Genomic DNA, 57671 nt, shown 5'->3' on the forward strand with positions numbered 1-57671 from the left:
GCCCTCAGCACGCCACGCATCCTGCCAAGCGTTTGAGTCAACCCCGCCCCCCTTTCCACGCACCCATTCCAGTCCTTCCGCAGTCGTCTTGGCCCCTCCCTCCGTTTGAGCCCGCACCACCCACCGACCCAACTCCTCCCGAGGAATCCCGGGCCGATGAACCTGCTTCTCCTTCCCGCCCTCAGCACGCCACGCATCCAGCCAAGCTTTTGTGTCAACCCCGAACCCCTTTCCCTGCACCCATTTCAGTCCTTCCTCAGCCGTCTTGGCCCCTCCCTCCGTTTGAGCCCGCACAACCCACCCACCCAACTCCTCCCGAGGAATCCCGGGCCGATGAACCTGCTTCTCCTTCCCGCCCTCAGCACGCCACGCATCCTGCCAAGCGTTTGTGTCAACCCCGAACCCCTTTCCACGCACCCATTTCAGTCCTTCCTCAGCCGTCTTGGCCTTTCCCTCCGTTTGAGCCCGCACAACCCACCCACCCAGCTCCTCCCGAGGGATCCCGGGCCGCCGGACCCGCTTCACCCGCCCCGCCTCAGCATCCTGCTGCCCAGAGGGCCCAGAGGCCGCCGCACCACCCAGGCCGGCGGCGGCCTTTCGCTTGCGACCCATCCACCTGATCACCGGGGTCGGATGGGTTCCGTCGGGGTCGGGCGGCGGCGCGGTGCCATCCAGCGTGACCGCGGCACCCAGGTCCGGCCCCGGCCGTCCACAGTGATTCGCCCTCGGAGCCCAGCAACTCCCAGTGGCCGATACCCAGCCCGTTTTCGAACCGCGGCAACAACGTGCCATCCCCCGCGACCGTGACCAGGGTGGCATGCACACGCTTGTCCATGGTTTGAACCACATCGTCGATTGTTGTCCACACCCATGCGCACAGCGCACGCGCGAACCGCTGCGCGAACGTGAACTGGCCCGGCTCTCCTAGTCGATTGGCGGCGCATCCCAGCAGCGCGATGGTCAGTCCCGGGACGAAACACGGGTCTTGCCGCACCTCGTCGGCGAAGACTTCGGGTGACACCTCCCGGCCATCACGCAACACCGCCAACCCACCGGGCGTCACATGCACACCAACGATCTGAGTGCCCGGTAAAACGGGTACCGACCGCTCGGCCTGCGCGATCGTCTCGACAGAATCACCGGGCCCGGCGAACAGCAACGGTTGCGGTCGTGACGCGGGAGTCACCTCCATGGGCAGCTCAACCAGCCACGGCCGGCTTCCGTCCTGAACGGTCCCGACCCCTCCCGCATCTATAGCTCGCCCCGGATACACCTGCCCCGCCCCCCGCTGCGAAGACCCACCCAACGGCTCGCGCTGCCCCGCACCACCCACAACCGACGACACATCCCCAACACCACGCTCCGACGGCCAGGCAGTACGCCCCCAATCCGGCGCACCCGCCAGACCCGCATCCCGCACCTTCTCCGCCAGCATTTCAGCATGCGTCCGCGCCGCCGCGACCGCCTCTAGCTCGGACACACCGTCCTGCCGCGCCTGATGCAACGTCACCGCAACCTGATCCACCACCAAATCAAACACCACCCGCTCCGGCGGCCTCACACCCACAAACCTCGGAGCGAACAAATACGAACTCACCAGCTGCGCAGCCTCCCACTTCAACCTTGCCACCTCGACCTCCAGCCAACCCTGCACCTCAGCAAATCTCCCCCAATCCACCGGCAACAAACCCAGATCGCCAGCAACATCCCCCTCACCAACACCGTCAACCCACTCCCACGGGAATGGATCCTCATCCTCAAAAACAGCAGACCAGTCACCCAAAACCCCACGACGCCACGCCTTCCGCCAAGCGTTTGTCCCAACCCCGAGCCCCCGTCCCCGCACCCATTTCAGTCCTTCCGCAGCCGTCTTGGCCCCTCCCTCCGTTTGAGCCCGCACCACCCACCGACCCAACTCCTCCCGAGGAATCCCGGGCCTCTGAACCTGCTTCTCCTTCCCGCCCTCAGCACGCCACGCATCCAGCCAAGCGTTTTGTGTCAACCCCGAACCCCTTTCCCTGCACCCATTTCAGTCCTGCCGCAGCCGTCTTGGCCCCTCCCTCCGTTTGAGCCCGCACAACCCACCCACCCAACTCCTCCCGAGGAATCCCGGGCCTCTGAACCTGCTTCTCCTTCCCGCCCTCAGCACGCCACGCATCCAGCCAAGCTTTTGTGTCAACCCCGAACCCCTTTCCCTGCACCCATTTCAGTCCTTCCTCAGCCGTCTTGGCCCCTCCCTCCGTTTGAGCCCGCACAACCCACCGAGGCAACTCCTCCCGAGGGATCCCGGGCCTCTGAACCTGCTTCTCCTTCCCGCCCTCAGCACGCCACGCCTCCAGCCAAGCGTTTCTGTCAACCCCGAACCCCTGTCCATTCACCCATTTCAGTCCTTCCTCAGCCGTCTCGGCGCCTCCCTCCGTTTGAGCCCGCACAACCCACCGACCCAGCTCCTCCGGAGGGATCCCGGGCCGCCGGACCCGCTTCACCTTCCCCGCCTCAGCATCCTGCTGCCCAGAGGCCACCGCACCACCCGGGCCGGCGGCGGCCTTTCGCTTGCGACCCATCCACCTGATCACCGGGGTCGGATGGGTTCCGTCGGTGTAGGGCGGCGGCGCGGTGCCATCCAGCGTGACCGCGGCACCCAGGTCCGGCCCGGCCGTCCACAGTGATTCGCCCTCGGAGCCCAGCAGGTCCCAGTGGCCGATACCCAGCCCGTTTTCGAACCGCGGCAACAACGTGCCATCCCCCGCGACCGTGACCAGGGTGGCATGCACACGCTTGTCCATGGTTTGAACCACATCGTCGATTGTTGTCCACACCCATGCGCACAGCGCACGCGCGAACCGCTGCGCGAACGTGAACTGGCCCGGCTCTCCTAGTCGATTGGCGGCACATCCCAGCAGCGCGATGGTCAGTCCCGGGACAAAACGCGGGTCTTGTCGCACCTCGTCGGCGAAGACTTCGGGTGACACCTCCCGGCCATCACGCAACACCGCCAACCCACCGGGCGTCACATGCACACCGACGATCTGAGTGCCCGGTAAAACGGGTACCGACTCGGCGGCCTGCGCGATCGTCTCGACAGAATCACCGGGCCCGGCGAACAGCAACGGTTGCGGTCGTGACGCGGGAGTCACCTCCACGGGCAGCTCAACCGGCCACGGCCGGCTTCCGTCCTGAACGGTCCCGACCCCTCCCGCATCAGCATCCTGCTGCCCAAAAGCCACCACACCACCCACAGCCGACGACACATCCCCAACACCACGCTCCGACGGCCGGGCAGTACGGCCCCAATCCGGCGCACCCGCCAGACCCGCATCCCGCACCTTCTCCGCCAGCACTTCCGCATGCGTCCGCGCCGCCGCAACCGCCTCTAGCTCGGACACACCGTCCTGCCGTGCCTGATGCAACGTCACCGCAACCTGATCCACCACCAAATCAAACACCACCCGCTCCGGCGGCCTCACACCCACAAACCCCGGAGCGAACAAATACGAACTCACCAGCTGCGCAGCCTCCCACTTCAACCTCGCCACCTCAACCTCCAGCCAACCCTGCACCTCAGCAAATCTCCCCCAATCCACCGCCAACAAACCCAGATCACCAGCGACATCCCCCTCACCAACACCGTCAAACCACTCCCACGGGAATGGATCCTCATCCTCAAAAACAGCAGACCAGTCACCCAAAACCCCACGACGCCACGCCTCCAGCCAAGCGTTTGTCCCAACCCCGAGCCCCTGTCCACGCACCCATTTCAGTCCTTCCGCAGCCGTCTTGGCCCCTCCCTCCGTTTGAGCCCGCACAACCCACCGACCCAACTCCTCCCGAGGAATCCCGGGCCGCCGAACCTGAACCCGCTTCTCCTTCCCGCCCTCAGCACGCCACGCATCCTGCCAAGCGTTTCTGTTAACCCCGACCCCCTGTCCCTGCACCCATTTCAGTCCTTCCGCAGTCGTCTTGGCCTTTCCCTCCGTTTGAGCCCGCACAACCCACCGAGGCAACTCCTCCGGAGGGATCCCGGGCCGATGAACCTGCTTCTCCTTCCCGCCCTCAGCACGCCACGCATCCAGCCAAGCGTTTGAGTCAACCCCGAACCCCTTTCCACGCACCCATTTCAATCCTGCCGCAGCCGACTTGGCCTTTCCCTCCGTTTGAGCCCGCACCACCCACCGAGGCAATTCCTCCGGAGGAATCCCGGGCCGATGAACCTGCTTCTCCTTCCCGCCCTCAGCACGCCACGCATCCAGCCAAGCGGTTCTCTCAACCCCGACCCCCTGTCCCTGCACCCATTCCCGTCCTTCCGCAGCCGTCTCGGCCCCTCCCTCCGTTTGAGCCCGCACAACCCACCCACCCAACTCCTCCCGAGGAATCCCGGGCCGCCGGGCCTGCTTCTCCTTCCCGCCCTCAGCACGCCACGCATCCAGCCAAGCTTTTGTGTCAACCCCGAACCCCTGTCCCTGCACCCATTCCCGTCCTTCCGCAGCCGTCTTGGCCCCTCCCTCCGTTTGAGCCCGCACCACCCACCGAGGCAACTCCTCCGGAGGAATCCCGGGCCGATGAACCTGCTTCTCCTTCCCGCCCTCAGCACGCCACGCATCCAGCCAAACATTTTTCCCCGCCCCGAACCCCTGTCCCTGCACCCATTCCCGTCCTTCCGCAGCCGTCTTGGCCCCTCCCTCCGTTTGCGCCCGCACAACCCACCCACCCAACTCCTCCGGAGGGATCCCGGGCCGCCGGACCCGCTTCACCCGCCCCGCCTCAGCATCCTGCTGCCCAGAGGCCGCCGCACCACCCAGGCCGGCGGCGGCCTTTCGCTTGCGACCCATCCACCTGATCACCGGGGTCGGATGGGTTCCGTCGGTGTCGGGCGGCGGCGCGGTGCCATCCAGCGTGACCGCGGCACCCAGGTCCGGCCCCGACCTCCACAGTGATTCGCCCTCGGAGCCCAGCAACTCCCAGTGGCCGATACCCAGCCCGTTTTCGAACCGCGGCAACAACGTGCCATCCCCCGCGACCGTGACCAGGGTGGCATGCACACGCTTGTCCATGGTTTGAACCACATCGTCGATTGTTGTCCACACCCATGCGCACAGCGCACGCGCGAACCGCTGCGCGAACGTGAACTGGCCCGGCTCTCCTAGTCGATTGGCGGCGCATCCCAGCAGCGCGATGGTCAGTCCCGGGACAAAACGCGGGTCTTGTCGCACCTCGTCGGCGAAGACTTCGGGTGACACCTCCCGGCCATCACGCAACACCGCCAACCCACCGGGCGTCACATGCACACCAACGATCTGAGTGCCCGGTAAAACGGGTACCGACCGCTCGGCCTGCGCGATCGTCTCGACGGAATCACCGGGCCCGGCGAACAGCAACGGTTGCGGTCGTGACGCGGGAGTCACCTCCATGGGCAGCTCAACCGGCCACGGCCGGCTTCCGTCCTGAACGGTCCCGGCCCCTCCCGCATCAGCATCCTGCTGCCCAAAAGCCACCACACCACCCACAGCCGACGACACATCCCCAACACCACGCTCCGACGGCCGGGCAGTACGGCCCCAATCCGGCGCACCCGCCAGACCCGCATCCCGCACCTTCTCCGCCAGCACTTCCGCATGCGTCCGCGCCGCCGCAACCGCCTCTAGCTCGGACACACCGTCCTGCCGTGCCTGATGCAACGTCACCGCAACCTGATCCACCACCAAATCAAACACCACCCGCTCCGGCGGCCTCACACCCACAAACCTCGGAGCGAACAAGTACGAACTCACCAGCTGCGCAGCCTCCCACTTCAACCTCGCCACCTCAACCTCCGGCCAACCCTGCACCTCAGCAAATCTCCCCCAATCCACCGGCAACAAACCCAGATCGCCAGCAACATCCCCCTCACCAACACCGTCAAACCACTCCCACGGGAATGGATCCTCATCCTCAAAAACAGCAGACCAGTCACCCAAAACCCCACGACGCCACGCCTCCCGCCAAGCGTTTGTCCCAACCCCGAGCCCCTGTCCACGCACCCATTTCAGTCCTTCCTCAGCCGTCTTGGCCCCTCCCTCCGTTTGAGCCCGCACAACCCACCCACCCAACTCCTCCCGAGGAATCCCGGGCCTCTGAACCCGCTTCGCCTTCCCGCCCTCAGCACGCCACGCATCCCCCCAAGCGTTTGAGTCAACCCCGACCCCCTGTCCCTGCACCCATTTCAGTCCTTCCTCAGCCGTCTTGGCCCCTCCCTCCGTTTGAGCCCGCACCACCCACCGAGGCAACTCCTCCCGAGGAATCCCGGGCCTCTGAACCTGCTTCTCCTTCCCGCCCTCAGCACGCCACGCATCCAGCCAAACATTTTTCCCCGCCCCGAACCCCTGTCCCTGCACCCATTCCCGTCCTTCCGCAGCCGTCTTGGCCCCTCCCTCCGTTTGCGCCCGCACCACCCACCCACCCAACTCCTCCGGAGGGATCCCGGGCCGCCGGACCCGCTTCACCTTCCCCGCCTCAGCATCCTGCTGCCCAGAGGCCACCGCACCACCCAGGCCGGCGGCGGCCTTTCGCTTGCGACCCATCCACCTGATCACCGGGGTCGGATGGGTTCCGTCGGTGTCGGGCGGCAGCGCGGTGCCATCCAGCGTGACCGCGGCACCCAGGTCCGGCCCGGCCGTCCACAGTGATTCGCCCTCGGAGCCCAGCAACTCCCAGTGGCCGATACCCAGCCCGTTTTCGAACCGCGGCAACAACGTGCCATCCCCCGCGACCGTGACCAGGGTGGCATGCACACGCTTGTCCCTGGTTTGAACCACATCGTCGATTGTTGTCCACACCCATGCGCACAGCGCACGCGCGAACCGCTGCGCGAACGTGAACTGGCCCGGCTCTCCTAGTCGATTGGCGGCGCATCCCAGCAGCGCGATGGTCAGTCCCGGGACAAAACGCGGGTCTTGCCGCACCTCGTCGGCGAAGACTTCGGGTGACACCTCCCGGCCATCACGCAACACCGCCAACCCACCGGGCGTCACATGCACACCGACGATCTGAGTGCCCGGTAAAACGGGTACCGACCGCTCGGCCTGCGCGATCGTCTCGACGGAATCACCGGGCCCGGCGAACAGCAACGGTTGCGGTCGTGACGCGGGAGTCACCTCCATGGGCAGCTCAACCGGCCACGGCCGGCTTCCGTCCTGAACGGTCCCGGCCCCTCCCGCATCAGCATCCTGCTGCCCAAAAGCCACCACACCACCCACAACCGACGACACATCCCCAACACCACGCTCCGACGGCCAGGCAGTACGCCCCCAATCCGGCGCACCCGCCAGACCCGCATCCCGCACCTTCTCCGCCAGCACTTCAGCATGCGTCCGCGCCGCCGCAACCGGCTCGGACACACCGTCCTGCCGTGCCTGATGCAACGTCACCGCAACCTGATCCACCACCAAATCAAACACCACCCGCTCCGGCGGCCTCACACCCACAAACCCCGGAGCGAACAAAAACGAACTCACCAGCTGCGCAGCCTCCCACTTCAACCTCGCCACCTCAACCTCCGGCCAACCCTGCACCTCAGCAAATCTCCCCCAATCCACCGGCAACAAACCCAGATCGCCAGCAACATCCCCCCCACCAACACCGTCAAACCACTCCCACGGGAATGGATCCTCATCCTCAAAAACAGCAGACCAGTCACCCAAAACCCCACGACGCCACGCCTTCCGCCAAGCGTTTGTCCCAACCCCGAGCCCCTGTCCACGCACCCATTTCAGTCCTTCCTCAACCGTCTTGGCCCCTCCCTCCGTTTGAGCCCGCACAACCCACCGACCCAACTCCTCCCGAGGAATCCCGGGCCGATGAACCCGCTTCGCCTTCCCGCCCTCAGCACGCCACGCATCCTCCCAAGCGTTTGCGTTAACCCCGAACCCCTGTCCATTCACCCATTCCCGTCCTTCCTTAGCCGTCTTGGCCTTTCCCTCCGTTTGAGCCCGCACAACCCACCGAGGCAACTCCTCCCGAGGGATCCCGGGCCGCCGGACCTGCTTCTCCTTCCCGCCCTCAGCACGCCACGCATCCAGCCAAGCGGTTCTGTCAACCCCGAACTCCTGTCCATTCACCCATTTCAGTCCTTCCTCAGCCGTCTCGGCGCCTCCCTCCGTTTGAGCCCGCACAACCCACCCACCCAGCTCCTCCGGAGGGATCCCGGGCCGCCGGACCCGCTTCACCCGCCCCGCCTCAGCATCCTGCTGCCCAGAGGCCACCGCACCACCCAGGCCGGCGGCCTTTCGCTTGCGACCCATCCACCTGATCACCGGGGTCGGATGGGTTCCGTCGGGATAGACCGGCGGCGCGGTGCCATCCAGCGTGACCGCGGCACCCAGGTCCGGCCCCGACCTCCACAGTGATTCGCCCTCGGAGCCCAGCAACTCCCAGTGGCCGATACCCAGCCCGTTTTCGAACCGCGGCAACAACGTGCCATCCCCCGCGACCGTGACCAGGGTGGCATGCACACGCTTGTCCATGGTTTGAACCACATCGTCGATTGTTGTCCACACCCATGCGCACAGCGCACGCGCGAACCGCTGCGCGAACGTGAACTGGCCCGGCTCTCGTAGTCGATTGGCGGCGCATCCCAGCAGCGCGATGGTCAGTCCCGGGACAAAACGCAGGTCTTGCCGCACCTCGTCGGCGAAGACTTCGGGTGACACCTCCCGGCCATCACGCAACACCGCCAACCCACCGGGCGTCACATGCACACCAACGATCTGAGTGCCCGGTAAAACGGGTACCGACCGCTCGGCCTGCGCGATCGTCTCGACGGAATCACCGGGCCCGGCGAACAGCAGCGGTTGCGGTCGTGACGCGGGAGTCACCTCCATGGGCAGCTCAACCGGCCACGGCCGGCTTCCGTCCTGAGCGGTCCCGGCCCCTCCCGCATCTATAGCTCGCCCCGGATACACCTGCCCCGCCCCCCGCTGCGAAGACCCACCCAACGGCTCGCGCTGCCCCGCACCACCCACAACCGACGACACATCCCCAACACCACGCTCCGACGGCCAGGCAGTACGCCCCCAATCCGGCGCACCCGCCAGACCCGCATCCCGCACCTTCTCCGCCAGCACTTCAGCATGCGTCCGCGCCGCCGCAACCGGCTCGGACACACCATCCTGCCGCGCCTGATGCAACGTCACCGCAACCTGATCCACCACCAAATCAAACACCACCCGCTCCGGCGGCCTCACACCCACAAACCCCGGAGCGAACAAAAACGAACTCACCAGCTGCGCAGCCTCCCACTTCAACCTCGCCACCTCGACCTCCAGCCAACCCTGCACCTCAGCAAATCTCCCCCAATCCACCGGCAACAAACCCAGATCGCCAGCAACATCCCCCTCACCAACACCGTCAACCCACCCCCACGGGAATGGATCCTCATCCTCAAAAACAGCAGACCAGTCACCCAAAACCCCACGACGCCACGCCTCCAGCCAAGCGTTTGTCCCAACCCCGAGCCCCCGTCCCTGCACCCATTTCAGTCCTTCCTCAGCCGTCTTGGCCCCTCCCTCCGTTTGAGCCCGCACAACCCACCGACCCAACTCCTCCCGAGGAATCCCGGGCCGCCGGGCCCGCTTCTCGTTCCCGCCCTCAGCACGCCACGCATCCAGCCAAGCGTTTCTGTCAACCCCGACCCCCTTTCCACGCACCCATTCCAGTCCTTCCTCAGCCGTCTTGGCCCCTCCCTCCGTTTGAGCCCGCACCACCCACCCACCCAACTCCTCCCGAGGAATCCCGGGCCGCCGGGCCCGCTTCTCGTTCCCGCCCTCAGCACGCCACGCATCCAGCCAAGCTTTACTCTTAACCCCGAACCCCTGTCCCTGCACCCATTCCAGTCCTTCCTCAACCGACTCGGCCTTTCCCTCCGTTTTAGCCCGCACAACCCACCCACCCAACTCCTCCGGAGGAATCCCGGGCCGCCGAACCCGCTTCACCTTCCCCGCCTCAGCATCCTGCTGCCCAGAGGGCCCAGAGGCCCCCGCACCACCCGGGCCGGCGGCGGCCTTTCGCTTGCGACCCATCCACCTGATCACCGGGGTGGGGTGGGTTCCGTCGGTGTAGCGCGGCGGGGCGGTGTCGTCCGGTGTGACCGCGGCAGCCAGGTCCGGTCCGGCCGTCCGCTCTGGTTGGCCTTCGGGGTCTAGCAGGTCCCAGTGGCCGGTGCCCTGCCCGTCTTTGAACCGCGGCAGCAACGTGCCGTCCCCGGCGACCGTGACCTGGGTGGCGTGCACACGCTTGTCCGTGGTTTGAACCACATCGTCGGTTGTTGTCCACATGTGTTGGCGCAGTGCTCGGGCGAGCCGCTGCGCGAACGTGGGTTGGCCCGGCTCTGGTTCTCGGTTGGCGGCGCAGCCCAGCAGCGCGATGGTCAGCCCCGGGAGGAAGCGCGGGTCTTGTCGCACCTCGTCGGCGAAGACTTCGGGCGTCACCTCCCGGCCATCGGGCAGCACCGCCAGCCCACCGGGCGTCACATGCACACCGACGGGTTGGATGTCCGCCGGCAGGTGGGGTGCCGACCGTGCAGCCTGTGCGATCGTCTCGGGGGAATCCTCGGGGCCGGCGAACAGCAGGGGTTGCGGTCGTGGGGTGGGGGTCACCTCGGTGGGGGGATCGACCGGTCGGGGCCGGCTGCCGTCGGCGCGGTGCAGCATCCATTTCGGGCCCCGGCCCCGGTTGACCCGTGCCAGCACGTCCGCGCCGCTACGGTCGCGCCGGGTGGTGACCTCGGTGTTGGGGATGATGGTGTCGTCGTGCCCGAGGACCAGTAGTGGTTTGCTGCCCTCTGGGCGGGTGGCGGCGTGATACGACGAGCGGGTCCAGGTGGTGTAGTCGGCGGTGTCGGTGGCCCCGTGGATGGCCAGACTTACCGGCGCGCTGCGTGCGCCCCAGCGGAAGTCGGATCGTGGCGCGGTTCCCGCTTGTGCCGGGGTGCCGGTACTGGCCAGTGCTGCGACGAGGTCCGCGCCGGGAAGCCGGCGGGTGCCGCCCGCGGCCGCCAGCAGGTGCCAGTGCCCGGCGGTGGCGGAGCGGACCTCACCGCCGAGTATCGCTTCGGCCCGTTCGCTCCAGGTCGGCGCCCCACCGCGAACGAAAGACAAATTGCCGGTGACCACTCGGCCGTCGATGACATGCCAGACCTCGTGATCAGCCGCGATCACGTCGACACCGAGGGTGTCACGCAGCCCGGCCGCATCGGAGAGCTCCAGCGTTCCCTCAGTTCCCACCAGCACGATCGGCCGTCTGGCCCAGCCCGGTAGCCGCTCGATCCGCGCGGACAGCTCGGGCACGGTGAGGGTGCCGCCGGAGGCGGTCAGCCCGACCACCAAGTGGCCACGGACCTTGGGCAGCAGCCCGGCTGCGTGCTCATCGCCGGTGTGGGGTGTCCAGACCGCGGGCAGCGCGGCCGGGCCCGGGCCCGGGGCCGGTGCGGTAGCGGGGGCCGGGGCCGGTGCGGTAGCGGTATCCGGCGTCACATGCACACCCACCACCTGCACACCCCGCAAACCGCTGGCCAACTCCACCACCGGCGCAACCGACCCGAGATCATCATTTTTGCCCCCGAACACCGCCGGCTCCAGACTCAACCACCGCTCGAGATCCCGCATCCGCTCCAGTTGCGAGTCAATCAAGAGCAGCTCCTCCGGGGTCCAGTTCCCCTTTTGCGCCATCGCCTTCGCTTGCACGACCCCGGCACGCACATCCGGACGGAAATCCGCCGGCAACACCGACAAATGCCCCTCCACACGACCAACCAACCCCACGAACTCAACAACCCCAGACGACCTGACAACCTCGGCCAACCACCGCTCGACCTTCCGCATCCCCGCCAGCATCCGATCCTCCGGGGTCCTCCCCTGCTGCGCCATCGCCCTCGCTTGCACGACCATGGCACGCACATCCGGACGGAAATCCGCCGGCAACACCGACAAATGCCCCTCCAACCGCCCAACCAACCCCACCAACTCAACAACCCCAGCCGGCGTCTCCCGATCCGCACCCTCGTTTCGCCTGGCCGTTGCGCCGCTCCCCATATCGTCGTTCTCAATCGCGGCCAACTCCGCCTCCACGGCCGCGATACTCCCCTGCACCTTCGCCCACTCTGCCCCGTGAACGTCAACCGACTCCACCAACTTCGCCCGCTGAGTCTTGAACGTCGCCAGCAACGTATACGCCTTCTTGCGGGCCCTATTCTTCTTCTCCCTTTCCGCATTCTTTGCCTTCCGGTCCGCCTCCAGTTTCGCAATCGCGGGCAACTTTGCTTGCACCTCCGCGATACGCCCCGGCAACCCCTCCAACTCCTCCAACTCCTCCCCCCGAGTCTCGTTACGCGCCGTCAACGTCTCCAACTTCGCCTGCCGAGCCATGAGCTCCCTCAGCGACTTACTCTCCTGCGCCCAGTCTTCCTTATAGCGGTCCTTGTGCTTACGGGCGTTTGCGTTCTTCTGGTTGCGCATCCGCTTATATTTCTGCAGCACCTCCTGCGCAGCCGCTTCAGCCCGCTTCAACGCCTCCCACTCACTCCGGGACTCCTTATGGGACTCCGGCAACGTATCCGGATCCGCCTGCAGAACCTCCGTAAACCCCGGCAACTCCTCCAACTCAGCTAGGCCAGCCCGAGCCGCCGCCAGCGACTCCTCCGCATCCGCAACCTTCTGCTTCTTCCTTTCCTCGTAGCTTCTGTCAACACCTGCACGCTTTGCCTTCTCGGCCGTCTGGTCGTCCGTGATCCTCTGCAGCTCTTCCCGCGCATCCTGTACTTTCTGCTGCAGCTCAGCCGCGTCCAACTCCTGCGACGCCGCCAACGAAGCCTGAACAGAGTTAGAGTTAGGCCGCTTCAAAACCGCCTCCAACTCCGCAACCCGCGCAGCCTTCGCCGCTTTCTTGCGATGCCACTGCTCCCTCCTTCTTGCCTTCCTTTCCTCGTTTCCCGCACTGCTGGTCCGGCTTGGTCCTGGTGTGCCCGCCCACCTGAACACCGGGGCCGGGGGTGCTCCTTGCGCATAACTCGGCGCCAGCGTGCCGTTGACCGCCGTCCGCAACTCCGAACCATGCGCATCCACCTCCCTGCCGCGCAGCTCCGGCAACGCCTTCAACGCCGCCTGCCGAGCGTTGACCGCCGCCCGCAACTCCGAACCATGCGCCTCCAACTTGCCATCGCGAGAACGGAGGTACCACTGGCCGGTTCCCTTGCCATTGTCAAACACCGGAAAAATACGACCATCCTGCGTCGCAACCGTTTCCGTAGCGTGAATCGCAGCATCAGCGGTCTGCCACACGTCGGACTCGGTGGTCCACATCCACTCCACACCCGCCGCGTCCGCGAACCGTTTCGCAAACGAGTCCTCTCCTCCCGGCGGCTGCCGCAACGCACCACAAGCCAAAAACGCCACCGGCACACCCGGCACAAAACGCGCGTCCCTCAGCACCCGCGCCGCGAAGTCCTCAGGCGTTTCAAAAACGCCATCCGCCAACTCCGCCCACCCATCCGGCGTCACATGCACACCCACCACCTGCACACCCCGCAAACCGCTGGCCAACTTCACCACGCCGGGATCAACTTCGAACACAACCGGCTCCAGACGCAACCACTGCTCGAGATCCCGCATCCGCTCCAGTTGCGAGTCAATCAAGAGCAGCTCCTCCGGGGTCCAGTTCCCCTTCTGCGCCATCGCCTTCGCTTGCACGACCCCGGCACGCACATCCGGACGGAAATCCGACGGCAACACCGACAAATGCCCCTCCACACGCCCAACCAACCCCACGAACTCAACAACCCCAGACGACCTGACAACCTCGGCCAACCACCGCTCGACCTTCCGCATCCCCGCCAGCATCCGATCCTCCGGGGTCCTCCCCTGCCGCGCCATCGCCCTCGCTTGCACGACCATGGCACGCACATCCGGACGGAAATCCGACGGCAACACCGACAAATGCCCCTCCACACGACCAACCAACCCCACCAACTCAACAACCCCAGACGACCTGACAACCTCACTCAACCACCGCTCGAGCTCCCGCATCTCCGCCAGCTTCGAATCAATCGCGGGCGGATCCGCCCGGGTCCAGCTTCCCTTCTTCACCATCGCCCACGCTTCCTCAACCTGGACACGCAAATCCGGACGGAAATCCGCCGACAACACCGACAAATGCCCCTCCACACGCCCAACCAACCCCACCAACTCAACAACCCCAGCCGGCGCCTCCCGATCCGCACCCCCGTTTCCCCTGGCCGTTGCGCCGCTCCCCATATCGTCGTTCGCAATCGCGGCCAACTCCGCCTCCACGTCCGCGATACTCCCCTGCACCTCCTCCCCCAACGGATTCGCCTTCCTGCGGGCCTTACGCACGTCTTTCGAATTCTTTGCCTTCCGGTCCGCCTCCAGTTTCGCAATCGCGGGCAACTTTGCTTGCACCTCCGCGATACGCCCCGGCAACCCCGCCAACTCCGCCAACTCCTCCCCCCGAGTCTCGTTAGGCGCCGTCAACGCCTCCAACTTCGCCTGCCGAGCCATGAGCTCCCTCAGCGACTTACTCTCCTGCGCCCACTCATCCTTATAGCGGTCCTTGGACTTACGCTTTCGTGCGGCATCCTGATTGCGCATCCGCTCACCTTTCTGCAGCACCTTCTGCGCCGCCGCTTCAGCCCGCTTCAACGCCTCCCACTTCCTCCGGGACTTCTTATGGGACTCCGGCAACGTATCCGGATCCGCCTGCAGAACCTCCGTAAACCCCGGCAACTCCTCCAACTTAGCTAGGCCAGCCCGAGCCGCCGCCAGCGACGCCTCCGCATCCGCAACCTTCTGCTTCTTCCTTTCCATGTACCTTTTCTGAGCATCTACATGCTTTGCTTTCTCGGCCGTCTGGTCGTCCGCGATCTTCTGCAGCTCCGCCTGCGCATCCTGTTCCTTCTGCTGCAGCTCCCCCCACTGCCTCAGCTTAGCCGCATCCAACTCCTGCGACGCCGCCAACGAAGCCTGACGAGAGTTAGCCCGCTTCAGAAACGCCTCCAACTCCGCAACCCGCGCAGCCTTCTCCACTCTCTTGCGATGCCACTGCTCCCTCTTTCTTGCATTACTCTTCTCGTTTTGCGCAGTCGCGTTCCCGCTTGGTCCTGGTGTGCCCGCGTGTTCCCTCTCGAGCTGTTCTCTCTCGCCGACGACACTCTCGGCGTCATCGGTCGCCGCATTTCCCGACACACCCGCGGTGGACTCCGGCTGCATGTCCCTAACCGGCCCCGGCTCCGGCTCCGCGCCCTCAATCACGGGCGATGCCTCGAGCCTCAGATGCTTCAGTTGCTCCAGGAACCGCTGCGCATCCCCTATCCGATCCTCCTGATCTGCATTCGTCAGCAGCCGATGCGCGATCGCATCCCACAATTCGTGATCATCATCCGGTATTATTTCCACGAAGTGCCGGTAGACCTCACCGACCAAATCATGATTTTGACCAGGCGGTACGTACAGCTGCGCTAACGTGCCGCCTGCTTTATCGAAAATCTTCCGCAATTCCCGGTTCGCGTTCGCTCGGCGAACGGCAGCCTCGACTTCCATTGCCCGGCTGCGGATCGCGGTTAAATCTCCTCTTATAGCCAACCACTCCGCGATCTTGGTTTCATATTCGTCCCGCAGGGCAGCGTTTTCCTCCTCCTCCAAAATCTGCCGCAGAGACTCCACCGCATCTTGCAAATCGCGGATCGCAAGAACACTGGCGCCCCAAGAATCCTGAGATCTGTAGAACCGCTTCCCCAAACTGGCAGTGTATGTCCCGCGACGCAGGTCCTCAAGTGCCGCATTTCGCAGCACCTCGTTGACAGCCTTATCGTCTTGCAACCCGCTCAGCGCCTTGCCAATCGTCAGGCGGCGCCAATGCATCAGGTTTGCTTTAGATTGTTTGTTTTCAGGCAACGGCCCCATCCCGGCGGAAAGCAAGTTGTCGGCCGTATGCGGTTCCGCACCGCCGGTCAGGTCACCAGCCAGGTAACGGGCCAGTTCCCACCGCAACTGCCGCAACTGCGGATCGTCCTGTGGGTTCGTCATCAACTGCTGCAACTGCTGATCATCCCGCAGGTTATTCCGCCTCATCAGCAACTCGTGTGCCATCACATCCCGGAAGGGCTCCGACTCCTTAAGAGGCCCCAAGGCCTGGTTCGCCTGAGCACGCAAAAGGTCCACGGCTTCTTGATCTTCGGCGGCGTGGGTCCACTTCCGCAACTCCTGACCGGCCTTCTCGAATTTGTGTTGTATCGAGCTAATCCGGGAAATAACGTCCAGCGCTAGATCATCAGCGACCCCGCGCACCATCGGGGCATCAGCCTCCGCCGGGTTCGCAGCACGAACTGCCTGCCAACGCGCCTCTTCCGCTTTCGCCGTCTCGAACTCGTCGGGAGTCAAACCACTGACCGCCACGCCAAGGTCAGGGTCACCGGCCAGGTAACCGGCCATTATCCCGCGCACCGCCTGAGCACCACGACGGTCACCCGGATGCTCACCCAACCACTTCGCCAGCACAGTCCGGAACCGCAACGACACACTTAGCGGCCCCAAGACCCCGTCCGCATTAGCCAACAACCTGTCCACAGCATCACGACCCACGATCCCGGCCCACTTATCCAACCGTATCGCGTCCCGCTCGTACCACTCATCCCAGTCCCGCACCGCCTTCAACCCATGTAGTTTTCGCTCGAACTCCCGGGGGTCCACTTGATTCCCCGGATTTTTCAGCATGTGATATGCCATTACATCCCGGAGACCGTTATGGCCCTCAAGAGCTTCCATGTGCGGCTTCACTGCATCTATCAGTTGGTCTACTGGTAGCTCCTGCTCGCGCATGCTGTCCAGCCCAGCGTTCGCTTCAGCGATCAACGCACTCAGCTTGGCCGCCGCAGAAGACTCCCCGGACCGCCCCGCTACCCTAGCGGACTCACCAGCAGACGAAGCCCCTCCCGCGCCCAACCGCGCAGCCCGCGACTTACGCTGATTCTCCCTCCACTTACGAACGCGTTCCGCGTGAAGGACACGCAAACGCTTATCCTCCGCCTCACGCAGGTCGAGCTTCTTCTGCATTGACGCGATACTCTGCGGCAGCTCCTCCAGCCGATTCTCCCGCTGCGTCCGCAAATCCGCATCCGCCGCATCCGCCCACCCCGGCGACTCCTCCAACGAAGCCAGTTCAGCCTGAGCCCGCTGCAGCGACACCTCCAACTCCGCAATCTCCGCACGCCGCGCCGCCGTCTTGTCGGCCCGACGCTGGTTGGAACTTTTCCTCCGCCTTTCAAGCCTTTGCTCAACCGTCTCGGTCGGCTTCCGTCTTCGATTGCCCTGCCGCTTCTTGGTCACCTGGGCCGGGTGTCCCTCCACATTGCGCGCATCCGACGAAGATCCCGACGGACCGCCGTCCGCGGTGTGTTCCGCCGGACCGGCTCCGGCGTGGATGACCGGTTCGCTGCGCCGCGTACCCAGCCTGTCCGCCAGATCCCGGGAAAACTCCACCACCTGGTGATCCTGGTGATCCTCGCCGAGATCGCGGCGCTTGGCGGCGACCAGCGCCACCACATCCTCCAGCGGCACGACAGCATCCCCACGAGCCAACCCCGCGACGTCATGCGCGAGCCACACAATCTGCCCCGCCGTCTCCTTTTCGTCGCTGGACAGGTCCAGCTTCTGCGCCTGGTCGATCGCGTGGTTCAGTTCCTCCTGCGTCCACTGCCCCACCGGTATCCGACTGGTATCCCGCACCGTGCCCGCCCCGGCACCGGGCGTGACCGCCGCGGGCTGTACCTCCCCAGCCACCGACCTCTCCTGGACAGACCCCGTCCCGGTAGCCGATGCCTCACCCCCGGCCACCGTCTTGCCACCGGCGGCGGCCGGGAACGTTGCCGAGGCGTCCGCCAGACCGGCCACGCCCCCACTCCGCCCGCCGGCCAGCACCCCGGCACCAGGCCCGGCCAGCGGCTTGGGACGAGAACCATCCGCGGGGAACACCATGAACCGCGGCTCGCGCCCGGCCTGTCCCGGCATCATCGCGACAACGTTGCGGCCCAAATCCCGCGCCAGTGCCGGCCCCTGACCCGATGGCACCACCACACCCGCGTCCGGATCGCTGTCGGACACCAGCAGCACCGGCCCGCCCGTGGAACCCGCGGCACCCTGCACGAACTCCACCAACCTGCCACCAGCAACCACCTCCGCGGACACCGGCACCCGCACCGTGTCCGCCGGCAAGCCCGCCAGCACCGCCGCCGGATCCCGATGCAGAGACGGCGCCGCCTGCGACCCCTCCCCCGGCAGCGTCACCGAATCCGGCGACACCACCGCCTCATCTTGGCGATGCGAATCCCCACGCCCCGCAACCGAGTCCACACCGGGGTCCCCATCGCGGCCGGTCACCCCACCCGGCGACCCCGGATGCCCCCCAGGCACACGACCGCCGGAGTCCGCAGCAGACCCGGACCCGACAGCCTCCGGGCGCGAGGGATCCGCAGGCACACCACCGGGGCCCACGACAGACCCGGACCCGACAGCCTCCGGGCGCGAGGGATCCGCAGGCACATCAGAAGCATGTGGGGTCACCGTCGGGGGGTCTGGTGTCTTCGAGGCAGACACCTCCAGCGGCCGCTTTCCGGGCACGGCCTGATCGTCACCGGGATCCGGACTGTACGGCGGCGGCGGTGTGCCCGGCCGGTCCGGGTCAACACCCGGTACCCCACCGGAATATGCCGGTGGTGGTGTGCCCGGCCGGTGCTGCCCGGAACCGGGCACCACCGGAACATCACGAACCGGGGTCCCGCCCGGCACACCGCCATCGGCACCCCGCTTACCGTCCGTGCCGTCCGTGCCGTCCTTACCGTCCTTACCGTCTGTACCGCCCACAACAACGGCAGACACCACAGCGGAACCGGGCACCACCAGGCCATCACCAGAAGACACCGACACCGCAGCCGAATCCACCGACCCGGTATCCGAGAACACAGAGTCCACATCAGACACACTCGAGGAATCCGAGCCGGCCCCGGAATCCGAGCCGGCCCAGCCATCCGATCGCGAACCATCCGATTGCGAGCCATCCGATTGCGAGGCATCGGATGGGATGAACGTGCTGTCTTTGTCTGGGGAGCCAGGGATGTCCCCTGTCTGCGACCCGGACCCTGCCCCCGGCAGCGGGGTCTTCTCCCCACCGGACCCGCCACCATCGCCGCTGCCGCCGTCCCCCCGGCCGGTGCCCTCGAGGTACGGGCTCGGGCCTTCCGGGTGCAGCTTGCCCCGCAACGCCAAACCCGCCAGAGTGCCCAGACCGCTGAACACCGTCTCGAACCCACCCGCCGACAACGAATACGGGTTCCACGTCAACGGCCCACCCTGCAACAACTGATACAACGCTTCCCCGAAAAACTCCGACAACGAACCCGCCACCGCGTCCCCGAACCCGCTGCCCATCTTCACCAACCACATCGTCCCCACCTGCATCCCCGCATAGTTATCCAGGCTCTTGCCCACCGCGTCCGCGAACTTCGCCATCGCCGACACCGGATACAACTCCGCGTGCTCGGCCACCGCTTTCTTCACCGCCGCCTCCAGGATCGCCGCGTCCACGTCATCGCCCAGGCCCTTCACCAGCACCTTCGTCAACGTGTTGCTGACCAGACCGCCTACCGCCGACATCGGCAGCGCCACCAACGCCGAGAACGCCCCCATCCCCGCCGCCTGCTCGGTCAGCGTCCTATCCCACTTCTGAGCCGATTTCTCACCCAGCATCGTCAGCTGGGCCGGCACATCCGGCAGCACGTTGAAGACCACACCACCAGCCGCCATCATCGCCAACCGCGTGAACAACTGCCCCCACCACGTCGTCAACCGAAGCCGCATCACCGCCATCCGCGCCGCCAGCCACAACAGCGACGCACCACCGGTCGCCCCCGCGAACTGCATCGCCCACGCCATCTCTATCCACAGCAATTGCAGGCTATAAATCGTCATCAACTTCAGATACCGCACCTGCTGCGACGTCGTCCGCACGAACACCGCTAAATCCAGTAACCCCGCCTGACCCGAGGACAACAACCCATCAAAAATCCCCAACCCGTCCGCGAACCGGTCCGCCGCCCTCCCCGAAAACTCCGTCCGCACCTTCCCCACCAACTCCGCCACCAACCCCCTCACCTCACCCAGCTCCGCCGCACCCGACTCCAACGCATCCGCCACCGCGAATAACGCACCCTCATCCGCATCCGTCATATCCTCACCGGTCAACACCTGAAAAAGCCGCCGCACCCCCTCCGGCACCATGATCGACGAAAACATCACACCCACCCCGCCCCAACGCCACCACAACCCAAGCCAGCAACGATATACGCGGCAAGCAGCCCTTCCGCCCCGCCGGTAACCAGCCCTGTGACCCGCGAGCGCGGTGACGCACCAAAACCCAGTAGCCGGGCGGCCTCAGCCGCCCGGCACCCGAACCACAACACGCCCCTCACAACGAGAACATGGCTCCTTCCAGCAAGAACATGCACCACTCCACTCAAATCCATAAAGCTATCACTTGCGGGCGGACACGCTCACGAGCGAACGGGGGAACTACAACACGTATTCGTACTAACGAGCCAAAGCGCATGACACGGAACTCGACAAGCCCACCTCGCCGTCACAGCGGTACACCAACCACGCCTCCACCTTTTCAACAGCCCCAGCGTATTCGTCCGCCGCGACCTCCGACGGCAGCAGCCCGCCGACGGAATCATCTTGCCGGCAGCGGAAACGCGCCACCACAAGCACAGCCACCTCGGCGTCATTCCGCTCGGCGACAGTCCCGCGTAGACCGTCGAGAAAGGCCACAGCGTGATCCACATAACCGCATACAGCAGGTCACCAGCCAGTTCACGCCCGGTTAAGCTGACGACGCAACCACACCACGGCCCGGGTCCCCACACCCCCGTCCACAACGGTCCCGGCCGCATCCGCCCCACGTAGCGCACGTCACAACCTCCGCACCGGGGAAATACGCCGCCAGCATCCGATCCCACCAGCCCGGCGTCTCGCCGGCCGGATCCCACGGCAGCGCCGAGGCAAGCCGGCAATTCACCGCGGCACCCGTCGCGATCACACAGTTACGTGCGTTGACCCGCCGAGAGGGCCGCCTCCTCACCCCTCAACACCACACGCTCAATAGGTGTCGTGCAACCAGGAACGCGCCCGCTCCGCGAGCTCGTTCATGCCGCTCCGCCACTCACCCGCCAGACCATCTCCAGCGCAGTATGAGCCCATCTACCCAGCCTCCAAACCCCTTACCCGAAGAGCACCGCACCACATGCCCGCCCAGACCACCGGAGCTTCCCGCGCACCATAGAGACATCGCCGATAGGCAGCGACGGAGCCGCAACGGCGACATCTTTGATCAACAGATCAGAAAGGGCTCGGCCCGGAACTTCCGGGAACGAGCCCGCCAACCACACAACTCCTCCAGGAGCTGGGCGTCAACCAAGGCACACCGGAACTCGATCGGCGAGCCCCTGAGTGCAAGACTCTCCTACCCGCTCAATGAGTGTGCGCGGGCACCACTGAGTGACCTCCCGCACATGCCCACAACCTTCTCGACCGTGAAGGGCCCGTCACCGCGTGGTGACGGGCCCTTCCGTGTGATGGAAAACCTATGCGGTGTAGGCGATTGCGTCGAATTCGTGGTTGATGACGCCATCCTGGAACGCCAGCAGTTCGGCATCGGTGAACACCAACTCGACGGCTGCCCAGCCGCGACGGCGGAACACGTACATACCGTCCGCATCGCGGCGAGTGACCTCCAAGCACAGCCCCTCGGCGCAGCCCTCACGAGCACCGGCTAAGAACGCATCGAACTCCTCGGCAGTGAACACCAGCCGATGGTCATCCGGCCCACCGAACACCGTCTTGTCGTCACGCAGCTCGACCCAACCATCCCGGCGGGCGACACACACGCAATCCTTATCAGGGCGGCTTTTGCTGGCCTTCCGGAATTCCGTCTCCGCGAAGGTAAACGAGGGAGCTGTGTTCATCGGCAATCTCCTTCGATGTTACTTGGATGGGGACGATCGTGCGGAGTCGGCAGTAACGCTCTTCAGGAACCGCCGAGTCTCCGCGAACGTCAGAGCAGCGTTCGCGAGACGTGCCCACGCCGCCTCATACGCTTTGAGCGCCTTCTTGTCATCGACGTACCGGATCTCGATTTCACCCTCGACGTATGCCAGTTCCAATGGCCCGGCCGCGCCGGGCGAAGGCACACGGATCAACACGAACGGACTCGAAATCGGCGATCGTCGACCGGCCGGGCGGTCGAACGGCATGATCTGTAGGTGCACGTTCGGCCGGTTGCTGAGTTTGATGAGGTGGTCGATCTGCTCGCGAATGACCGACTTGTCGCCCCATACTCGCCGGACACATGATTCCGACAGCACGAACTGGACCAGCGGCGGCTCGTCCCTGTCGAGGATGTCCTGCCGCGCCAGCCTGCCCTGGATGCGATCTTCCAGCGTCACGCCGTTGATCTCGGGCTGATCGGCATGCATCGCCCGGACGTACGCCTCGCACTGCAGTAGCCCCGGTACGACCTCGACCTCAACTGCACGGATTTGATCAGCGTGCTTCTCCAGGTCAACTCGTAGCCGGATGTCCTCGGAGTACGCGCGGTTGTGGCCGGTGGTCCAGAAGCCTCGCTTGTGGTTGTCCCTACGCAGGTCGCGCAGTGCTTCCAGATAGCCCTCATCGGTGAAGCCAAGCTTCGACGCCAGAAGCACGAGGTCGCCGGGGCTGATGCTGCTCGCGCCACTGATCAGGCTGGCAATGCGCGGCTGACTCGTCTCAATGAGTTTGGCAGCCTCGGCCTGCGACGAGTCCGCCTTCTGGATCATGTGGGCGATCTCGCGCCCAAGCAGCAGCTTCTTGGCCGTGCGAACGGTTGCGGGCATCTGCTCTGCCTCTTCTGTGATTGACGAGCGGCGTTGCCGAGCGAGGCGATACCTCCCTTCGCCACAAAGGGTACCGCCCCACAGCCACTCGATCGGATGGGTGTCTACGACTTGATTATTTAACTTGCTTGGATCAAGCTTAGATCAACAGGCCAGCGTGATCCAGATCTCGACAAGATCGACACACCTTATAAAGGAGCGGGATATGCCCATGTTCGACACGCCGGTGCATCCGCACCCAATCGGGCGAAATGCTGCTTTAAGCAACGGCTTCCAGCCTCTGTGAGACCCGCCCGGGCCGTTCCGTGTCCTCCCGACAGGACGGGCCGGGCATATGAGGCGGGCGGCGCAGCGTCGAGACCGAGCGGTGTACCCCGACACCGCGCGCCCCTCGGGCTCCGCGCGCCGCCCGCCACCCCTCCAAACCCCGAACACCGGAGCCTCCATGTCCCAGCCCCAGCCACAACAGCGCTACTTCTGGCTACCAGTGCCAGACGAGTCCAGCACCTACGGACTCGTGCGGCACGCTTTCGCCGGCACCCGCCTGGACACCGGCACAGCCGACGAAGCGTTCTGCGGCAACACCTTCGCCCTGGCCAATCCATCCGAAATGGACTGGATTCACGCCAAGACCTGCCAGGACTGCAACACGCTGCTCAAAGCAATGAAAGGCTGGCCACGGTGACCTCCCCCATGCGCTGGCCCGACGGCACCCCAGCCGACCCCGAACCCGACAACACCCCGACCACCGACAACCACCTCTGGCGGTTCACCGAGTCACCCCTCCGGGCCCGCATCGACCACGAACTCAAAGAACGAATCATCCAGCGCCTTCGCGCGCTCTGAAGACCCGGCCCGATGCCGCGACCTCCCCTACTCGCGGCGGCATCGAGCCGCGCGGCCGGGCGGAGTGGACGCCCCCCGACACACCGCCCGGCCGCACCCCCCAACGACAAGGACTACACCTCCCGCGAGCCGGACAGAAATTCCACGACACGGTGCGTGGTCACCGCGTCCAAGGGAGCAGGAGGGTGGTCGGCGGTGCGGATGTGGGCCAGCAACTCCTCGTCGGGCGCCAACCCGTGCTGCTCGAGGTAGTAACAGACGATGTCCGGCCAGATCCACACCCCATCGGAACGGAAACTCACCGGCACCACAGACCCCCGTGACCGATCCACCACATCGTCCATTGTGGAATCCGTATCCAGAACCACGGTGCCGGCACGGAGATAGTCCAGCACCCGGTCCCGCTCCACCGCATCGAGCAGCCGCGGGTGATCCTCCTCGAACACCGGCTCCCCGGCCTCATAGACACCATCGAAGGCACGCGCCAAACGCAACCCGGCAGGCTCTGTCGCCGCCCACACCAACCGGCCGTAAGACCGCGCCGCCCGCTGATACACCGGCACCTCACCACCAGAAGCCACCACCTCCACCCGCGGCACACCGGAACCGGCCACCGCCAGCGCCCGCTGAAGCCGACCCGTCAACCCCACCAAATCGACACCACTTCCAGCCTCCACCACATACACCGGCAACCACGGGCCCTGACCACTGATCGGGACACGCCACGCACACCACAACCCCCGAACACCAGCGGTCTCCGACAACACCGCCACCAACCCAGCCACCGCCACCTCATCGACACCCGCAGAACCGGCCGGCGAGCCGGTGAAATGCCACGCCAGAACCCGCTGCTCATCACCGGTCGGGATACGGCTGAACATCGAGGTCGCGGAATCGGCCAAAAACCCGGCCAGCACACCCATCTGCCGCAAAGTCAGCGCCACACCACCAGCAGCCAACTCCTGACACACCGACTCAGCAACCCGGCCGATCCCGCCCTCCGCCAACACCTGCCGAGCCGTCGCAAGAAACTCATCCGACACCCGGCCGGCAAGACCGAGCAACACACCATGCAGCCCTACCAAGCGCTCATCACCAACGGACACGTTCCGTCCCTCCCCGGGCACCACCCCCGGCTCATCAAACATCACGACCCCGATCCACGTGTGGGCCAGTACCGATAAACCTCCGCGGGTTTGTCATAAAGTCTGGTACTGGATTCCATCAACGCATCCCCCACATCAGCCTTACCGGTACTCCGGCTGTCAATCTGGCTGGGATCGTCCTTGTTTTTGGTGAACTCGATCCAGCCCTCTCTGGCGGGACGGAATCGAACGTGACCATCCTTAAGCCGTTCGTAGACGCCGGTGAGCAGACGCCCGTCCGGGGTTCTGTACACGTCCGACATAGTCGCCAATACCGGTCCCTTAACGGACCTCAGCACCTCTGCCAGCAGCGCTCCGGAGGCGCGGGGAATCGCCAGCAAAGTCCACGTTTCTTCGCTGTACGATCCGTATCCGAGGTAGTACGTCTGAAGCAAACGGGCGAACAGCCGAAGATCGATCACCTCCCCATTCGGGAGAGGAATCCCGGAACGGTCTGACGTCATCCGGGCCACGACGAGGCTCGCGTCCTTGTACAACTGGTACGAGTACGCCTTGGCGACGACCTGCGCCTTCGACGCACCCGGGGCCGGGAACAGCAACGACCGTTCGGGCAGGCTCACGAACAGCGCCGGATAGCCGGCTTCGACATCACTGAGCTTCCACGGGCGTGTCCAGGCGAAAAGCTGCACCACCTGCGCCTGCCCGGCCTCGCTCAGCGGCAACAACTCCAGGAACTCCACCAGCTTCTCCAGCCAGGCCCCCTCATCCCTCGTCTGGTCGTCATAACCCAGCAGATCCGGATCACCCATCAGCCGATCCAGCTCCCGGTAGATCGCCGGATCGGTGCCGGCCAGCATGATCGCCGCGCTCAACTCCGCCCGCACCTGCCACAACGCCGGATTCCTGGTCAGCTCACCCGCGTCCCCAGCCCACACCCGGAACTCGAGCCGATCGTCCTCATATCCAAGGATCCTGGTGGTTAATTGGTTCAGGCTGCCAGGCTGAGTTCGAGGCGGGAGAGGTGGCTGGTGCGGGTCCGGTCGAGCGGGTGGCCGTTCCACCAAGCGTCGAGTCTGATCAGGTTCAGTGCGGCGGCTGAGTAGACGTGGTCGAGGTGGGTCTTGGCCAGGCCTCGGTAGCGGGCACGGCGTAGTCCGGTGACGGCCGTGGCCTGGCGGATCGTGCCTTCGACGCCCGCGCGGAGGGCGTAGTCCTTCTGCCAGTCCTGGGTCTCCTGCTCGGCGCGGGCCCGTCGCAGTGCCTCGGTCATCTCCCTGGGATGTAAGGAGATCTGTCGGCGTCCGCTTTTCGCGGTGGTGCACTGCGCCCGATGTGGGCAGGAGCCACAGACCGTCTTGGAGAACGTGACCACCGTCTTGGGGACCCCGTCTTGGACACAAGGAGTCCACGACGAGCTGAGTTGTCCAGCCGGGCAGGTCACCCGTTGGGCCTGCCAGTCGACGGCGAAGTCCGACGCGGCGAATCCCTCGTGGGCCTTGGCCTGGCGGGAGCGGTCCAGCAGCACAGGGGTGATCAGCGCGATGCCGAAGTTCTCCAGGGACCCCACGATCAGTTCGGCGGACGGGTAACCGGAATCAAGGTAGTGCTCGTCGGGCAGCAGATCCCGTTTCCGCAGAGCCTGATGGATCGGTTCGAGCATCGTGCTGTCAGAGACGGTGGCGTCGGTCGTGGCGACGTTCGTGATCAGATTCGGCTTCTGCGCGGCAGGACAGCGACAGCCGGCATCCTCGGCGGGTTCCGTCGGGGCGGGAGCCGCACAGGTCTCACTGATGTGGACCTTGAAGCCGTTCCAGAACATATCCCGCTTGACGCCCCAACGGGCGTCGGTGTCGTAGGGTGAGGTCAAGCGCCGACAGCCGGGCGGGAGACCACCATCCTTATCGATGTCATTCCCCCGCCGCTTGATCACCTCTCGTCCATTCCTGGCCACGGTGCGCGTGTAGTTCTGGACCAGCACCACGCGCAGGATCTCCACGGCCGGGAGTTCACGCAGCCACGTCGGCGAGGCGGGCGCGTAGACGGCTGCCAGTAACGTGAAGCCGTCTTTGCCGTAGGACAGGGCGAGTTCGTCCTTCTTGGTCTGCGAGGCCGGCAAGCGCCAGGTGTCGATCCGCTGCTGGTAACGCCGGCTCCAGCCCGGAACGTCGAGCACCTCGGCCACCCAATGCGGGGCCGCGGCGGACAGGGCTTCCAGACAAGCCCGCACCGCCTCACCCGCCAACTCCAGCCGGTTGAGGTCCCGCACCGCGGCGATCACATGCGTGGAGTCCGTGCGTTGCTTGCCACCAGCGGTGACCAAGCCCTTGTCCCGCAACACCGCCAGCAGCAGGTCCAGGGCCTTCTCCTCCAGCCGGTGCTGGACAACGCGGGCACGGAACTCGCTGAGCACCGTGTGGTCGAAACCGGGGTCGGTCAACTCCAGCCCCAGCGCGTATTTCCAGGCGAGGTTGGTGCGCACCGCGTCGGCGGCCTGTCGGTCGGTCAGATCCTCCGCCTTCTGCAGCACCGTGATCATGGCGAGCATGCCCGGCGACCAGCCGGGCTTGCCACGAGCCCCGAACGCCGTGGCGAACTCAGCGTCCGCGAACAGCTCACCGAGCTGATCACGGACCTGCACAGCCAACGGCACCTCACGTCGCCCGCTGTACATCGCCCGGATCGCCGCGGCGATCTCCGGGACCGGCTCCGGCCAGGGCTGCGGCTGCACCGACACCACGATCTCCATCCTGCGGCCAGACACCACAAGACTGCCGCAAGATCATCATCCCGGGCCTACCCAACACACCCTCACCCAACCCGAGAATTAACCACCAGGGTCATCCAAGGACGTCAAAACGCACCGCACGAAACCTCTCGGTCGGGTCGTGCAGGGATTCGTGCCCGTCGTCACCGGTGTCGTCGTCCACCGCGTACGGATCCGACGGAAGCGAAATCGGCCCAGCGTTCCTGACCTTGCGTTGCTTCGACTCGTCGCCGCCTGCAACGTTACCCAGCCGGAAAAGCAACGCCTCGAAGACCTTCACGACCTGCGCCACACGCACGTACTGCCGGGGGGTCAACGACCAGTCGAAACTGACATTGATATGCCCCCCTGACTCCGAGCCATAACCGCCCTGCCGCTGTACCGCGCTCAGCAACTTCTCCATACTGGGCCACAACTGCTCACTGACGGGCCGCTTAGGGTCATTACGCAGGATCGGCGATGTCGCCTCCACCTCGAAACGCTCCGCCTCCTTTTGCAACGCCCACCTACCGTCAAGCAAAATCTCCTCGTAATCCTCCATCCAAGGCAACAGCTTCGAGCCGTGGGCGGTCCGCCAATCCACCAGCCCCTCTCGTTCGAGCTCCGCCCCCAGACTGTTGACCCGCTCATCGAAATTTTCGCCGGGGAGCTTGAACTCGACCTCTAATCCCAGACGCGCGTCCGGCCGGGAGCTCACCCCACCGGGCACACCGTCTTTGAAGTAGGTGATCGGAACACGCCTCTGCGCTTTCGCCTGCTTCGCCTGCATATACACCTCATGCACCTTCGCCCGGCGAGCATCGCGCAAAACCCTCACCGCCGCCTCCACTCCAGGCAACTCCTCCTCAACTTTCTGCACCTGCGCTGGAGTCCAGGGTCCCTGCCATACCAGGTTTTTCGCAGCTTCGGTCTTCTCACGCACACCGTTCGGATTGTATTCCGGCGGCATTGTCCTCAAATGCCGCTCCATTCGAGCCGTCAGCTCAGCCAACTTCGCAATCCCATCCGGCACGAACTTGGCCAACTCGGCCTGCAAAGCCCTCTCCGACTCCCGCAACGCCTGCCGATCCTCATCCCGCCCCTGCACCACCTCCAACTCCGCCTTCTGCACCTCAAGCACCTCCACCGCATCCGGCAAAGCCGCAATCCGATCACGAATCTCAACCTCGGTCGGCACAGCCTGCTCCTCCAGCCCCCTCTGATCCCCGGCACCGCCCGCGAGGTTCTGGAGGCTCAGCGCGAGCAGATCACCGAGTGGATCATCCACCGGCACCGCAGCACCCGACTGTGAAGGCCCACCGCTGGTGTGCCGACCCGACCCCGCCGCGGACTCCCCCGAACGCCCCGCCTGACCCACAGGCCCGGCCCCGGCCCGGATGCTCAGCCCGCTACTGCCCTCCGCCAGGACCGTGCCCAACCGCTCCGCCAACTCCCGGGAAAACGCCTCCACCTGGCCCCGATCACCGCGGAGCTCGCGACCCCTGGCCGCGACCAAGGTCACCACATCATCCACCGACACATCGCCCCGGCCAGCCAGCTTCCGCGGGTCATGCGTGCGCTGCACAATCAGCCGCACCGCGTCTTTTTCCTCACTGGACAAGCCCAGCTGCCTCGCCCGCTTGATCTCCTCCAGCACATCCGCATCCGACCACTGCCCCACCGGCGCTGCGCCCGGCGCTGTGCCGGACGCTGTGCCCGGCGCTGCCGGAACACCAGCCGAGTCCTCCACCAGACCGGCCTCCGGAAACGGCTCAACGCCGCCATCCGGCGACGCTTCCCGCCCAGCCCCAGCCTGCTCCGCCGGATCCGCATCAACCCCGAAAAATCCGACGGAATCCTCCCCGTACTCATCAAGAAACGCAGTGAAATCATCGTCGGCATCCTGGTTCAGGAACGCACGCAACTCGGTCGGGACAAACTCCTCATAAGCATCCTCACCCAGCATCACCCCAGCATCCACCGCACCCGGCGGCACCCACACCCCATCCACATCCGCCACCGCCCAATCAAACCCTTCCAGATCGAGATCAGCCCACCACGCGTCCCAGCCGTCCTGATCAGCCCCAGTCCACACCGATACTCCCTCAGGCCCCACACCCTGCCCGACCACCGGGGCCCCACTACCAACCCCGGTCTCCGTCACCTCCCGGACCTTCTTCTTCCGCCCCTGCCCCGCCACCTTCGACCGCAGCGCCGCCAGCTTCGACCGCAGCGCCGCCAGCTCCTTCGCCTGCTTGTCAGTCAGCTCCTCCCGCTCCTCCAACTCCGCAACCCGATCGGCAGCAGCCTTTCCCGCCCGGTACCGTCCCGCGTCCCTTTCCTTCCGTTCCTGCCACTGCTTCGCCTTCGGCCGAAGCGCCGCCAGCTCCTTTGCCTGCTTGTCAGTCAGCTCCTCCCGCTCCTCCAACTCCGCAACCCGATCGGCAGCAGCCTTTCCCGCCCGGTACCGTCCCGCGTCCCTTTCCTTCCGTTCCAGCCACTGCTTCGCCTTCGGCCGAAGCGCCGCCAGCTCCTTTGCCTGCTTGTCAGTCAGCTCCTCCCGCTCCTCCAACTCCGCAACCCGATCGGCAGCAGCCTTTCCCGCCCGGTACCGTCCCGTGTCCACGTCCTTCCATTCCTGCCACTGCTTCGCCTTCGGCCGAAGCGCCGCCAGCTCCTTTGCCTGCTTGTCAGTCAGCTCCTCCCGCTCCTCCAACTCCGCAACCCGATCGGCAGCAGCCTTTCCCGCCCGGTGATACTCCGCGGCATTATCCTTCTGTTCCTGCCACTTCTTCGCCTTCGGCCGAAGCGCCGCCAGCTCCTTCGCCTGCTCGTCAGTCAGCTCCTCCCGCTCCTCCAACTCCGCAACCCGATCGGCAGCAGCCTTTCCCGCCCGGTACCGTCCCGCGTCCCTTTCCTTCCGTTCCAGCCACTTCTTCGCCTTCGGCTGGAGCGCCGCCAGCGCCTCCGCCTGCCCCTTAGTCAGCGGCCTCGCCAACGTCTCCAACTCCGTAACACGGGCGGCAGCAGCCTTTTCCGCCTGGTACCGCTTCGCGTTCTGTTCCTTCTTTTTCAGTTTCTTCTCCGCACTCGGGTCCGGCGGTGCTGCCTGATCCGTCGGCGTGAGCACCTCACTCCCACCATCTCCCGGACTCCCGGAAACCCCAGCAGCAACGGTTGTTGCCGCCTTCCGCCGCTTGGACGCCCCGGTACTCACGCCGGCCGCCCCCCGCTTCCTCTTCCTGCCCTTCGGCTCCCTCTGATCCGCGGCACCGCCCACCGTGTCATCCACCGGCACCGCAGCACCCGACTGTAAAGTCCCACCGCTGGTGTGCCGACCCGATCCCGCCGCGGACTCCCCCGAACGCCCCGCCTGACTCACAGGCCCGGCCTCGGCCTGGATGCTCAGCCCGCTACTGCCCTTCGCCTCACCAAAAGACAGACCGTCAGGCTCAACCCCAAAGAACCCAACGGAACCATCCCAGACCGGATACTCACGAAGGAACTCCGCGAAATCCCGCACCTCGGCAACCGCCCCAACACCACCCGCATCCGGCCACGCGTCCCGATCAGCCCCACTCCGCTCGGCCGGACCCGCATCCCCCGACACACCCAAATCCGCATTCGGCTGCGCAAGCCACTCACCGAGATCGACGCTCTCGACCCGCGACGCTTCCCGCCCAGCCCCAGCCGACTCCGGTACCCCGCTCAGCTCCATTGGATCCTGCTCGTCTTGATGCGCACTTGCCCCCACACCCGCAATCCGCCCCAAACCATTGAGCTTCTCGTTCTTTTCCGCCAGCCTTCCCTTCGTCTCCTTCAACGGCTCCGCAACATCAGGCAACCCAAGCAGCTGCTCCCGCAACCTTTCCAGCCTGTCCTTAATCTCGGCACTCTGCGGCAACGCCTCCAATTCCTTGATCTCCCGAATAGCCCCATTCCTTTCCCGGACTTGTTTCTGCAGATCATTTTTCTTCTTCGTGTATCTTCCTATTTCCCGCCGTAAATCGAGCTCGTCCTGGCCCTCCGGAGTCAGCTCCCCCAACTTCTCCCAATTCTCCAACTCCGCAACCCGGTCAGCTTCGCCCCTTATTCTCTTCTTGTACCTCGCGTCAGCTTCCCTCACTTTCCGCTGCCGCTCCTTATTCTTCGCCTCGCGCTCCGCCAACTCCTCTCCTTCCTTCGGATTCAATTTCCCCTCCTCCTTCCTCTTCGCCCTCAACTCCCTAATCCGGGCGTTGTCGGCCGTTCTCTTATCGTTGAATCTCACGCTAGCTTCCCTCAGTTGCTGCTGCCGCTTCTCCACCTCCGGCTCGCCATCCGCCAACTCCTTCTCTTCCTCCGAATCCAACTCTTCCTCCCTCTCCCTCTTCCCCGTCAACTTCGCAACCCGTGCCTTGCGGGCCTTGTGCGCCTGGGCCAGCTCCGCGTTAGATTTGCTCCGTTGCTGCTGCCGCTTCTCCACCTTCGCCTCGAGCTCCGCCAACTCCTTCTCTTTCTCCGGATCCAACTCTTCCCCGCTCTCCCTCTTCTTCTCCCTCTCCGCCTTCAACTCCGCAATCCGGGCCATGGCCTCCTTGTACGCCTGGGCCTGCCTCGTGTTATTTTCCTGCTTTTTCCACTTCCTCTCCGCAATCCGCGCGTCCTTTTCTGCCTGATGGGTCGGCGCGGACCCATCGCCCTCGCCGCCTTGATTCCCGGAATCGATCCCAGCAGCAACGGTTGTTGCCGCCTTCCGCCTCTTGGACGCCCGGGAACCCACGCCGACCGCCCCCCGCGTCCTCTTCGTGCCCTTCGGCTCCCTCTGCTCCGCGGCACCGCTCGCGGGGTCATCCACCGCCGCCGCAGCATCCGACTGTGAAGGCCCACCGCTGGTGTGCCGACCCGATCCCGCCGCGGACTCCCCCGAACGCCCCGCCTGACCCACAGGCCCGGCCCCGGCCCGGATGCTCAGCCCGCTACTGCCCTCCGCCAGGACCGTGCCCAGCCGCTCCGCCAACTCCCGGGAAAACGCCTCCACCTGGCCCCAATCACCGCCGAGCGCGCGACGCCTGGCCGCGACCAAGGTCACCACGTCATCCACCGACACATCGCCCCGGCCAGCAAGCATCCGCGGGTCATGCATGCGCTGCACAATCAACCGCACCGCGTCTTTTTCCTCACTGGACAAGCCCAGCAGCCTCACCCGCTTGATCTCCTCCAGCACATCCGCATCCGACCACTGCCCCACCGGCGCTGCGCCCGGCGCTGCCGGAACATCAGCCGAGTCCTCCTCCAGGACGGCCAGGCCCCCACGCCCCCCGTCCGGCACCGCAGCACCGGACCCGGCCCGGATGACCGGTCTGCTGCCCCGCGTACGCAGCCTGTCGGCCAGTGCCTGGGAAAACTCCACCACCAGATCCCGGTGGTCATCGCCGAGGTCGCGGTACTTGGCCGCGACCAGCGCCACCACATCCCTCAGCGGCACGGCAGCATCCCCACGAGCCAACACCGCGACGTCATGCGCGAGCCGCACAATCTGCCCCGCCGTCTCCTTTTCGTCTCTGGACAGGTCCAGCTTCCTCGCCTCGGCGATCGCGCTGGCGAGTTCCTCCTGCGTCCACTGACCCACCGGTATCCGACTGATATCCCGCACCGTGCCCGCCCCGGCATCGGGCGGGGTCTCCGCAGGCTGTCCCTCCCCAAACACCGACCTCTGCTGGGCAGACCCCGTCCCGGTAGCCGATGCCTCACCCCCGGCCACCGTCTTGCCACCGGCGGCCGGGACCGTTGCCGAGGCGTCCGCCAGACCGGCCACGCCCCCACTCCGCCCGCCGGTCAGTACCGCGGCACCAGGCCCGGCCAGCGGCTTGGGACGAGAACCATCCGCAGGGAACACCATGAACCGCGGCTCGCGCCCGTCCTGTCCCGGCATCATCGCGACAACGTGGCGGCCCAAATCCCGCGCCAGCGCCGAACCCTGACCCGGTGTCACCACCACACCCGCAGTCGGATCGCCGTCGGAAACCAGCAGCACAGGCCCGCCCATGGAATCCGCGACACCCTGCACGAACTTTGCCAACCCGCCACCAGCAACCACCTCCGCGGTCACCGGCACCCGCACCGTGTCCGCCGGCAAGTCCACCGGCAACACCGCGACCGGATCCCGATGCAGAGACGACGCCGCCGGCGACCCCTCCCCCGACAGCGTCACCGAACCCGCCGACACCACAGGCCCGTCCTGGCAATGCGAATCCCCACGCCCCGCAACCGAGGCCGTACCGGGATCCCCATCGCGGCCGGCCACCCCACCCGGCGCCACCGGATCCCCCGCGGGCACACCACTGCCGGGGCCCACGACAGACCCGGACCCGACAGCCTCCGACCTCGGATGCCCCGCAGGCACACGACCGTCGGCGCCCACAACAGACCCAGGCCTGACAGTCTCCGGGCGCGCGGCATCCGCGGGCACATCAGAAGCATGTGGGGTCACCGTCGGGAAGTCCGGTGTCTTCGAGGCAGACACCTCCAGCGGCCGCTTCCCAGGCACGGCCTGATCGCCACCGGCAACCGGACTGTACGGCGGTGGCGGTGTGCCCGGCCGGTCCGGGTCAACACCCGGTACCCCACCGGAATATGCCGGTGGTGGTGTGCCCGGCCGGTGCTGCCCGGCACCGGGCACCACCGGAACATCACCGGCCGCGTCCCTGCCCGGCGCACCCCCATCGGCACCCCGCTTACCGTCCGTGCCGTCCGTGCCGTCCTTACCGTCCTTACCGTCTGTGCCGCCCATAACAACGGCAGACACCACAGCGGAACCGGGCACCACCAGGCCATCACCAGAAGACACCGACACCGCGGCCGAATCCACCGACCCGGTATCTGAGAACACAGAGTCCACATCAGACATACTCGAGGAATCCGGGCCGGCCCCGGAATCCGAGCCGGCCCAGCCATCCCATCGCGAACCATCCGGTCGCGAGGCATCCGAGGCATCCGATTGCGAGGTATCGTAGGCATCGGATGGGATGAACGTGCTGTTTTTGTCTGGGGTGCCAGGGATATCCCCTGTCTGCGACCCGGACCCTGCCCCCGGCAGCGGGGTCTTCTCCCCACCGGTCCCGCCACCATCGTCGCTGCCGTCCCCGCCCCGGCCGGTGCTCTCGAGGTACGGGCTCGGGCCTTCCGGGTGCAGCTTGCCCCGCAACGCCAAACCCGCCAGATTGCCCACACCGCTGAACACCGTCTCGAAGAAACCCGCCGTCAAACTAAACGGGTTCCAGGTCACCTTCTGGCCCGTGGCCGCCGCATACAACGCTTCCCCGAAAAACTCCGACAACGCGTTCTCCAACGCCTCCCCCACGCTATGCCCGAACCGCGCCAGCCACATCGCCCCCACCGACATCCCCGCATAGTCATCCAGACTCTTGCCCACCGCGTCCGCGAACTTCGCCATCGCCGACACCGGATACAACTCCGCGTGCTCGGCCACCGCTTTCTTCGCCGCCGCCTCCAGGATCGCCGCGTCCACGTCATCGCCCAGGCCTTTCACCAGGACCTTCGTCAACGTGTTGCTGACCAGACCGCCCAGCGCCGACATCGGCAGCGCCACCAACGCCGAGAACGCCCCCATCCCGGCCGCCTGCTCGGTCAGCGTCCCATCCCACTTCTGAGCCGATTCCTCACCCAGCATCTGCACCTGGGCCTGCAGATCCGGCACCACGTTGAAGACCACACCACCAGCCGCCATCATCGCCAACCGCATGAACAACTGCCTCCACCAGCTCGTCAACAAAAACCGCATCACCGCCATCCGCGCCGCCAGCCACGCCAGCGTCGCGCCAGCGGTCGCCCCCGCAAAATACATCGCCCACGCCATCTCTACCGCCAGTAACTCCAAACCATAAATCGTCACCAGCTTCAGATACCGCACCTGCTGCGACGTCTTCCGCACGAACGCCGCTAAATCCAGTAACCCCGCCTGGCCCGAGGACAACAACCCATCAAAAATCCCCAACCCGTCCGCGAACCGGTCCGCCGCCTTCCCCGAAAACTCCGTCCGCACCTTCCCCACCAACTCCGCCACCAACCCCCTCACCTCACCCAGCTCCGCCGCACCCGACTCCAACGCATCCGCCACCGCGAACAACGCACCCTCATCCGCATCCGTCATATCCTCACCGGTCAACACCTGAAAAAGCCGCCTCACCCCCTCCGGCACCATGATCGACGAAAACATCACACCCACCCCACCCCAACGCCACCCCAACCCAAGGCAGCAACGATATACGCGGGAATCAGCCCTTGGATCCACCGACGCGGTGACGCGCAAAAACCCGATAACCGGGCGGCCTCAGCCGCCCGGCACCCGAACCACAACACGCCTCTCACAACGAGAACAACGGCTCCTTCAAGGAGCAAGGCTCACGACGCCACTCGAATCCATAAAGGCGTCGCTTTCGACGGATATACTCGCGAGTGAAAGGGGAACTGCAGCACGTATTCGTACTCACGAGCCAAAGCGCATGACACGGAACTCGAACGGTGCGGTTTCGATGAGCGGCTGAGCACGCCCGTCCATCGGGTCAAAAAGCTGAACACCCTCGGTCTCGTTCACGGCCACCAACAGATGCCCGACGCTCTCCCGGCCCCGGGGATCCTTCCTGCGCAGCCACACCAGTGCCTGGGTTCGCGCGGGAAAAGAAGCGATCTCCTCCAGAACCCCGAACCAATGCTCGTGAACGCTGCTACCGGCCACGGGTCCAAGCTCGGCCACCATAGGACCGAACCACGCAGCCTGCGCGGGCTCCGGCGGCGGCATCAACCCCGGCTTTCCGGCGTTCCAGTCATCCAGCCACGTCCACGGATCACGGTTGGGCAAACCGAACGGCTCTTCACCGGCCGCTTTCGGGACCACCACAGCCGCATCCAGCATCTGGTCACGCCAGTCGCCACTGTCCTGGAAACTCCGGGTAGTACAGGCGAACAACCAGCCACGCTCGGTCTCATCGGCCGGATCAGGACCGACTAGCTCCACCTCGCCGTCATAGCGGTATCCCAGCCACGCCTGCGCCTTCTCGACAGCCCCGGCGAATTCGTCCGCCGCGGCCTCCGACGGCAGCAGCCCGCCGACCGACTCACCTTGCGGGCGGCGGAAACGCGCCACCACAAGCTCAGCCACCTCGGAGTCGTTCTGCTCGGCGACAGTCCCACGTAGACCGTCGAGAAAGACCACAGCGTCATCCGCGTAGTCCGCAAACAGCAGGTGACCGGCCAGTTCACGCCCACCGAGCTGACGACGCAACCACACCACGGCCCGAGTCCCCACGCCCCCGTCCACAATGGCCCTGCTCGCATCCGCCCACGTCGAGCAGATCAACACCTCGGCATCGGGGAAATACGCCGCCAGCATCCGATCCCACCAGCCCGGCGTCTCACCGGCCGGATCCCACGGCAGCGCCGAGGCAGGCCGGCAATTCACCGCGGCATCGGTCGCGATCACACAGTTACGCGCGTTGACCCGCCAACGCCACGCCCCCGGCTCACGCCGTGACACATTGAGAGCCTCATCCAGCGGACCGGCATTAGACGCGGGAAACGGATCCGCCCCGTCCAGAGGAACGCAGATCGTCGCCGCCAACATCGGCTCATCAGACTCGACATAGCGGCAACCGAAGAACGCCACCCGCTCCGTCGAGAGGATCGCCTCCTCATCCCTCAACACCACACGCTGCCCATAGGTGTCGTGCAACCAGGTGCGCGCCCGCTCCGCGACCTCGTTCATGCCGCTCCACCCCTCACTCGCAAAACTATCTCCCGCGCAGTATGAGTCCACCACACCCAGCCTCCAAACCCCTTACCCGAACGTCAGGCACAACCTGCCCGCCCGGACTACTGTCTTTCCGGTGGTGTACGTGAGAGACGCCTGTCCGTAAAGCCTCCGATGCCCGACCGGTGACCAGCTCTCGCACAACGCGAAGTAGCTGGTGTATGACCAGCACATATGGCGTGTTCCTTGACCTGGACGTCGACACGGGCGAGCCCCATGCCGCGGGCCTGGCCCCGACCGGAAAGTGCCTGCACGATGTGCCCCTGCCCACCTCCTGGTCTCGGACGGTCAGCGCGGTGATCGCCGTCTCGACGACACCCGCCGCGCCGAGCGTATGTCCCAATTGCGGCTTCGAACTGGAAATGGGCGGCGCGGAAGCTCCGAACACTGCGCGCATCGCGGCCAGTTCGGCGGTGTCGTTCGCGGGGGTGCCCGTACCGTGGCCGTTGACGTAATCCACGTCCTCAGGACGCACCCCCGCGTCCTCCAGCGCCATGGTCATCGCCCGTGCCAGGCCTTCTCCGTTCGGCGGCGGCGAGGTTACGTGGAATGCGTCTGAACTCAGGCCGTACGTTCACATACGCGATCACTCCGTCTTGCGGATCGGCCTCGAGGGACAGGACCGCGATGCCTTCCCCCAGGTTGATCCCGCTGCTGCCCTGGTACCGCCGAGACGGTGCGGGGTCGATCGCCTTCCAGCTCCGGAAGGCCGCCATCCTCGTCACCGTCAGCGTCTCCCGATGACGAGCATGGCCCGCGCCCGACCGGCACGCAGAACATCGATCGCGCAGCAGATGGCGTTCGTGCCCGCGATGCCGCCGGTCCCGAACACCGCGCGAGGGCCAGTGGCCCCGATCACCTCGGCGACATCGTCGAGCACCGAATAGGGCTGGCCAGTCCGCCACGCCACTTCGGGGGCACCGTTGGTGCCCATGACCCGCCCATGACCACGCCGGTATCGGCTAGCAGACCGTCTTCCGAAATGGCCGCCGCGAGCGAGGCCAGATCAACCGCGCTGCCTGTTCTCGATACGTAGACACCGTCGAATTCACCTGTCGTGCGCACGGCGCTTTCTCCTGCCTGTACACGACTCCAGGCAGCTATTCAGCTGGTTGGTGCCCGGTCGCGGCGGGTTGATCGACGCTTGAGATGATCTTGGCGTGTCGGGTCTGGAGTCGATGTCGCGTGAGGAGTTGCTTGCGCTGGTTGCCGCCCAGGCCAAGACGATTGAGGCGTTGACCGAGCGGGTGGCGGAGCTGGAGCGCCGGTTGTCGGCGGACTCGTCGAACTCGTCACGTCCGCCGTCGTCGGATGCGCCGTGGTTCAAGCCGGCGAGGAAACGCTCATCGCGGACGAAGTCGAAGCGTAAGCCCGGCAAACAGCCCGGTGCGTCTTCGGCGTCGTTGTCGCTGACCGATGATCCGGACCGGCGGGTGGTGATCTCGCCGTCAGAATGCCGCCGGTGTCATTCCTCGCTGGATGACGCGGTGGAGGTCTCTCGTCAGCGGCGGCAGGTGGCCGATGCGGCGCCGGTGCCACCGCCGCGGGTGGTGGAATATCAGCGGGTGTCGCGGCGCTGCGGGTGCTGCGGGACGGTGACCACACCCGGCCGGGATGAGATCGACGCCGATGATCCGTGCCGCGAGGTGGTGTCCGCGCCTGGCTCGCCGGTACGGATCGGCCCGGAAACCCTTGCCCGATGCGCGGTTTTGACCTGCGCCCGTCACCTGCCGATCGGCCGGGCACGACAGTTGCTGGTCGCCTTGACCGGCATGGATCTCTCGACCGGGTTCCTCGCCGGTGTTCGCGGGCGTGCGGCCCGCAAGCTGGAGAAACAGTTCCGTACCCACATGCAGGGGTTGCTGGCCGCCGCGCCGGTGCTGCACGCCGACGAGACCACCGGCCGTGCCGCCGGGGCGCTGTCTTATGTACACGTCGCGTGCACCGAATACCTGACCCTGATGCACGTCGGGAGCCGCACCATCGCCGATATCGACGCCGGCGGCGTCCTGCCCGAGTTCAGCGGTGTTCTGGTCCGGGACGGCTACCCCGGCTATGAACACCTCACCGGCGCAGTACACGCCTGGTGCGGGGCGCACGTGCTCCGCGACCTGCGGTCGGTCTCCGACGCCGACCCCACCGGACAGGTGTGGGCCAGTGCGATGGCCACCACCCTCATCGAAGCCCATCACGCCGCCCGCAACGCGCGCGATCAGGGCGAACAAGTCCTCGATGCCGCCGTCGTCACCCGAATACGCAGCCTCTATCACGGAGCACTCGCCCGGGGCCGCGACGACAACCACGGCAAACAAGGCCCCTGGGCACCACCGCCCGATCACTGATCCGCCGGTTCCACCGATACGAGGACATGATCCTGCGGTTCGCCACCGACCTGGCCGTGCCCTTCACCAACAACGAGGCCGAACGAGCCGTCCGCCCCGTCAAGATCCAGCAACGCACCTCCGGCGGCTGCTGGCGCACCCTCCAGGGCCTCACCGACTTCGCCCTCGTCCAGTCCTACCTGGACACCGCCACCAAATGGGGCCTGAACAAACTCGACGCCCTCCGCAAACTATTCACCACCGGCCCATGGCTCCCACCAGCACTCACCCCAGCTGAATAGCTACGACTCCAGGTCTGCTCGAGGTCGCGCCCGAATCCGGTGTCGAGCATGATTCGGGTAATGGCGATGACTGGCGTCACCGGCGTAGTTTCCCTGTCTCGCTGCGTTCGATGGCCGGCACGACAAGAACTTCGTACGGCACGAGGTTCCATGACTTGAGGGCGATCCGGACGGCCTTGACGACATCGGGGCCGCCTGGCCCGTCCGGTACGACGAGGACGGTAAAGTTCTCGCCGCGCACTGGGTCGTCGACCAGGACGCAGGCGACGTCCTTGCTCGGCACAGTGTCGCGAAGCCTGTGCTCGACCTCGTCGAAGTCCACCCGCACGCCATTGATCTTGCGGAGCCGGGTACGCCTGCCGTGGAAGCGGAAGTGCCGTGGGTCGACGACCTCCACGAAACCGCCGGTGGCTCACTCCTCCACAACCGGCCCACCAAAAACCAGCCCATCCCCCTCAACACCGAACAACCCGTCGGAATCCTCCCCGTACTCATCAAGGAACGCAGCGAAATCATCGACCCCGGCAACCGGCCCAGCATCCTGAGCACCCGCGGCATCGTCCCCGGCATCCTGGTTCAGGAACGCAAGCAACTCGGTCGCGACAAACTCCTCATACGCATCCTCGCCCAGCATCACCCCAGCATCCACCGCACCTTGGGGCACCCACACACCATCCACATCCGCCACCGCCCCATCAAGCCACGCATCCAGATCCACCTCAGCCGACCACGCGTCCCGGCCGTCCTGATCAGTCCCAGTCCACCCCGCTACCCCTTCAGGCCCCACACCCTGCCCCACCACCGGGGCCCCACTACCCCCGGTCTCCGTCACCGCCCGGACCTTCTTCCGCCCCCGCCCACGCCCCGCCACCTTCGACCGCAGCTCCGCCAACTCCCCCGCCTGCCCCTCAGTCATCTGCTCCCACTCCTCCAACTCCTCCAACTCCGCAACACGATCGGCAGCAGCCTTTACCACCCGGTGGTAAACCGCGACCCTTTCCTTCTTTTTCTGCCACTGCTGCGCCTTCGGCCGAAGCACCGCCAGCTCCCCCGTCTGCTCGTCAGTCAGCTGCTCCCGCTCCTCCAACTCCTCCAACTCCGCAACCCGGGCGGCAGCAGCCTTTCCCGCCCGGTACCAAACCACGAAGGCTTCCTTCCGTTTCTGCCACTGCTGCGCCTTCGGCCGAAGCACCGCCAGCTCCCCCGTCTGCTCGTCAGTCAGCTGCTCCCGCTCCTCCAACTCCTCCAACTCCGCAACCCGGACGGCAGCAGCCTTTCCCACCCTGCGATACTTCGCGGAAGATTCCTTCTGTTTCTGCCACTGCTGCGCCTTCGGCCGAAGCGCCGCCAGCTCCGCCGCCTGCTCGTCAGTCAGCTGCTCCCGCTCCTCCAACTCCGCAACACGATCGGCAGCAGCCTTTCCCACCCGGTGATACTTCGCGTCAGATTCCTTCTTTTTCTGCTTCCGCTGCGCCACCTTCCGCTGGAGCGCCGCCAGCTCCTCCGCCTGCCCCTCAGTCAGCGGCCTCGCCAACTCCTCCAACTCCGCAACCCGATCGGCAGCAGCCTTTACCAACCTGCGATACTTCGCGTCAGATTCCTTCTGTTTCTGCTTCCGCTGCGCCACCTTCGGCTGGAGCTCCGCCAGCTCCGCCGCCTGCCCCTCAGTCAGCGGCCTCGCCAACCCCTCCAACTCCACAACCCGATCGGCAGCAGCCTTTCCCGCCTGGTACCGATTCGCGTTATCTTCCTTCAGTTTCTGCCACGTCTGCGCCTTCGGCCGGAGCTTCTCCAGCTCCTTCTCCTCATCCGGCGTCAGCGGCCCCTTCTCCTTCAACGCCTCCAACTCCGCAACCCGGACGGCAGCAGCCTTTCCCACCCGCTTATACTTCGCGGTATATTCCTTCTGTTTCTGCCACTGCTGCGCCTTCGGCTGGAGCTTCTCCAGCTCCTCCGCCTGCCCCTCAGTCAGCGGCCTCGCCAACCCCTCCAACTCCGCAACCCGATCGGCAGCAACCTTTCCCACCCGCTTATACTTCGCGGTATATTCCTTCTGTTTCTGCCACTGCTGCGCCTTCGGCTGGAGCTTCTCCAGCTCCTCCGCCTTCTCCTTAGTCAGCGGCCTCGCCAACGCCTCCAACTCCGCAACACGGGCGGCAGCAGCCTTTCTCGCCTGGTACCGCTTCGCGTTCTGTTCCTTCTGTTTCCGTTTCTTCTCCGCACTCGGGTCCTGGTCCTGCGGTGCTGCCTGATCCGTCGGCGTGAGCACCTCACTCCCACCATCCCCCAGGCTCCCGGAAACAGCCCCAACAGCAGCGGCTGCGTCCACCTTCCGCCGCTTGGGTGCCCGGGAACCCCCACCAGCCTCCCCCCGCGAACCAGAACCCTGGTCAGCCTCCCCCCGCGCCCTCTTCGCGCCCCTCGTGCCCCTCGTGCCCTTCGTGCCGGCTTTCTGCGCCGCAGTCCGCGGGACCTCCTGCTGTACCGCCTGACCCGTCGGCACGGACCCATCGCCCTCGCCACCTCGACTCCCGGAACCAGCCCCAGCCACGGGTTCTGGCACCTTCCGCCGCTTGAACGCCCCAGCAGAAGAACTCTCACCAGCCTCCCCCCGCGAATCCTGGTCAGCCCCCTCCCGCGTCCTCTTCGTGCCCCTGGTGCCGGCTTTGCCCGCCACCGGCCCGGACGCACCACCCCGACGCTTGGGACCCGTCACCACAGCGGGCAACCCAGACCCCCCGTCCTGGTGCCGCAGCCCGCAACCACTGGGCGGCAACACCACCTCCCCCTCCCCACCCACCCCGGACACCGGAACCACCCACATCCCGGTCGCAGCCAAAACCTCAGCGTCCTCGGCTTTCTCCCCCTTCTGCGGATTCCACAGCACGACCCGCCCGTGCCCATCACCGTCTTCCGCACGCACCGCAGCGATCACATGCGCACTACCATCGGCACGCTGGTAAATCACCGGCACAGCCACACCCACCAGCCCACCCCGCACATACCACTCAACCCCAGCCACCCCAGCCACCGGCCGGGCCCTCGCCCCGAACGCCACCTCCAACCGAGCCGGATCCCGGTCACCCACAGCCGGCCCCGCCACGAACTGCCGACCGAACTTCACAGAATTATGAAACGCCACCACCGCCTCCAGGCAATTCACCCGGAAACCCTCATCACCGCACCGATAATTCGCCTGATTCACCCCCGACAGGAACCGATACCCAGACCCCACCCACCCACCCTCCGCTACCGGATCTGAAACCCCCCACACCCCAGAATCCCGCCACACCACATCCGGCCACACCGCATGCTCCGGAAACGGCTCACCGAAAAACGCCCCGTCCGGATCTTCAACCCCAAACAACCCCACGGGATCTTCCCAGTCGGTGTAGTCGGGGAGGAAACCGGCGAAATCATCCCCCCGGGCAACCGGCCCAGCACCGCCGGCACCCGCAGCCTCGTCCCCGGCATCCTGGTTCAGGAACGCAAGCAACTCGGTCGCGACAAACTCCTCATACGCATCCTCGCTTAGCATCACCCCAGATTCCGCGGCGCCCTGAGGCACCCACACCCCATCCACATCCGCCACCGCCCCAGCAAGCCACGCATCCAGATCCACCTCAGCCGACCATCCGTCCCGGCCGTCCTGCTCAGCCCCAGTCCACCCCGATACCCCCACGGGCCCCACACCCTGCCCCACCACCGGGGCCCCACTACCCACCCCGGTCCCCGACACCTCCCCGACCTTCTTCCGGCCCCGCCCCGCCACCTTCGACCGAAGCACCGCCAACTCCCCCACCTGCCCCTCAGTCAGCTGCTCCCACTCCTCCAACTCCTCCAACACCGCAACACGATCGGCAGCAGCCTTCACCACCCGGTACCAAACCGCGACCCTTTCCTTCCGTTTCTGCCACTGCTGCGCCTTCGGCCGGAGCGCCGCCAGCTCCTTCTCCTGCTCGTCAGTCAGCTGCTCCCGCTCCTTCAACTCCTCCAACTCCCCAACACGATCGGCAGCAGCCTTTCCCACCCGGTACCAAACCACGAACCATTCCTTCTGTTTCTGCCACTGCTGCGCCTTCGGCCGAAGCACCGCCAACTCCCCCGCCTGCTCCTCAGTCAGCTGCTCCCGCTCCTTCAACTCCTCCAACTCCGCAACCCGATCGGCAGCAGCCTTTCCCACCCTGCGATACTTCGCGGAAGATTCCTTCTTTTTCTGCCACCGCTGCGCCTTCTGCTGGAGCGCCGCCAGCTCCTCCGCCTGCCCCTCAGTCAGCGGCCTCGGCGACTTCTCCAACTCCGCAACCCGATCGGCAGCAGCCTTTCCCACCCTGCGATACTTCGCGGAAGATTCCTTCTTTTTCTGCCACCGCTGCGCCTTCTGTTGGAGCGCCGCCAGCTCCTTCGCCTGCTCGTCAGTCAGCTGCTCCCGCTCCTTCAACTCCTCCAACTCCGCAACCCGATCGGCAGCAGCCTTTACCACCCGGTGATACTTCGCGGTATATTCCTTCTGTTTCTGCCACTGCTGCGCCTTCGGCTGGAGCTTCTCCAGCTCCTCCGCCTTCTCCTTAGTCAGCGGCCTCGCCAACGCCTCCAACTCCGCAACACGGGCGGCAGCAGCCTTTCTCGCCTGGTACCGCTTCGCGTTCTGTTCCTTCTGTTTCCGTTTCTTCTCCGCACTCGGGTCCTGCGGTGCTGCCTGATCCCTCGGCGTGAGCACCTCACTCCCACCATCCCCCAGACTCCCGGAAACAGCCCCAACAGCAGCGGCTGCGTCCACCTTCCGCCGCTTGGGTGCCCGGGAACCCCCACCAGCCTCCCCCCGCGAACCAGAACCCTGGTCAGCCTCCCCCCGCGCCCTCTTCGCGCCCCTCGTGCCCCTCGTGCCCTTCGTGCCGGCTTTCTGCGCCGCAGTCCGCGGGACCTCCTGCTGTACCGCCTGACCCGTCGGCACGGACCCATCGCCCTCGCCACCTCGACTCCCGGAACCAGCCCCAGCCACGGGTTCTGGCACCTTCCGCCGCTTGAACGCCCCAGCAGAAGAACCCTCGCCAGCCTCCCCCCGGGAATCCTGGTCAGCCCCCTCCCGCGTCCTCTTCGTGCCCTTGGTGCCGGTTTTGCCCGCCACCGGCCCGGACGCACCACCCCGACGCTTGGGACCCGTCACCACAGCGGGCAACCCAGACCCCCCGTCCTGGTGCCGCAGCCCGCAACCACTGGGCGGCAACACCACCTCCCCCTCCCCACCCACCCCGGACACCGGAACCACCCACATCCCGGTCGCAGCCAAAACCTCAGCGTCCTCGGCTTTCTCCCCCTTCTGCGGATTCCACAGCACGACCCGCCCGTGCCCATCACCGTCTTCCGCATGCACCGCAGCGATCACATGCGCACTACCATCGGCACGCTGGTAAATCACCGGCACAGCCACACCCACCAGCCCACCCCGCACATACCACTCAACCCCAGCCACCCCAGCCACCGGCCGGGCCCTCGCCCCGAACGCCACCTCCAACCGAGCCGGATCCCGGTCACCCACAGCCGGCCCCGCCACGAACTGCCGACCGAACTTCACAGAATTATGAAACGCCACCACCGCCTCCAGGCAATTCACCCGGAAACCCTCATCACCGCACCGATAATTCGCCTGATTCACCCCCGACAGGAACCGATACCCAGACCCCACCGGCCCACCCTCCGCTACCGGATCTGAAACCCCCCACACCCCAGAATCCCGCCCCACCGCATCCGGCCCTGGCGCATCCGGCCCTAGCGCATCCTCCGGCGCTCGTTTCGGGCCCGCACCACCGGGTTCGTTGCCACCGGGCCTGGCCTGGTTCGCGCTCACACCACTAGGCCAGGCCCGGCGACGTCCTACACCAGCAGCGGGATCGGCGGAAGTGCGTCGGGCCCCCTCACCGGTCGCTTCTCCTTCCCGGGACGCCAGCCCGGGCTGTTCCGACACGCGGGAAACACCGCGCCTGGGCTGCACTACCGCCCCGCCCGGACCAGCATCACGGGACCGGGCAGCATCACCCTTTGGACTCGACCGCTGGAGCTGTCCCGCCATCGATTCCAGGCCGCGTTCCACAACACCAGCAGAATCAGCACCGCTGGACATGCCGGCCACCTGGGCCACCGCCACGGGATCAGCCGACCACGGCACCGCGCCAGAATCCCCGGACTCCTCCTCCACAGCGGTTGCATCAACCCGGCGCAGGTCCTGTTCCCGCCACGACGCCGACCGGGGGCCGGGAAGCCCTGTGCCCGCCTGGCCAGCGTGTGTGGTGGCCCCGGGCCGTGGGTCCCCGACCACCGACCTCGCCTGGGCAGATGCCCTCTGGGCAGCCGATGCCTCACCCCGGGCCACCGTCTTGCCACCGGCGGCCGGGACCGTTGCCGAGGCGTCCGCCAGACCGGCCACGCCCCCACTCCGCCCGCCGGTCAGCACCGCGGCACCAGGCCCGGCCAGCGGCTTGGGACGAGAACCATCCGCGGGGAACACCATGAACCGCGGCTCGCGCCCGGCCTGTCCCGGCGTCGTCATCGCGACAACGTGGCGGCCCAAATCCTGCGCCAGTGCCGACCCCTGACCCGGTGTCACCACCACACCCGCAGTCGGATCGCTGGGGGATACCAGCAGCACAGGCCCGCCCGTGGAATCCGCGACACCGTCCGGCATGAAATCCGCCAACCTGCCACCAGCAACCACCTCCGCCGGCACCAGCACCCGCACCGCGTCCGCCGGCAAGCCCTCCGGCGACACCGCCGCCGGATCCCGATGCAGAGACGGCGCCGCCTGCGACCCCTCCCCCGGCAGCGTCACCGAATCCGCCGACACCACCGCCTCATCTTGGCGATGCGAATCCCCACGCCCCGCAACCGAGTCCACACCGGGATCCCCATCGCGGCCGGTCACCCCACCCGGCGACCCCGGATACCCCCCGGCCACACGACCATCGGAATCCACGACAGACCCGGACCCGACAGTCTCCGATGCCGGATGCCCCGCAGGCACACGATCGTCGGGGCCCACGACAGACCCAGGCCTGCCGGTCTCCGGGCGCGGGGTGTCCGCGGGCACATCGGAAGCATGTGGGGTCACCGTCGGGGAGTCCGGTGTCTTCGAGGCAGACACCTCCAGCGGCCGCTTCCCGGGCACGGCCTGATCGTCACCGGGACCCGGACTGTACGGCGGTGGTGGTGTGCCCGGCCGGTCCGGACCAACACCCGGTCCCCCACCGGGATATGCCGGTGGTGGTGTGCCCGGCCGGTACTGGCCGGCACCGGGCACCACCGGAACGTCACGAGCCGGGGTCCCGCCCGGCACACCGCCATCGGCACCCCGCTTACCGTCCGTGCCGTCCTTACCGTCCGTGCCGCCCACAACAACGGCAGACACCGGAGCGGAACCGCGCACCACCAGGTCATCATCAGAAGGCACCGACACCGCAGCCGAATCCACCGACCCGGTATCCGAGAACACAGTGTCCACATCAGACACACTCGAAGAATCCGAGCCGGCCCCGGAATCCGAGCCAGTCCAGCGATCCGAGCCAGTCCAGCGATCCGACCGCGAGCCATCCGATCGCGAGGCATCCGAGGCATCCGATCGCGAGGCATCCGAGGCATCCGATCGCGAGGCATCGGATGGGAGGAATGTGCTGTCTTTGTCTGGGGTGCCAGGGATGTTCCCTGTCTGCGACCCGGACCCGATTCCCGGCGGCGGGGTCTTCTCCCCACCGGACCCGCCACCATCGTCGCTGCCGTCCCCGCCCCGGCCGGTGCCCTCGAGGTACGGGCTCGGGCCTTGCGGGTGCAGCTTGCCCCGCAACGCCAAACCCGCCAGAGTGCCCACACCGCTGAACACCGTCTCGAACCCACCCGCCGTCAACGAATACGGGTTCCACGTCACCGGCAGACCCGCCGCCGCCGCATACGCCACCTCCCCGAACAACTCCGACAACGAGCCCGCCAACGCCTCCCCGAGCCCGCTGCCGAACCGCTCCGCCCACATCGCCCGCACCGACATCCCCGCATAGTTGTCCAGATGCTCCGCCACGACATCCGCGAATTTCGCCATTGCCGATACCGGATACAACTCCGCGTGCTCGGCCACCGCTTTCTTCGCCGCTGCCTCCAGGATCGCCGCGTCCACGTCATCGCCCAGGGCCTTCACCAGGACCTTCGTCAACGTGTTGCTGACCAGACCGCCCACCGCCGACATCGGCAGCGCCACCAACGCCGAGAAAGCCCCCATCCCCGCCGCCTGCTCGGTCAGCGTCCCATCCCACTTCGCAGCCGATTTCTCACCCAGCATCTGCACCTGGGCCTGCAGATCCGGCACCACGTTGAACGCCACACCACCAGCCGCCATCATCGCCAACCGCATGAACAACTGCCCCCACCACCGCGTCAACCACACCCGCATCGCCGCCATCCGCGCCGCCAGCCACAACAGCGACGCACCACCGGTCGCCCCCGCAAACCGCATCGCCCACGCCATCTCTAACCACAGTAACTCCAAGCTATAAATCGTCATCAACTTCAGATACCGCACCTGCTGCGACGTAGCCCGCACGAACACCGCTAAATCCAGTAACGACCCCTGCCCCGAGGACAACAACCCATCAAAAATCCCCAACCCGTCCGCGAACCGGTCCGCCGCTTTCCCCGAAAACTCCGTCCGGACCTTTCCCACCAACTCCGCCACCAACCCCCCCACCTCACCCAGCTCCGCCGCCTCGGACTCCAACGCGTCCGCCACCGCGAACAACGCACCCTCATCCGCGTCCGTCATATCCTCACCGGTCAACACCTGGAAAAGCCGCCGCACCCCCTCCGGCACCATGATCGACGAAAACATCACACCCACCCCGGCCCAAGGCCACCACAACCCAAGGCAGCAACGAGGTATGCGGCAAGCAGCCCTTCCGCCCCGCTGAGCGCCGGCCCTGTGACCCGCGAGCGCGGTGACGTACCAAAAACCGGTAGCCGGGCGGCCTCAGCCGCCCGGCACCCGGACCACAACACACCTCTCACAACGAGAACAGGGCTCCTTCCAGCAGGAACATGCACCACTCCACTCAAATCCATGAAGGTATCACTTGCCAGCGGACACGCTCACGAGCGAAAGGGGGAACTACAACACGTATTCGTACTAACGAGCCGAAGCGCGTGACACGGAACTCGAGAAGCCCACATCGCCGTCACAGCGGTACGCCGACCACGCCTCCGCCTTTTCAACAGCCCCAGCGAATTCGTCCGCCGCGACCTCCGACGGCAGCAGCCCGCCGACGGAATCATCTTGCCGACGGTGGAAACGCGCCACCACAAGCTCAGCCACCTCGGCCTCATTCTGCTCGGCGACAGTCCCGCGTAGACCGTCGAGAAAAGCCACAGCGTCATCCACATAATCCGCATACAGCAGGTCACCAGCCAGTTCACGCCCGCCGAACTGACGGCGCAACCACACCACGGCCCGAGCCCCCACACCCCCGTCCACAACGGTCCCGGCCGCATCCGCCCACGTAGCGCACGTCACAACCTCCGCACCGGGGAAAATACGCCGCCAGCATCCGACCCCACCAGCCCGGCGTCTCGCCGGCCGGATCCCACCGCAGCGCCGAGGCAAGCCGGTAATTCACCGCGGCACCCGTCGCGATCACACAGTTCCGTGCGTTGACCCGCCGAGAGGACCGCCTCCTCACCCCTCAACACCACACGCTCAACAGGTGTCGTGCAACCAGGAACGCGCCCGCTCCGCGAGCCCGTTCATGCCGCTCCGCCACTCACCCGCCAAACCATCTCCAGCGCAGTATGAGTGAGCCCACCCTACCCAGCCTCCAAACCCCTTACCCGAAGATCACCGCACCACATGCCCGCCCAGACCACCGGGACTTCCTCGCACCATAGAGACATCGCCGATAGGCAGTGACGGAGCCACAACGGCAACATTTTTGATCAACAGATCAGAAGAGGCTCACCCCGGAACTTCCGGGAACGAGCCCGCCAATCACACAACTGGTCCAGGAGCTGGGCGTCAACCAAGGCGCACCGGACTCGATCGGCGAGCCCCTGCGTGCAAGACTCCTACGCGCTCCATGAGCGTGCGCGGGCACCACTGAGGGACCTCCCGCACATGCGCCCACAACCTTCTCGACCGTGAAGGGCCCGTCACCGCGTGGTGACGGGCCCCCGTGTGATGGAAAACCTATGCGGTGTAGGCGATTGCGTCGAATTCGTGGTTGATGACGCCATCCTGGAACGCCAGCAGTTCGGCATCGGTGAACACCAGCTCGACGGCTGCCCAGCCGCGACGGCGGAACACGTACATGCCGTCCTCGTCGCGGAGGGTGACCTCCAGGCACAGCCCCTCGGCGCAGCCCTCACGAGCACCGGCTAAGAACGCGTCGAACTCCTCGGCGGTGAACAGCAACCGATGGTCATCCGGCGCGCCGAACACCGTCTTGTCGTCACGCAGTTCGACCCAACCATCCCGGCGGGCGACACATACGCACGACAGGTCGGGCTGGCTGCGGGCGGCCTTGCGGAACTCACCTTCAGCAAATAACGGCGGCGTGGTGTTCATGCGGACTCCTTGATATTTGAATCTATTCCTTGAACTCGCGTGCGACCTGTGCAAGAAACTTGCGGGTCTCGGCAAAGTTCAGAGCAGCAGCACTCAGTCGGGCCCAAGCAGTGTCGTGCGCAGCGAGCGCCTTCTTGTCGTCGATGTATCGGATCTCGGCCACGCCTTCGACGTACGCCAGTTCCAGCGGTCCGGCCTGGCCCGGCGAAGGAACACGAAGCAGCACAAAGTTATTGCCGATCGGCGACTTGCGCCCAGGAGCGGACTCGTAGGGCATCACCTGGATCATGACGTTCTCTCGATTCGAGAGCTTGATCATGTGGTCAAGCTGCTGGCGCATGACCTCACGCCCGTCGCCCCACAACCGACGCAAGCAGGACTCGGAAAGCACGAACCGCAAGGACGGCGGCTCGGACTTGTCGAGGATGTCTTGTCGAGCAAGACGGGCGTTCACACGCTCGTCAAACGTCAAGCCGTCGATCTCGGGCAGATCCGCATACATGGCCCGTACGTACGCTTCGCACTGCAGCAGGCCTGGGATGACTTCGACCTGGGACCAGCGAATCTGATCCGCGTGTTTCTCTAGATCAACCAGCAGGCGCACCTCCTCGCCGTAGGCGCGGTTGTGCCCTGCGCTCCAGAAGCCCCGTTTGTGGTTGTCGCGCCGCATTTCGCGCAACGCTTCCTGGTAGCCGTCGTCAGTGAAGCCGAGCTTCGACGCCAACAGCATCAAGTCACCAAGCGCGATGGCGCCGGTGCCGCCGATGAGCGCGTTGATCCGGCTCTGGCTCGTCTCGATCAACTTGGCAGCTTCAGTCTGCGAGATTCCGGCAGTATCGATCATGTGCGCGATCTCGCGTCCGAGCAGCAACTTCTTTGCCGTACGGATGATTGCCATGTGGCTGCCTCTCAGTAGGCGCCCGGGCCTGCGTGAGCTACCTCCCTTCGCCAAGAAGGGTATCGCCCAAGCACACCCGATCGGGGCGGCTAGTCAAAGGTAGATTACCTGATTATGGTTACCTCATGTCGATCTCCAGTACAAGGTTACCCGCGTCTGACGCCAGAGGCTATCGCCGGTTGGATGACCGCTCGTTGCCAGCCCCGATCACCCTGGTTCCTCACGTCGAGCGCTGCAGAAGTTCGCTTTAAGCAACGGCTTCCAGCCTCTGTGAGACCCGCCCGGGCCGTTCCGTGTCCTCCCGACAGGACGGGCCGGGCATATGAGGCGGGCGGCGCAGCGTCGAGACCGAGCGGTGTACCCCGACACCGCGCGCCCCTCGGGCTCCGCGCGCCGCCCGCCACCCCTCCAAACCCCGAACACCGGAGCCTCCATGTCCCATCCCCAGCCACAACAGCGCTACTTCTGGCTACCAGTGCCAGACGAGTCCAGCACCTACGGACTCGTGCGGCACGCTTTCGCCGGCACCCGCCTGGACACCGGCACAGCCGGCGAAGCGTTCTGCGGCAACACCTTCGCCCTGGCCAATCCATCCGAAATGGACTGGATTCACGCCAAGACCTGCCAGGACTGCAACACGCTGCTCAAAGCAATGAAAGGCTGGCCACGGTGACCTCCCCCATGCGCTGGCCCGACGGCACCCCAGCCGACCCCGAACCCGACAACCCCCCGACCACCGACAACCACCTCTGGCGGTTCACCGAGTCACCCCTCCGGGCCCGCACCGACCACGAACTCAAAGAACGAATCATCCAGCGCCTTCGCGCACTCTGAAGACCCGGCCCGATGCCGCGACCTCCCCTACTCGCGGCGGCATCGAGCCGCGCGGCCGGGCGGAGTGGACGCCCCCCGACACACCCCGGCCGCACCCCCCAACGACAAGGACTACACCTCCCGCGAGCCGGACAGAAACTCCACGACACGATGCGTGGTCACCGCGTCCAAGGGAGCAGGAGGGTGGTCGACGGTGCGGATGTGAGCCAGCAACTCCTCGTCGGGCGCCAACCCGTGCCGCTCCAGGTAGTAACAGACGATGTCCGGCCAAATCCACACCCCATCGGAACGGAAACTCACCGGCACCACAGACCCCCGCGACCGATCCACCACATCGTCCATTGTGGAATCCGTATCCAGAACCACGGTGCCGGCACGGAGATAGTCCAGCACCCGGTCCCGCTCCACCGCATCGAGCAGCCGCGGGTGATCCTCCTCGAACACCGGCTCCCCGGCCTCATCGACACCATCGAAGGCACGCGCCAAACGCAACCCGGCAGGCTCTGTCGCCGCCCACACCAACCGGCCGTAAGACCGCGCCGCCCGCTGATACACCGGCACCTCACCACCAGACGCCACCACCTCCACCCGCGGCACACCGGAACCGGCCACCGCCAGCGCCCGCTGAAGCCGACCCGTCAACCCCACCAAATCGACACCACTTCCAGCCTCCACCACATACACCGGCAACCACGGGCCCTGACCACTGATCGAGACACGCCACGCACACCACAACCCCCGAACACCAGCGGTCTCCGACAACACCGCCACCAACCCAGCCACCGCCACCTCATCGACACCCGCAGAACCGGCCGGCGAGCCGGTGAAATGCCACGCCAGAACCCGCTGCTCATCACCGGTCGGGATACGGCTGAACATCGAGGTCGCGGAATCGGCCAAAAACCCGGCCAGCACACCCATCTGCCGAAAAGTCAGCGCCACACCACCAGCAGCCAACTCCTGACACACCGACTCAGCAACCCGGCCGATCCCGCCCTCCGCCAACACCTGCCGAGCCGTCGCAAGAAACTCATCCGACACCCGGCCGGCAAGGCCGAGCAACAGATCATGCATCCCCACCACACGCTCATCTACCACGGACACGTTCCGTCCCTTCCTGGGGCACCATCCCCAGCTCATCAAACATCACGACCCCGATCCACGTGCGGGCCAGTACCGATAAACCTCCGCAGGCTCGTCAGGCCGACGCCTGGTCCTGGAAACCATCAACGCCTCCCCCAGATCATACTTACCAGTAGCCTGGCTGGGCGCATCTTCGTTGTTGGTGAACTCGACCCACCCCTCTCTTCTGTCGGGACGGAATCGAACGCGACCATCGCTTTCCTGTTCATAAAAGCCGGTAAGCAGGCGCCCGTCCGGGGTCTTGTACACGTCCGCCATAGTCGCCAATACCGGTCCGTTAACGACCGACAGCACCTCTACCAGCAGGTCAATGGAGACGCCGCGAATCGCCAGCACCGTCCACATTTCTTCGTCGTCGAACCACCCGCGTCCGACGTGGTACGCCTTGAGCAAACGGGCGAAATCCTCAAAATCGATCTTCTGCCCATTCCGGAGGCGAATCCCGGAACGGTCTGACGTCATCCGGGCCACGACGAGGCTCGTGTCCTTGTACAACTGGTACGAGTACGCCTTGGCGAGGACCTGCGCCTTCGACGCACCCGGGGCCGGGAACAGCACCGACTGTTCGGGCAGGCTCACGACCAGCGCCGGATAGTCGGCTTCGACATCGCTGAGCTTCCACGGGCGTGTCCAGGCGAAAAGCTGCACCACCTGCGCCTGCGCCGCCTCGCTCAGCGGCAACAACTCCAGGAACTCCAACAGCTTCTCCAGCCAGGCCCCCTCGTCCCTGGTCTGGTCGTCATAACCCAGCAGATCCGGATCGCGCATCAGCCGATCCAGCTCCCGGTAGATCGCCGGATCGGTGCCGGCCAGCTCGATCGCCGCGCTCACCTCGGCACGCACCTGCCACAACGCGGGATTCTCGGTCCGCTCACCCGCGTCCCCGGCCCAACCCCGGAACTCGAGCCGATCGTCCTCATATCCCAAGACGTCAAAACGCACCGCACGATACTTGTCGGTCGGGTTGGGAAGGGATTCGTTCCTGTAGTCACCGGTGTCGTCGTCCACCGCGTACGGATCCGACGGAAGCGGAATCGGCCCAGCGTACCTGACGTTGCGTTGCTTCGACCCGTCGCCGCCTGCAATGTTGCCCAGCCGGAAAAGCAACGCCTCGAAGACCTTCGCGATCTGCGCCACACGCACGTACTGCACAGGGGTCAACTCCCAGTCAAAACTGACATTGATATGCCCCCCTGACTCTGAGCCATCACCGCCCTGCCGCCGTACCGCGCTCAGCAACTTCTCCATACCGGGCCACACCTGCTCGCTCACGGGCCGCTCAGTGTCATTACGCAGGATCGGCGATACCGCCTCCACCTCGAAAGGCTTCGACTCCTTGAGCAACGCCCACCTACCGTCAAGCAGAATCTTCTCGGCATCGACCTTACGAACCAGCTTCGAGCCGTGGGCGGTCCGCCAATCCACCAGCCCCTCTCGTTCGAGCTCCGCCCCCAAACGGTCGACCCGCGCATCGAAATCATCCCCCGGGAGCTTGAACTCGACCTCGAATCCCAGACGCACGTCCCGCCGGGAGCTCACCCCACCCGGCACACCGTCCTCGAAATACCTGACCGGAACACGCCCCTCGTCAATCGCCTCCCTCGCCTCCTTATACACCTCACCCACCTTCTCCCGGCGATCATTGCGCAACCTCCTCTCCACCCTTTGCAAGTCACCCAAGCGCGAGTCAACCGTCCGCAAGTCCTCCTGAGTCCAGGATCCCCACTGTACGAACTGCTTCACACCTTCGACGTACCGACGCACACCCTCCGGATCGAACTCCGGCGGCAGCGTCCCCAAATGCCGCTTCATCCGACCCACCAGCTCAGTCAACCTCGCAATCCCATCCGGCAGGAACTTGGCCAACTCGGCCCTCAACGCCGCCAACTCGGCATGAAAAGCTCGCTCCGACTCCCACAACGCCTGCCGCTCCTCATCCCGCCCCTGCACCACCTCCAACTCCGCCTTCTGCGCCTCAAGCAACTCCAACGCCTCCTGCACAGCCGCGATCCGATCGCGAATCTCAACCTCGGTCGGCGCAGCCTGCTCCTCCGGCCCCCTCTGATCCCCGGCACCGCCCGCGAGGTTCTGGAGGCTCAGCGCGGGCAGATCACCGTGTGGGTCATCCACCGGCACCGCAGCATCCGACTGTGAAGGCCCACCGCTGGTGTGCCGACCCGATCCCGCCGCGGACTCCCCCAAACGCCCCGCCTGACCCACAGGCCCGGCCCCGGCCCGGATGCTCAACCCGCTACTGCCCTCCGCCAGGACCGTGCCCAGCCGCTCCGCCAACTCCCGGGAGAACGCCTCCACCTGGCCCCAATCACCGCGGAGCGCGCGACGCCTGGCCGCAACCAAGGTCACCACATCATCCACCGACACGGCGCCCCGGAGCTCCCGCGGGTCATGCGTGCGCTGCACAATCAGCCGCACCGCGTCTTTTTCCTCACTGGACAAGCCCAGCTGCCCCGCCTGCTTGATCTCCTCCAGCACATCCGCATCCGACCACTGCCCCACCGGCACTGCGCCCGGCGCTGCCGGAACACCAGCCGAGTCCTCCGCCAGGACGGCCTCCGGAAACGACTCACCAAAAGACAGACCGTCAGGCTCAACCCCAAAGAACCCAACGGAACCATCCCAGACCGAATACTCACGAAGGAACTCCGCGAAATACCCCACCTCGGCAACCGCCCCAACACCCGCATCCTCTCCCCTCTCCGGCGACGCCCCTCCCTGTTCGCGCCTCCGCTCGACATCCAACATCTCATCAAACAACGCATCGCCAACAACGCCGCCATCCGGCCACGCGTCCCGATCAGCCCCACTCCGCTCCGCCGGATCCGCATCCACCGACACACCCAAATCCGCATTCGCCCACGCAAGCCACTCACCGAGATCGCTCCCGACCGGCGACCCTTCCCGCCCAGCCCCAGCGGACTCCGATACCCCGCTCAGCACCATTGGATCCTCGCCCTGCTGCCCACTTGCCCCCACACCCGCAATCCACCCCAAACCATTGAGCTTCTCGTTCTTTTCCGCCAGCCTTCCCTTCGCCTCCTTCAACGACTCCGCAACATCAGGCAACCCACGCACCTGCTCCCGCAACATTTCCAGCCTATCCTTAATCTCGTCACTCTGGTGCAGCAACGCCCCTAACTTCTTGATCTCCTCAGTAGCCCTATTCATTTCCCGGACTTGTCTTTGCAGATCATTTTTCTTCTTCGTATATTTTCCTATTTCTCGCAATAAATCGAGCTCAGTCTGCTGCTCCGGAGTCAGCAGCCTCAACTCCTCCCAATTCTCCAGGTCCACAACCCGGGCCCTGCGGTCTTTGTACGGCTGGGCCTGCTTCGCTTTCCTTTTCCTCCATTCCTGCCTCTGCTCCTTCACCTTCAGCTCGAGCTCCGCCAACTCCTTCTCTTCCTTCGAATCCAACTCTTCCCCCCTCTTCAAATCCGCAACCCGGGTGCGCTTGTTAGTGCTCTTCTGGTCCCGCCTCGCGTTAGCTTTCCTCCATTGCTGCTGCCGCTTCTCCACCTTCGGATCGAGCTCCGCCAACTCCTTCTCTTCCTCCGAATCCAACTCTTCCCCCCTCTTCCTCTTCCTCTCCCTCTTCGCCCTCAAATCCGCAACCCGGGCGTGGTTGTTACTTATCTTCTGCTTCCACCTCGCGCTAGCTTCCCTCCGTTGCTGCTGCCGCTTCTCCACCTTCGCCTCGAGCTCCGCCAACTCCTTCTCTTTCACCGGATCCAACTCTTCCCCTCTCTCCCTCTCCCTCTCCCTCTCCGCCTTCAAATCCGCAACCCGGGCCATGGCCTCCTTGTGCGCCTTGGCCTTCTTCGCGTTACGTTCCTGCTGTTTCCGCTTCCTCTCCGCAATCCGCGCGTCCTGTGCTGCCTCATGGGGCGGCGCGGACCCATCGCCCTCGCCGCCTTGATTCCCGGAAACAGACCCAGCAGCAACGGTCGTTGCCGCCTTCCGCCGCTTGGACACCCGGGAAATCACGCCGGCCGCCCCCCGCGTCCTCTTCTTGCCCTTCGGCTCCCTCTGCTCCGCGGCACCGCTCGCGGGGTCATCCACCGCCGCCGCAGCATCCGACTGTGACGGCCCACCGCT

General features: G+C 65.7%; 25 protein-coding genes and 1 pseudogene (1 of these 26 running past the window's edge). 6 read left to right on the forward strand and 20 right to left on the reverse strand.

What is annotated here, in order from left to right:
• The 6 genes from ACRXBZ_RS05305 to ACRXBZ_RS05325 all read right to left on the reverse strand — a co-directional run.
• Window positions 1-525: hypothetical protein (locus tag ACRXBZ_RS05305; RefSeq protein ID WP_433878058.1), on the reverse strand; the 525-nt coding region annotated here is incomplete at its 3' end.
• Window positions 526-535: 10 nt separating this feature from the next.
• Window positions 536-2002 carry a DUF8616 domain-containing protein gene (locus ACRXBZ_RS05310; RefSeq protein ID WP_433878059.1) on the reverse strand — a complete coding sequence of 489 codons (1467 nt, stop codon included), beginning with the start codon at window positions 2000-2002 and terminating at the stop codon, window positions 536-538.
• Window positions 1965-20327, reverse strand: a complete 18363-nt coding sequence (locus ACRXBZ_RS05315; RefSeq protein ID WP_433878060.1) for a DUF8616 domain-containing protein — start codon at window positions 20325-20327, stop codon at window positions 1965-1967. The genes ACRXBZ_RS05310 and ACRXBZ_RS05315 overlap by 38 nt, the downstream gene beginning before the upstream one ends.
• A 586-nt stretch (window positions 20328-20913) precedes the next feature.
• Window positions 20914-21171, reverse strand: coding sequence for a toxin glutamine deamidase domain-containing protein (locus ACRXBZ_RS42145; protein ID WP_490885421.1), 258 nt, complete (start codon window positions 21169-21171; stop codon window positions 20914-20916).
• A 502-nt stretch (window positions 21172-21673) separates the two neighbouring features.
• Window positions 21674-22054, reverse strand: a complete 381-nt coding sequence (locus ACRXBZ_RS05320) for a DUF397 domain-containing protein (RefSeq protein WP_433878061.1) — start codon at window positions 22052-22054, stop codon at window positions 21674-21676.
• 18 nt (window positions 22055-22072) lie between these two features.
• Window positions 22073-22963 carry a Scr1 family TA system antitoxin-like transcriptional regulator gene (locus ACRXBZ_RS05325; RefSeq protein WP_433878062.1) on the reverse strand — a complete coding sequence of 297 codons (891 nt, stop codon included), beginning with the start codon at window positions 22961-22963 and terminating at the stop codon, window positions 22073-22075.
• Window positions 22964-23408: 445 nt separating this feature from the next.
• Between ACRXBZ_RS05325 and ACRXBZ_RS05330 the strand changes: the two genes are divergently transcribed.
• A complete protein-coding gene (locus ACRXBZ_RS05330; RefSeq protein ID WP_433878063.1) occupies window positions 23409-23648 on the forward strand; it encodes an HC3 family zinc finger protein in 240 nt (79 codons plus the stop codon).
• 8 nt (window positions 23649-23656) lie between these two features.
• Complete coding sequence (locus ACRXBZ_RS05335; RefSeq protein WP_433878064.1) at window positions 23657-23809, forward strand: hypothetical protein; 153 nt, start codon at window positions 23657-23659, stop codon at window positions 23807-23809.
• A gap of 113 nt (window positions 23810-23922) precedes the next feature.
• Here the strand turns inward: ACRXBZ_RS05335 and ACRXBZ_RS05340 are convergent, their stop codons facing one another.
• From ACRXBZ_RS05340 to ACRXBZ_RS05370, 7 genes are all read right to left on the reverse strand, one after another.
• The gene (locus ACRXBZ_RS05340; protein WP_433878065.1) at window positions 23923-24957 is read right to left on the reverse strand and encodes a hypothetical protein; all 1035 of its coding nucleotides are present in this window, start codon (window positions 24955-24957) and stop codon (window positions 23923-23925) included.
• On the reverse strand, window positions 24957-25787 hold the full coding sequence (locus tag ACRXBZ_RS05345; RefSeq protein ID WP_433878066.1) for a hypothetical protein: 831 nt from the start codon (window positions 25785-25787) through the stop codon (window positions 24957-24959). The genes ACRXBZ_RS05340 and ACRXBZ_RS05345 overlap by 1 nt, the downstream gene beginning before the upstream one ends.
• 116 nt (window positions 25788-25903) lie before the next feature.
• Window positions 25904-27676, reverse strand: coding sequence for an IS1182 family transposase (locus tag ACRXBZ_RS05350; RefSeq protein WP_433877452.1), 1773 nt, complete (start codon window positions 27674-27676; stop codon window positions 25904-25906).
• Between the two features lie 76 nt (window positions 27677-27752).
• Entirely contained in the window at window positions 27753-35876 is an 8124-nt protein-coding gene (locus ACRXBZ_RS05355; protein ID WP_433878067.1) for a WXG100-like domain-containing protein, read from the reverse strand.
• A 270-nt stretch (window positions 35877-36146) separates the two neighbouring features.
• Window positions 36147-37421 (reverse strand): YrhB domain-containing protein, encoded by a 1275-nt coding sequence (locus ACRXBZ_RS05360; RefSeq protein ID WP_433878068.1) that lies wholly within the window; start codon window positions 37419-37421, stop codon window positions 36147-36149.
• A 25-nt stretch (window positions 37422-37446) separates the two neighbouring features.
• The gene (locus ACRXBZ_RS05365; protein WP_433883802.1) at window positions 37447-38031 is read right to left on the reverse strand and encodes a hypothetical protein; all 585 of its coding nucleotides are present in this window, start codon (window positions 38029-38031) and stop codon (window positions 37447-37449) included.
• A 162-nt stretch (window positions 38032-38193) separates the two neighbouring features.
• Window positions 38194-38400 (reverse strand): hypothetical protein, encoded by a 207-nt coding sequence (locus ACRXBZ_RS05370; protein WP_433878069.1) that lies wholly within the window; start codon window positions 38398-38400, stop codon window positions 38194-38196.
• A gap of 244 nt (window positions 38401-38644) precedes the next feature.
• On the opposite strand from ACRXBZ_RS05370, the pseudogene ACRXBZ_RS05375 reads away from it, so the two are divergent.
• Window positions 38645-39625 (forward strand): annotated as a pseudogene (locus ACRXBZ_RS05375) (IS66 family transposase); the annotation flags it as partial.
• Complete coding sequence (locus ACRXBZ_RS05380; RefSeq protein WP_433878070.1) at window positions 39616-40089, forward strand: IS66 family transposase; 474 nt, start codon at window positions 39616-39618, stop codon at window positions 40087-40089. The pseudogene ACRXBZ_RS05375 and the gene ACRXBZ_RS05380, both read left to right, overlap by 10 nt.
• A gap of 76 nt (window positions 40090-40165) precedes the next feature.
• Here ACRXBZ_RS05380 and ACRXBZ_RS05385 read toward each other — a convergent pair whose 3' ends face one another.
• The 5 genes from ACRXBZ_RS05385 to ACRXBZ_RS05405 form a co-directional block, all read right to left on the reverse strand.
• Window positions 40166-40486, reverse strand: coding sequence for a class I adenylate-forming enzyme family protein (locus ACRXBZ_RS05385; protein WP_433878071.1), 321 nt, complete (start codon window positions 40484-40486; stop codon window positions 40166-40168).
• Window positions 40487-40501: 15 nt separating this feature from the next.
• Window positions 40502-48955, reverse strand: a complete 8454-nt coding sequence (locus tag ACRXBZ_RS05390; RefSeq protein WP_433878072.1) for a hypothetical protein — start codon at window positions 48953-48955, stop codon at window positions 40502-40504.
• 294 nt (window positions 48956-49249) lie between these two features.
• Window positions 49250-49633: a hypothetical protein gene (locus ACRXBZ_RS05395; protein ID WP_490885422.1), complete on the reverse strand. Its 384-nt coding sequence runs from the start codon at window positions 49631-49633 to the stop codon at window positions 49250-49252.
• Window positions 49634-50302: 669 nt separating this feature from the next.
• Entirely contained in the window at window positions 50303-50680 is a 378-nt protein-coding gene (locus ACRXBZ_RS05400) for a DUF397 domain-containing protein (RefSeq protein WP_433878074.1), read from the reverse strand.
• 22 nt (window positions 50681-50702) lie between these two features.
• On the reverse strand, window positions 50703-51578 hold the full coding sequence (locus ACRXBZ_RS05405) for a Scr1 family TA system antitoxin-like transcriptional regulator (RefSeq protein WP_433878075.1): 876 nt from the start codon (window positions 51576-51578) through the stop codon (window positions 50703-50705).
• Between the two features lie 433 nt (window positions 51579-52011).
• Here ACRXBZ_RS05405 and ACRXBZ_RS05410 point away from each other — a divergent pair, with 433 nt between their 5' ends.
• Entirely contained in the window at window positions 52012-52251 is a 240-nt protein-coding gene (locus tag ACRXBZ_RS05410; protein WP_433878076.1) for an HC3 family zinc finger protein, read from the forward strand.
• Window positions 52252-52259: 8 nt separating this feature from the next.
• Window positions 52260-52412 (forward strand): hypothetical protein, encoded by a 153-nt coding sequence (locus ACRXBZ_RS05415; RefSeq protein WP_433878077.1) that lies wholly within the window; start codon window positions 52260-52262, stop codon window positions 52410-52412.
• A 111-nt stretch (window positions 52413-52523) separates the two neighbouring features.
• Here the strand turns inward: ACRXBZ_RS05415 and ACRXBZ_RS05420 are convergent, their stop codons facing one another.
• Window positions 52524-53516 carry a hypothetical protein gene (locus ACRXBZ_RS05420; protein ID WP_433878078.1) on the reverse strand — a complete coding sequence of 331 codons (993 nt, stop codon included), beginning with the start codon at window positions 53514-53516 and terminating at the stop codon, window positions 52524-52526.
• Between the two features lie 42 nt (window positions 53517-53558).
• Window positions 53559-57671, reverse strand: the 3' portion of a protein-coding gene (locus ACRXBZ_RS05425; RefSeq protein WP_433878079.1) for a WXG100-like domain-containing protein. 41340 nt of this gene lie beyond the right edge of the window; 4113 of the gene's 45453 nt are visible here — the last part of the coding sequence; the start codon falls outside the window, past its right edge — the gene reads right to left on this strand; its stop codon occupies window positions 53559-53561.

The organism is Saccharopolyspora hattusasensis (genome assembly GCF_050972075.1).
Lineage (GTDB): Bacteria > Actinomycetota > Actinomycetes > Mycobacteriales > Pseudonocardiaceae > Saccharopolyspora > Saccharopolyspora hattusasensis.

Excerpts from the sequence above, each read along its gene's own strand:
- ACRXBZ_RS05315 (WP_433878060.1), bottom strand. The coding sequence starts at position 20,327 with ATGTTTTCGTCGATCATGGTGCCGGAGGGGGTGCGGCGGCTTTTTCAG.
- ACRXBZ_RS05320 (WP_433878061.1), bottom strand. The coding sequence starts at position 22,054 with ATGAACACAGCTCCCTCGTTTACCTTCGCGGAGACGGAATTCCGGAAG.
- ACRXBZ_RS05325 (WP_433878062.1), bottom strand. The coding sequence starts at position 22,963 with ATGCCCGCAACCGTTCGCACGGCCAAGAAGCTGCTGCTTGGGCGCGAG.
- ACRXBZ_RS05330 (WP_433878063.1), top strand. The coding sequence starts at position 23,409 with ATGTCCCAGCCCCAGCCACAACAGCGCTACTTCTGGCTACCAGTGCCA.
- ACRXBZ_RS05335 (WP_433878064.1), top strand. The coding sequence starts at position 23,657 with ATGCGCTGGCCCGACGGCACCCCAGCCGACCCCGAACCCGACAACACC.
- ACRXBZ_RS05340 (WP_433878065.1), bottom strand. The coding sequence starts at position 24,957 with ATGTTTGATGAGCCGGGGGTGGTGCCCGGGGAGGGACGGAACGTGTCC.
- ACRXBZ_RS05355 (WP_433878067.1), bottom strand. The coding sequence starts at position 35,876 with ATGTTTTCGTCGATCATGGTGCCGGAGGGGGTGAGGCGGCTTTTTCAG.
- ACRXBZ_RS05360 (WP_433878068.1), bottom strand. The coding sequence starts at position 37,421 with ATGAACGAGGTCGCGGAGCGGGCGCGCACCTGGTTGCACGACACCTAT.
- ACRXBZ_RS05370 (WP_433878069.1), bottom strand. The coding sequence starts at position 38,400 with ATGGGCACCAACGGTGCCCCCGAAGTGGCGTGGCGGACTGGCCAGCCC.
- ACRXBZ_RS05390 (WP_433878072.1), bottom strand. The coding sequence starts at position 48,955 with ATGTTTTCGTCGATCATGGTGCCGGAGGGGGTGCGGCGGCTTTTCCAG.
- ACRXBZ_RS05400 (WP_433878074.1), bottom strand. The coding sequence starts at position 50,680 with ATGAACACCACGCCGCCGTTATTTGCTGAAGGTGAGTTCCGCAAGGCC.
- ACRXBZ_RS05405 (WP_433878075.1), bottom strand. The coding sequence starts at position 51,578 with ATGGCAATCATCCGTACGGCAAAGAAGTTGCTGCTCGGACGCGAGATC.
- ACRXBZ_RS05410 (WP_433878076.1), top strand. The coding sequence starts at position 52,012 with ATGTCCCATCCCCAGCCACAACAGCGCTACTTCTGGCTACCAGTGCCA.
- ACRXBZ_RS05415 (WP_433878077.1), top strand. The coding sequence starts at position 52,260 with ATGCGCTGGCCCGACGGCACCCCAGCCGACCCCGAACCCGACAACCCC.